Raw genomic sequence first — 57,671 nt, forward strand, 5'->3', positions numbered from 1 at the left:
CCGCTGCTCACCGCAATCAACGCGCCTTTCCTGGCACTGACCGGGCGCCCGTTGATCGGCAACGGCGCCAATGGAACTCCGGGCACCGGGGCCGCCGGGGCACCGGGTGGATGGTTGCTCGGTGACGGTGGGGCCGGCGGCTCGGGTGCCGCGGGATTGCCCGGCGGCGCCGGTGGGGTCGCTGGGCTGATTGGCGTCGGCGGCGCTGGTGGGGCCGGTGGGAGTGGCGGGGCTGGTGGGGCCGGTGGGTCCGGTGGCTGGCTGTTCGGTAGCGGTGGCGCCGGTGGAGCCGGCGGCGACTCACTGATCGCTGCCGGTGGGTCCGGCGGGACCGGTGGGGCCGGCGGGCTGCTGGGTGCGGGCGGGCTCGGCGGTTCCGGTGGAAGCACGTTTGGAGCTGGCTTCACCGGAGGGGCCGGCGGTGCCGGTGGGACCGGGGGGCTGCTGGCCGGGCTGCTCGGCGCCGGCGGCGGTCACGGAGGTTCCGGCGGCACCGGCGGTCCCGGTGCGTCCGGGGGTGTCGGCGGAGTAGGCGGCGCGGCGGGCCTGCTCGGTGGTCCGGGCGGTGCGGGCGGGGCAGGTGGATTGGGCGACATCGGCGGAGGTGCTGGCGGGGCTGGCGGCAACGCCGGGTCGCTGTTCGGCAGCGGCGGCGCGGGAGGGGCCGGCGGCCTCGGCTTTGATAGTGCAACCGGTGGTGCGGGCGGGGCTGGCGGCGACTCCGGACTGTTGTTCGGGGCGGGCGGCAACGGCGGAGCCGGCGGCACCGGCGACGACGACGGCGGCGGCGGCGGAGCCGGTGGCGCCGCAAGTTTTCTTGGCAACGGCGGTGCGGGCGGCAGCGGCGGATTCGGACAAAACGGCGATGGGGGCGCTGGCGGGGCCGGAGGCAGCGGTGGCCTGCTCGTCGGCAACGGCGGGGCCGGCGGCGCCGGCGGCGAGGCACTTCTTGGCGCGGGCGGGACCGGCGGAGCCGGCGGCAACGGGGTGCTGATCGGCAACGGCGGCAACGGCGGCATCGGTGGCACCGGCCCAACACTGGGTGGCACCGGTACCGGCGGGATCAGCGGGCTGCTGCTAGGCCTGGACGGATTCAACGCCCCGGCAAGCACCTCGCCGCTGCACACCCTGCAGCAACAGGCACTGGCCGCGGTCAACGCCCCCATCCAGGATGTGACCGGACGACCGCTGATCGGCAACGGTATGCCCGGCGCCGCAGGAAGCGGGACCGATGGTGCACCCGGGGGTTGGCTACTCGGCGACGGCGGGGCAGGCGGATCCGGTACGGCAGACTCAGGCCTGCCCGGCGGGGCTGGTGGCGCCGCTGGACTGTGGGGCACCGGCGGAAGCGGCGGGACCGGCGCGAGTCTGACGCTCGGTGACGGCGGCGCCGGCGGAGCTGGCGGGACCGGCGGTTGGCTAATGGGCGACGGCGGGGCCGGCGGGACTGGCGGGGCCGGCAACACCGACGGCGGAGTCGGTGGAGCCGGGGGGGCTGGTGGGCTATTCGGCGGCGGCGGGACCGGCGGACTCGGCGGGGGCAACCGTTCGCTCGGCGCCGGCGGTGCCGGCGGCGCAGGTGGGACCGGAGGGCTCCTCAGCGCGCTGGTCGGCACCGGCGGAGGTGACGGCGGCGACGGCGGATTCAGCCGAGATACCGTTGGCGGCATGGGCGGGGCCGGCGGCAACGGCGGGCTGCTGGCCGGCCCCGGTGGAACTGGCGGCACCGGCGGAACCAACACCAGCGGCATGGGCGGGGCCGGCGGGCCGGGCGGCAATGCCGGGCTGATGTTCGGCAGTGGTGGCAGCGGCGGGAGCGGCGGCTTCGGCTTTGTTGCTGTCGGCGGGGCCGGCGGAAGCGGCGGCGACGCCGGGCTGCTGTTCTCCAGCGGCGGGACCGGCGGGTTCGGCGGGTCCAGCGTGAACAGTGGCGGGGCCGGCGGCGCCGGCGGTAACGCCGGCTGGCTCGGCCTTGGCGGGGCTGGCGGTGCCGGCGGAGGCGGAATTGCCGACAACGGGGGCGCCGGCGGAGCCGGCGGCGTCGGCGGCCAGCTATGGGGTAGCGGCGGGGCGGGCGGCGCCGGCGGGCCAGGCGACGACGACGGCGGGACCGGTGGCAATGGCGGCAACGCTGTGCTCATCGGCAACGGCGGCAACGGCGGCAACGGCGGGACCGGCGCGGCCCCGGGTGCCGCCGGGGCGGGCGGCACCGGCGGGCTGCTCTTGGGCCAAGACGGGATCGCCGGTCTGCCGTAGCTGGGCGTGCCGCAGAAACCGCGCGGCCGACATCGGCGTTGAGCCGGCCAGGACGGCGTGCGACGATCCCAAGGTGAGCGCCCCCTTCGGTTGGAGCTTCCCCTACGCGTGGCCCCGCATGCCCGTCACGGCGGCCAACATCGTGTGCACATCACAACCTCTGGCCGCCCAAGCGGGTCTGCGCATGCTGGCCGAGGGCGGGACGGCGGCCGACGCCGCCATCGCGACGGCCATCACCCTGACCCTCGTGGAACCGGTGTCCAACGGGATCGGCTCGGATGCCTTCGCCATCGTCTGGGACGGGCGCAAGATTCACGGGCTCAACGCATCCGGGCGCTCGCCCGCAGCGTGGACGCCAGAGTACTTCGGCGGCAACGCGGTTCCCGCACTCGGCTGGAATTCGGTGACCGTTCCCGGCGCGGTGTCGGCGTGGGTCGAACTGCACGCCAAGTTCGGCACGCTCCCCTTCGAAAGGCTCTTCGATCTCGCGATCTCCTATGGCCGTAACGGCTTTCTGGTCTCGCCAACTGTCGCCACCCAGTGGGCACAGCAGGTTGCGCTATTCGATTCCCAGCCGGGCTTCGCCGAAGCGTTCCTGCCCGGCGGGCGCCCGCCGAAGCCGGGCGAACGATTTACCTTCCCGGAGCATGCCGCCACGCTGGAGAAGATTGCCGCCACCAACGGCGCGGCGTTCTACCGCGGCGAGCTCTCCGAAAAGCTCGAGGACCATGCGACGGCCAACGGTGGCGTCATGCGCGCCAGCGATCTGGCGGCGCACCGCAGCGACTGGGTCGACACGATCACCGGAACCTACCGCGGGTACACCATCCATGAGATACCCCCGAACGGCCAGGGCATCATCGCCTTGATCGCCCTGGGAATCCTCGAACAGTTCGACATGTCGTCGTGGTCAGTGGATTCCGCGGATAGCGTGCACGTGCAGATCGAGGCACTGAAGCTTGCCTTCGCCGACGCGCAGGCCTACGTCACCGACATCGACCACATGCCCCTGCACCCGGAGCGCCTCCTCGACAGGGACTACTTGAAACAACGGGCCGCCCTGATTGATCGGAAGCGGGCGAAGCCCGCCTACGCCGGCTCCCCGAAGGGCGGCACCGTGTATCTGACCGCCGCGGATGCGACCGGGATGATGGTGTCAATGATCCAGTCGAACTATCTGGGCTTCGGATCCGGGGTGGTGGTGCCCGGCACCGGTATCTCGTTGCAGAACCGCGGCTCGGAATTCACGGTGAAACAGGGACATCCCAACCAAGTGGCACCGCACAAGCGGCCCTATCACACGATCATCCCGGGCTTTATGACGAAAGACGGCGCACCGGTAATGAGCTTCGGGGTAATGGGCGGCACGATGCAACCGCAGGGTCATGTGCAGCTCGTGGTGCGCATCGCAGACTACGGCCAGAACCCGCAGGCGGCCTGCGACGGTCCCCGGTTCCGCTGGGTGCAGGGGATGCAGGTCAGCTGCGAGCAGGGCTTCCCCGCCGCCACGCTGGACGAACTCCGCCGACGTGGGCACGAACCGGTGGCGGCAGAACACTTCGGCCAGTTCGGCAGTTGCCAGGCGATCTGGCGACTCGACGACGGCTATGTTGCGGCCAGCGATCCACGGCGCGACGGCCAGGCAGCAGCGTTTTAGACGCTGATCTTCCCCTCGGCCGCGCCTAACCCAATGTCCGGTCGGAAGTGACTTCCCGGCAGTCGAATTGAGCTGAGGATGTCATATGCATGCGCCCTGGCCGCTGACAGGTCGGGGCCGGTGCCGACCACTGACAGCACCCGGCCACCGGAAGAGACAATCGCGCCGTCGTCGCGCCGAGCCGTTCCGGCGTGGAGCACACCGTCAGCCTCGGACCCGATGACAACGTCTCCGAGTCGGGGCCGCCCCGGATAGTTTTCGGCCGCCAACACCACCGTGACGGCCGCGCCATCGCGCCAGCGTAATTCGCCGAAGTCGGCGAGCTTTCCCGTGGCGGCGGCATGTAGCAGCTGACCAAGCGGTGACTCCAGCAGCGCCAGCACCGCTTGTGTCTCCGGATCCCCAAAACGGCAATTGAATTCGACCACCGCGGGCCCGTTCCCGGTGATAGCGAGCCCGGCATACAGCAGTCCGCAAAACGGGCTGTCCCGCCGAACCAGTTCGGCCGCAACAGGTTCAACGATCCTACTGACTACCTCCCGGTAGACTTCGTCGGGCAGCCAGTGCAGTGGCGCATAGGCGCCCATACCGCCGGTGTTGGGTCCGGTATCACCCTCGCCGACCCGCTTGAAGTCCTGCGCCGGCAGCAACGGCACGACCGTTGGGCCGTCGACGATACAGAACAGCGAGACCTCAGGGCCGTCCAGATACGACTCCAACAACACGGGGTGCCCGGCCTCGAGTAGACCAGCGGCATGCGCGCGGGCGATGTCGCGTTCCGGTGAGACCACGACGCCCTTACCGGCGGCCAGATGATCGTCTTTGACCACCCAGGCCGGGTCTGACGCGGGCGGTCCGAATCGATCGAGTGCGGCGTCCAAATGCGCGGGATTGTCCACGATTTCACTGGTCGCCGTCCGCACGTTGGCTGCTGCCATGACCTCTTTGGCGAATGCCTTGGAGCCCTCGATTCTGGCCGCATCCTTGCTCGGCCCGAAGCATACGATGCCCGCGGCACGCACTGCGTCGGCGACCCCGAGCACCAGCGGTACTTCCGGGCCGATGACAACCATGTCGGCCCGGACCTCGCGAGCCAAGGCCACGACGGCATCACCGGAGGTGACGTCGACCTGGCGCTGCTCGGCCAGCCGCGCGGTCCCAGCATTGCCCGGGGCAACGATGAGCCCCGTGACGTGGGGGTCTCGGCCCAGCGCGAGCAGCAATGAATGTTCCCGGGCACCCGAGCCGATCACCAAAACGCGCACGAAACGTCACCCTAGTCGGATTGCCCGGCTCCTCAACCGCGCCCACGCCGCTGAGCCCGGCATCGTCGCCCTTGTAGGACGCTCGGGTCCCCAGCGGCCGCCCCCTCTCGGCCGCTGGGGAGCCCGAACTAGCTCGATTCGCCGGCCTCCTTCGCGAGGACCTCGGCGACGTTGGCTTTCGCCTCGGCCTTCTTGTCAGCATTCTTACCGGACCGTGCGCCGTTCTCGGCCACTTTCTTGCGCTTGGCTGCCACCCGCTCGATCGCGCTGTTCAACCGCGACCCGAGCGGGAAGCCGACGTAGTGGGTGATGAAGACGGCGAGTTCGCGCAACTCGTCGACGGTGAATTCCTCGTTGTGCAAGACGGCGTTGACCTGGACCTCCAGCAGGTCGGACTGGCCCTGCGCAGTGAGAACCGCGATGACCGCCATCCTGCGGTCGCGCATCGCGAGGCCGGGGCGGGTCCAGATCTTGCCGAAGAGGTGGTCGACAGTCAGGGCAAAATACTCGCCCGGCATGTCGGGCATGTCCCACGCATAGACCTCGTTCAGCTTGTCCAGGCCGGTACGGCGCAGTTCATCCATCGGCTATCTCCTCTCGTCTACTGGGACTCCGCGTCAGTGTGCGGCACCCCAAGGCCGGCGGCCAATCTCTGCAAAGCCAGCTGGGCCAACGGCAGATCAACCGATACCGCTTCGCCCAACTCCAATGCGAGATTCAGATCCTTCTCCCCCAAGCCGCGCGTGTGTTCCAGCAATGGGCGCAGCGGATTGTCCGACTCCATCGGTGCCGTGGTGTCGCGGAACATGATCGCTCCGGCGCCGCCGGTGAACGAATCGCTGTGCCGGACAACCTTCCCCAGCGCCACCAGGTCGAGTCCGCATGCCTGCGCCAGCCGCTGCGCCTCGGCGCTCGCCGCATAGGAGGAAAAGGTCAACATGTTGCGCGCCAACTTCATTCGGGTTCCCGCCCCCGGCTCGCCGGCGTGGATCACCAGTGAAGCCCACCGCGAAAATGGCTCCCGGAGCCGCTGAAACGTCTCGTCGTCCGCACCCACCATGGCGGCCAACTCGCCCTTGGCGGCCGCCGCGGCACCTCCGCTGACAGGTGCGTCGACAACATGAATGCCTTGCCGATCGAGGTCGCGAGCCAGCTCGACTGCGGTGGTGTCACTGATGGTCGAATGAATCGCAATGATGGTGCCGGGCTTCGCATGTGCCGCAAGCCCTGCGTCACCCATAATCACGTCGCGTACTTGGTCGTCATTGAGCACTGCGAGGCCGATGATGTCAGCCTCGGCGACATCGGAGACACTTGCCGCCGCCCTAGCGCCGCTCTCGACGAAGGAGGTCATAGCCTCCGCGCGCACATCGAAGACGGTCAGCCCTCCCGGCCAGCCGAGGTATCGCTTGGCTATCGGGGCGCCCTGGTTGCCCAGGCCTATGTATCCCAGGCGCGGTGTGCTCGCGTCGCTCATGACCGGATGATCTGTCCGCCGTCGACATTGAAGATCTGTCCGGTAATCCACGAGGCCGAGTCCGAGAGCAGGAATAAGCACATCCCCACCAGGTCCTCGGGTGTCCCCATCCGGGATAGCGGGATGGTTTGCACCATGTTCTTGACGATCTCGCCCGGCGTCACGGTCTTGGTGGCTTCGGTGTCGATCGGCCCGGGCGCAATGGCATTGATCCTGATCTTCATGCCGCCGAGCTCACGAGAAAGTTGCTGAGTCAGCCCATTGACGCCGACCTTGGCCAGGCCATAGAAATTCGAATAGAGCCACGCTGCGGTCGACGACTGGTTGACGATCGCACCACCACCTCGTTTGGCCATGTGCTTGTACACCGCGCGAGTACATATCAGTACCCCGTCATGATTGACGCTCATGAATTTCTGGTAGTAGTCCAACGGCACGGTGAGCAGCAGATCGAGCTTCATGTCGCCGTAGATCGCGGCATTGTTCACCAGAAAGTCGATCCCGCCGAACTCGCTGATCGCGCGATCAGCCATCGCCCTTGCTGAGTCTTCGTCGGAAACGTCAACGGGCACATGGATTGCCGCGCCGCCGTCGGCAACGATCTGTTTTGCCACCTTCTCGGCACCGTCGACGTTGATATCGGCGACAACCACCGACGATCCTTCGCGTGCCAGAGCCTGTGCGTACGCTTGACCAATGCCCTGAGCGGCGCCGGTGACGATAGCCACTTTGTCTTTCATCCTTACCCTTCTGCCGCGCGTAACCCAACTCCTGCCGGATCAACCCGCCGCTGTTGCAATGATTTTGGCTTCCAAGTACTCCTCGAACCCGAGTAGCCCCATCTCGCGTCCGTTGCCAGATTGCTTGTAGCCGCCGAACGGCGCATCCGCGGAGTACCAGACGCCGCCGTTGACGTTGACTGTGCCCACCCGTAGCCGCGTGGCGACGGCCGCCGCCCGCTGCGGATCACCGCCGTACACCGTGCCCGACAAGCCATACGGCGAGTCGTTGGCGATACGCACGGCGTCGTCATCGCCATCGTGGGCGATGACGACGAGGACAGGCCCGAATATCTCCTCTCGGGCGGGTCGCGCGTCATTGCTCAGACCCGCAATCACCGTGGGCTCAATGAAGAAACCCACCTCCCGGTTCGCGGGACGCCCGCCGCCGCAGGCGAAGGTCCCGCCTTCGGTGAGTGCCAGATCGAGATAGCCTTGCACGCGGTCCCGTTGCCGCGCGGAGATCAACGGCCCGCATACCGTTGCGGGATCGTTGGGATCGCCGGGTTGAATTGACGACATGGTCGCAGCCGCTATCGAGACCGCCTCGTCATAACGGGCTCGCGGGACCACCAGTCGGGTGGTGATCGCACAGCCCTGTCCAGCGTGCATGCACGCTGAGAACGCGGATACCCCACTCGCAGCGGCTAAGTCAGCATCATCGAGGACCACGAACGCCGATTTTCCGCCCAGCTCCAGGAACACCTTCTTGACGGTGGTCGCAGCATCGGCCATCACAGAGCGGCCGGTGGCAGTTGATCCAGTGAACGAAATCATTTCCACCCGAGAATCTTTGGCAAGCATCGCGCCGAGACTGTGGTCGTTGGACGTGACAATGTTGACGACACCCGGCGGAAAATCGGTGTGCTCGGCGATGATTTCGCCGAGCACCGCCGCACACCAGGGCGTGTCGGGAGCGGGTTTCAGAACGACGGTGTTGCCCGCGGCCAGCGCGGAACCCAGCTTGGCGAGATTGATCTGGTGCGGAAAGTTCCACGGTGTGATGGCGCCGACGACGCCGACGGGCTCTCGCGCCAGGGTGCGTCGAGTGGCAATACCCAGCGGCGACGCCTCGCCGAGATCCTGGCTCCACACATAAGACTCGGCGGTGTTCGCCACGAACGTCAGGTCGCTGATCGGGACATCGAGCTGAGCAAGGGCTGTGAGCATCCGCGGCGCACCGACCTCAGCGATGGTCAGCTCGCGTAGCTCCTCGACCTGGTTGTGCAGCGCATCGCCCAGCTGGCGTATGCATCGCACCCGCAACTCCGTGTTGCGCGACCAGTTGGTGTCATCGAACGCGCGGCGTGCGGCGTCGATGGCGCGGCCCATGTCCTGGGCATCAGCGTTGGCGGCGACTCCCAGCACTTCCTCGGTGGCAGGGTTGACCGTCGGGAACGTGCCCGCACGCCCGTCGGCACATTCACCATCGATGAACAACGAACTAGCGCCGTCCGCCACGAGGGATCTCTCCGTCATTTGCAGCTCCCAAATGATTGGACACTTGTCCGACATACGCCTCTTCGAACCATAGTAGTCAGAGCGTCAGCGGTGCAAGGGCAGCGGCTGCTGTCGTCCCGATGCCGCGCGTAAACTGCATCTGAGCTTTGTCTTTACCAGGCGACCTTGATTCGCTCCGGACTGTTCAGATAAATTGGACATGTGTCCAGCGATACCGTGGTTACGGTCACAACTCAGACCGGACACCAAACCGGACAAGGGCAGCGAAACCGCCGCCAGGAGGAAACCTTCCGCAAGCTGCTGGTCGCCGGCATCGAAACACTGCGAAGCCTGCGCGAAAGGCCGTACGCGGATCTGACGGTGCGCATGGTGGCGGCTCGCGCCAAGGTTGCTCCGGCGACGGCCTACACATACTTTTCATCGAAGAACCATCTGATCGCCGAGGTCTACCTCGACTTGGTCCGGCGCGCGCCGTACTTCACTGACGTCAACGAGGCCATGCCGAGCCGGGTGGAGAATGCGTTGCGCCACCTGGCACTGGTTGTCGCCGACGAGCCCGAGGTCGGCGCCGCGTGCACCGCGGCGTTGCTCGGCGGCGGGGCAGATCCCGCGGTGCGGACCGTCCGCGACCGGATCGGCGCGGAGATCCACCGCCGGATCACCTCAGCGATCGGGCCGAGTGCGGACGCCGGCACCGTATCCGCGCTCCGGATGGCGTTCTTCGGCGCGCTGGTGCAAGCCGGCAGCGGGCAGTTCACCTACCACGAGATCGCCGACCGGTTGGCCGAGGTGGTCAGCCTCATCCTCGCGGGAGCCGAAAAGAGCAAGGGCGGGCAATGACAATCGACGTCAGCGGTCAGGAGATCATCCTCGATCCCTACGACTACGACTTCCACGAGGATCCGTACCCGTATTACCGACGATTACGGGACGAAGCTCCCCTGTACCGCAACGAGAAACTGAACTTCTGGGCGTTGTCGCGACACCACGATGTGCTGCAAGGTTTTCGCAATAGCACCGCGCTGTCGAACAAGTTTGGCGTATCCCTAGACCCGTCCTCACGCACTGCCGAGGCGTACCGCGTGATGTCGATGCTGGCGATGGATGACCCCGAGCATCTACGGATGCGTGCGTTGGTCTGCAAAGGCTTCACCCCACGTCGGATTCGGGAGCTAGAACCCCAGGTTCGCGAATTGGCCCGCACCCATCTGGATTCGGCGTTACAAAGCGCCACTTTCGATTTCGTCTCCGAATTCGCCGGTAAACTACCGATGGATGTGATCTCGGAGCTCATGGGTGTCCCCGAACCCGACCGGGCTCGCCTGCGCGAACTGGCCGACGGAGTGGTGCATCGCGAGGACGGCCTGGCCGACGTTCCACCGTCGGCGATGCAGGCATCGATGGAGTTGGTGACCTACTACGCCGATCTGATCGCACAGTTCCGCAGGGACCCGGCAAACAATCTCACCTCGGCGTTGCTGGCAGCCGAGATTGACGGCGACAAACTCACCAACGACGAAATCGTCGCATTCCTGTTCCTTATGGTCATCGCTGGCAACGAAACCACGACCAAGTTGCTGACCAACGCCGTGTATTGGGGCGCCCGCAACGCCGATCAGCTGGCCGAGGTGTTCGCCGACCACTCGCGGATCCCGCTGTGGGTAGAGGAAACCCTGCGCTACGACAATTCCAGCCAAATCCTGGCCCGCACGGTTGCCCAGGATCTCACGCTCTATGGCACCACAGTTCCGCCAGGCGAGGTGTTGTTGCTGCTGCCCGGCTCCGCCAACCGTGACGGCCGCGTGTTCGACGACCCCGACGACTACCGCATCGGCCGCGAAATCGGCTCGAAGCTAGTCAGCTTCGGCAGCGGAGCGCACTTCTGCCTGGGTGCGCATCTAGCCCGGATGGAAGCACGGGTAGCGCTCGACGAACTGGTCCGCCGGATCGAGGGCTACCAGGTGGACGAAGACAACGCCGTGCGCGTCCATTCCAGCAACGTGCGCGGATTTGCTCACCTTCCGATCACCGTGAAGGCCACGTAGATGCCCCGCTTCGAGCCGCATCCCGCCCGCCGACCCGCGATCGTTGCCGGCGCGTCCTCAGGAATCGGCGCGGCCACCGCAACAGAGCTCGCCAGCCGCGGCTTCCCTGTCGCCCTCGGCGCTCGCCGGGTCGAGAAACTCACCGAGTTGGTCGACAAGATCCGCGCTGACGGCGGTGAGGCCGTTGCTTTCGGTCTCGACGTCACCGACCCCGATTCGGTGAAATCGTTTGTAGCCCACGCAACAGCTGCGCTCGGCGACATCGAGCTGCTGGTATCGGGTGCCGGAGACATGGTGCCGGGACGGCTACACGAGGTCAGCACTGACACGTTCCATGAGCAGGTTGAGATACATCTGATCGGCGCGAACCGACTGGCTACCGCGGTGCTGCCAGACATGGTGGCTCGCCGCCGGGGGGACTTGATCTTCGTGGGTTCGGATGTCGCTCTGCGCCAACGACCACATATGGGCGCCTATGGCGCCGCGAAGGCCGGCCTCGTAGCCATGGTGACCAACCTGCAGATGGAGCTGGAAGGCACCGGAGTTCGCGCATCGATCGTGCATCCGGGCCCCACGTTGACCGGCATGGGCTGGCAGCTCTCGGCCGAACAAGTCGGCCCCATGCTTGCGGACTGGGCGAAGTGGGGTCAAGCCCGGCACAACTACTTCCTACGACCGGGTGATTTGGCCCGAGCCATCGCGTTCGTCGCCGAAACGCCCCGCGGATCGATCGTGGTGAACATGGAAGTCCAACCCGAGGCGCCGCTGACCGACGCGCCCGAAGACCGTCGTGAGCTAGCGCTACCTGAAGAGGGGATGCCGAACCCATGAGTGTTGTTGCCGTTCCCCGAGTTTCCGGTGGTCAGGGCGAACATGGACACCTCGAGGAATTCCGCACCGACCCGATCGGACTGATGCAACGGGTGCGCGACGAATGTGGCGACGTCGGCACATTTCAGCTGGCCGGAAAGCACGTCGTTTTCCTTTCGGGCGCCGAGGCCAACGAGTTCTTTTTCCGGTCCAGCGACGACGACCTGGATCAGGCCGAGGCATACCCGTTCATGACACCCATCTTCGGCAAGGGCGTGGTGTTCGACGCCAGCCCGGAGCGTCGCAAGGAGATGCTGCACAACGCGGCCCTGCGCGGCGAGCAGATGAAGGGCCATGCCGTGACCATCGAGGATCAGGTGCGGCGGATGATCGGCGACTGGGGCCAGGCCGGCGAGATCGACCTGCTGGATTTCTTCGCGGAGCTGACGATCTACACGTCTTCGGCCTGCCTGATCGGCAAGAAGTTCCGCAACGAACTCGACGGGCGCTTCGCCCAGCTCTATCACGAGTTGGAGCGCGGCACCGACCCATTGGCCTACGTTGACCCCAACCTGCCCATTGAAAGTTTCCGTCGCCGCGACGAAGCTCGCAAGGGTCTGGTGGCTCTGGTGCAGGCGATCATGAACAACCGGATCGCCAACCCGCCAACGGACAAGAGCGACCGCGACATGCTCGACGTGCTGATCTCGGTCAAAGGCGAGGACGACACCCCCCGATTCTCGGCCGACGAGATCACCGGAATGTTCATCTCGATGATGTTCGCGGGGCACCACACTAGTTCGGGCACCGCATCGTGGACGCTGATCGAATTGATGCGCCACCGCGACATCTACGATTCGGTAATCGAAGAACTCGACGAGCTCTACGCTGACGGGCAGCCGGTGAGTTTCCATGCGTTGCGCCAGATTCCACGGCTGGAGAACGTTCTCAAAGAAACGTTGCGCCTGCATCCGCCACTCATCATCCTGATGCGGGTCGCCAAAGGCGAATTCGAGGTGCAGGGTCAGCCGATCCATGCCGGCGACTTGGTGGCCGCCTCCCCGGCGATTTCCAACCGGATCCCCGAGGACTTTCCCGAACCCGACACATTCGTCCCCCAGCGCTACGACGAGCCTCGCCAGGAGGATCTGATCAATCGGTGGACGTGGATCCCGTTCGGCGCCGGCCGGCACCGTTGCGTGGGAGCGGCGTTCGCCACCATGCAGATCAAGGCGATCTTCTCGGTGCTGTTGCGCGAGTACGAGTTCGAGATGGCGCAGCCGCCCGAGAGCTACCGCAACGATCATTCCAAGATGGTGGTACAGCTGGCCCAGCCCGCCCGTGTGCGCTATCGCCGGCGGACGGTGGAAGGCACGACGGGCACAAAGGGGGATCATGGTCTACCGAGTCGAAGTTGACCTGGACCTGTGTCAGGGACATGCGATGTGCGAGCTGGAGGCCCCTGACTATTTCCGTGTGCCCAAACGCGGCCAGGTGGAGATTGTGGACGCCGAGCCGCCCGACGAGGCCCGCACCGAGATCATGCAGGCCGTGCGCTCCTGCCCCACCCAGGCGCTAACAGTTCGAGGGATAGGAGAATAACCATGGCTGGATTTCCCCGCGCGGAACTCGAAGAAGTCGTGGAGCGCTGGTTGCAGGCGAACCGGGACGCCGAGCAAAGCGGCGACTGGACCGTGCTCGCCGACTTCTACACCAGCGATGCCACCTACGGCTGGAACATCGGTCCCAAAGAGGACGTGATGTGCGTCGGCATCGACGAAATCCGGGACATCGCGCTGGGCCAGGAAATGGAGGGCCTGCAAGGCTGGCGCTACCCATACCAGCGGGTCGTCATCGACGACAAGCAGGGCGAAGTGGTCGGGTTCTGGAAGCAGATCGCCGGGCAACCGGGAGAGCCCCCCAGCGACCCCGAACTTGCGGTGTACGGCATCGGTGGCAGCTGGTTCCGCTATGCGGGCGGCGGCAAATGGAACTGGCAGCGCGACTTCTTCGACTTCGGCCACGTTTCGGCGCTCTACGTGGAGTTACTGAAAACGAACAAGCTGCCCGGATTTTCTCAGGGCATGCAGAAACGCATCGAACGCAGCCTGGGGGGCGACAAAGTGCCTGGCTACTACCCACTCGGCCAGGCTCCGGTACAACTGTGGTAAACGTCACGAAGCCTCTGCCCTACACTCGGACAAACGGCTGCCAAGTGGATGATGTGGCCGGCGGTAGCCGACGTTCAATGATGAAAGCAGGTTAACGGTGAAGACCAAGGGCGCATTGATCTGGGAATTCAACCAGCCGTGGTCAGTCGAAGAAATCGAAATCGGCGATCCACACAAGGACGAAGTCAAGATTCAGATGGAAGCGGCAGGAATGTGCCACTCCGACCATCACCTGATGACCGGCGGGATCCCAATGGCCGGCTTCCCCGTCCTGGGGGGACACGAAGGCGCCGGCATCGTCACCGAGGTCGGACCAGGTGTGGAAGACCTGGCCCCGGGCGATCACGTGGTGTTGGCGTTCATCCCCTCCTGCGGCAAGTGCGCTACCTGCCAGGCCGGGATGCGTAATCTGTGCGACCTGGGCGCCGGGCTGCTTGGCGGCGCTTCGGTGACCGACGGCACGTTTCGCATCCAGGCCCGCGGCCAAAACGTCTTCCCTATGACTTTGCTGGGCACGTTCTCGCCCTACATGGTGGTGCACCAAAGCTCGGTGGTGAAGATCGATCCATCGATCCCCTTCGAAGTGGCCTGTCTGGTCGGCTGCGGCGTCACCACCGGCTACGGTTCGGCGACCCGCACCGCCGATGTCCGGCCGGGCGACGACGTCGCGATCGTCGGTGTCGGCGGAGTCGGCATGGCGGCCTTGCAGGGCGCGGTCAACGCGGGCGCCCGCTACATTTTCGCCGTCGAGCCGGTGGAGTGGAAGCGCGACCAGGCCCTGAAGTTCGGCGCGACCCACGTCTATCCAGACATGGAGGCCGCACTGATGGGCATCGGCGAGGTCACCTACGGCCTGATGGCGCAGAAGGTGATCGTTACCGTTGGCGAGCTGGAGGGCGCCGATGTCGACAGCTATGTGAACATCACCGCCAAGGGCGGCACCTGTGTATTGACCGCAATCGGCAGCCTGGTCGACACTCAGGTGACCCTGAACCTCGCCATGCTCACGCTGATGCAGAAAAACCTGCAGGGCACTATTTTCGGCGGCGGTAACCCGCACTACGACATCCCGAAGCTGCTGACGATGTACAAAGCCGGCAGGCTCAACATCGACGACATGATCACCTGCCAGTACCAGCTTGAGCAAATCAACGACGGCTACCGGGACATGCTGGAAGGCAAGAACATTCGCGGCATCATCCGATACACCGATGCCGACCGGTAGCCTCGCCCGGCACAACGAATCTTGGTCTTGAGTGACCCGGTTTCCGCACCTCTTGGCGCCAGGACGCATCGGCGCCATGACGGTGCGCAACCGACTGGTCATGTCTCCCATGGAGACGATGTACGGCACCCCTGACGGGCTGCCTTCGGCCCGAACGCGAGCCTACTTCGCGGCCCGCGCCAAAGGCGGCGTCGGTTTGATTACGCTGGGCGCCACCGGAATCGACAATCAGCACCCGGAAACTCCCGGTGGCCTGCACCTGGCAACCGACACCGCGATCGATGCGCACCGGGCACTGGTTGACGCGGTCCACGAACACGGTGCCAAGATCGCACCCCAGATCGTGCACGCCGGGCCCGACGGACTGGGACCAGAGATATTCGGTGTGCCCTCATTGGGACCGTCGGTGATTCCCTCTTATCTGACCGGCCGTCCGTCGGCCGAGATCAGCAAGCAACAGCTGTCGGCAGTATTCGACTTGTTCAAAGCGGCCGCACGCCGGGCGGTCGAGGCCGGCTACGACGGTCTCGAACTGCATGCTGCGCACGGCTACATGCTCTTGGGATCCTTTCTCGCCCCGCAACGCAATCGGCGCAGCGACGACTACCGGGGCGACTCCGCTCGCGGCCGAGTCCGGGTCGTTCTCGAGGCACTCGCGGCGATCCGATCCGAGATCGGCACAGCACTGCCGATCACTCTGCGGATCTCCGGCTATGAGCGCGTGGCGGGCGGCAGACCGATACACGAAACCGCCCGGATGGCACCCGAACTCGTCACTGCGGGCGTCGACGCGTTCCACGTCAGCGGAGGTGTGATCGACCGGCTGGTGACCGGGATGGTCAACGGCGCCGACGACGGCGACGAAATCAACATCGGCGCGGCAACCGCCGTCAAAGAGGTCGTCGACGTACCCGTCATCGCCGTCGGCAGGATTCACGACCCCGTGCGCGCCGAACGGCTCCTGGCCGACGGGCGCGCCGACTTCATCGCGATGGGACGCCCCCTGCTCGCCGACCCGGACTTGGCGCACAAACTTCAATCCGGCCAAAGCCGTCGGATTCGCACGTGCATCTCCTGCGAAAACTGTATTGACGCCATGGAACAGCGTTTCTCCGTCGACTGCGCAGTCAATCCCCGCACCGGCAAAGAGCGCGAACTCGCCGCACCTCGCGCCGCCCGCGTCAAGCGCGTGATCGTGGTGGGCGGGGGTCCAGCCGGGCTGGAGGCCGCCCGCGTGGCTGCCGAACGGGGCCATCGCGTCACGCTTGTCGAGCGCGGCAGGCAGCTGGGCGGCGCGCTGCGCTGGGCGTGCGTCCTGCATCCGGAAAACCAGCCATTCCTGCGATACCTGCGGGACGAAATCCGGCTCAGCACGGCGAAAGTAATTCTGGGTCACACCATTTCGGCGAAGGACATCACCACAATGCGGCCGGACGCGGTAGTGGTCGCCACCGGCGGCCACGTCGCGCTGCCGACAATCCCAGGCGCCCAGCTGCCGCACGTGTTTACCGGCCCCCGCTTACGTGAGCTGTTGGCCGGCCACGCGCAGGGCGACGACCCAGCGTGGCAGCGCCTGGCCGCACAGCTGCTCGCCGGCTGGCGGCAGCGGCTGGTAGGACCCGCGGCAGTTCGGCTTGCCGCCCGCACCTGGCTGCCGATCGGCCGGCGGGTCGCGATCATCGGTGGCGACCTGGTCGCCCTCGAACTTGCCGAATTCCTGGCCGGCTGTGGCCGCCTGGTGTCGGTACTCGAGGCGGGCCGCGACATCGCCCCGGAGGTCGGCAACAAGCGTAGGACCGAACACATGGACCGGCTGGACCGATTGGGGGTGGGCGTCCACGTCCGGGCAGCCGTCGAGCGGATCACCCCGCACGCCGTGGCGTTCACACCCGCCGGCGGGACGCCCCGGGAACTTCCAGTCGACGCCGTCGTGGTGGCCGGAACCGCCGAGCCGGACACCTCCCTGTTCGACGCGGTGGTCGCCGCGATGCCGGACACCGAGGTGCATGCCGCCGGTGACTGCACCGGACTTGGCCTCATCCGCAAAGCCACCGAGGACGGCGCCCGCGCCGCGTGCTCACTGTGACAACCGAGAGGAGAGATCACCATGACCCAAACAACTCAATCTCCGGCGCTGGCCGCGTCCCAGGCCTCATGGCGTTGCGTGCAGGTCCGCGATCGCGAGGGCTGGCTGTCGTTGATGGCCGACGACGTCGTGATTGAGGACCCGATTGGTAAGTCGGTCACCAACCCCGATGGTGAGGGCATCAAGGGCAAGGAAGCCGTCGGCGCCTTCTTCGACGCCAACATCGCGGTCAATCAGTTGACGGTCACGTGCGAGGAAACATTCCCGTCGAGTTCACCTAACGAGATCGCCCATCTCTTGGTACTCGACAGCAAGTTCGACAATGGGTTCACCAGCAAGGTCCGCGCAGTGTTCACCTACCGCGTCAACGACGCCGGGTTGCTCACCAACCTCCGCGGGTACTGGAACCTGGACATGATGGAGTTCGGCAAACAGGAGTGACGGCGCTCTAGCCGATGCGTCCGATTCCGGTGATGTTGCCTTGCATGATCCTGTTCCCCATCAGGACCATGCAGGCGGTCTGTATCGGGTCACTGAGGATGCTCGCCGACTTAGGTTGTTGCAGTATGACTTGCCCATTGTTGGGGTCCAACACGGCGAAGGAGAAGATGTCGGCAGGTGTGGTGTTGTCGAATCCGAACCGGGTGATGGTGTAGATCAGACCATCCCCGGTGGACAGATGCGGCAACGCTGCGCTACGAACGTTGCTGTCCCACACGGTGTGACAGCCGGGGTTGTCGACGTCGACCCTGGTCATTCCGCCGAGGAACGGTGCCGTCGGGGGAACAGCCGGCCCGGCGTCGGGCGGAACCGCCGGATACGGGTACCCGTAGGTGCTGGCAATGAACATGGTGTTCCCCACGCCGATCGGTGAGTTCTCGCTTCCTGGACCACCTTTGGTGAGGACGGGTTGTTGGCACACCAGGTTGCCCGTACCGGATTCGTAGACCAACGCATGCACTATTGGGTCGGCATTGTCGACGATGGTCAGGTAGTCAGCGCCGGTGGTGGGTCCGAAATAGGTTGGGGTGGAACCCGTTCCCCAGCTCAGTTGTCCGGGTTTGCGGCCTGGGCCACGGTCGTAGGGCTGACGCCAGAGGATCTGCGGGTTGCCGCCGCCGTCAAGGTTTATCTCATACAGGGCAAAAGTCGTGGCCACCGCGACACGATTGGTCGGGGCGGCCGAGATGCTGTTCGCCACGCGCTCGCCAGCCGGCAGCTGCACGCTGGCTACCGCGCCGCCGGCTTTCACCACCCCCACCACGCCGCTGCCACTGGCGAACCACACGTTGCCCAGGTAGTCGGGAACGACGCCCACGGATTGGTCGCCGGGCGGGATTGCGCTCGACACGTCGGTGGAGTCGGTGATGATCAGCTGCCAATGGCCCTTCGCATCCTGGGCATGAGCGATGTGCAGCAAGTGGTTGGTTCCGTCGATCATCACGAGTTCGTTGTTGTCGTCCAGGTAGGCGTAGACACCGCCAAGCAGGCCGCCCTTGGCGACAGGCAGGCTGGCGAGTGGGACGACTCGTGGCAGGAATCCACCGGGATCGATCAGATGTACCGTCGGGCTCTGGTCGACGATGGTGGTGCACAGCGCGACCACAAGTCCGTCGGTCCCCTGCGTGATCGACGGGCAGGCCGCCAGCAGCGGGTAGGCGAAGATGGGCACGAAGTTGGCGCCGGGCCCGGGAAGTGGTCCCGCGTCCGCTGACCCCGCGTCGTTGTGCATCGACGCGAGGCCTTGTGGCGCCATGAAGGGGTTGGGTGGCGCCAACGGCCCGAAGGCCGCGGCTGCTGTCGCACTTCCAGGGACGAGGGCTGTGACCACAGACATGGCGCACGCGGTCAGCAGCGCTACTATCGCCGAAGGAAAACGCACGAAGGACCCCTCCCGTGAACCGGGTCATGGTGGATTGTCGCGACCGGCGAGTACGACATGACAACGGTGCGCTTACGATTTCGCGTCACCCAGATTGCCGTGGGGGTCGTGATGACGCCCGCAACCACTGCCGTCACGGCAATCTCGACGCACCTATGCTGAACCAATGGCATCGATCTTCACCAAGATCATCAACCGTGAACTGCCGGGCCGTTTCGTCTACGAGGACGACGACGTCGTCGCGTTCTTGACGATTGAGCCGATGACTCAGGGCCATACGCTCGTGGTGCCCCGCGCCGAGATCGATCAATGGCAGAACGTGGACGCCGCGGTATTCGGCCGGGTGATGGCGGTGAGTCAGCTCATCGGCAAAGCCGTGTGCCGGGCATTCAGAACCGAGCGGGCCGGGATGATCATCGCCGGGCTCGAGGTGCCCCATCTGCACGTCCACGTGTTCCCGACCCGGAGCCTGGGCGACTTCGGCTTTGCCAACGTCGACCGCAACCCGTCGCCGGAGTCGCTGGACGAAGCGCAGGCCAAGATCACGGCGGCGCTGACCCAGGTGGCGTGAGCCTCGGGATGGCCTCGCATCGTCGCCCGGCTCAGCCCCGACGGCCCGCCTAGACCGACGCCGGGACGTCGCTGACGCGGGGCATCGTGACGCGGAAGCAGCAGCCCTTCCCGGGCTCGGTGGCTACGGAGACAGCACCGCCGTGGGCACGCACCAACGAGTCGACGATCGACAACCCCAATCCGGTTCCGCCGCTGCTACGCGCCCGCGATGAATCGGTACGGAAGAATCGTTCGAATACCCGCAGTGCGTCCTCACGGCTCATACCGGGCCCCGTGTCGGCCACTTCAAGTACGGCGTCGCTATCTTCGGTACCGACCCGCACGCTGACGTGCGCGCTTTTTGGCGTGTGCCGTAGCGCGTTGGCAACGAGATTGCTCAGCACCTGCCGGAGCCGCTGCTCGTCGCCGAGCACCTCCGGGGTGCCGGGACCGTCAACGACTTCCAACGTGATGGTGCGCTCGGGGTCGGTTGCCCGTGCGGCGTGCACGGCATCGCTGGCCAGCACCAACAGGTCCACCTGCTGGCGTTCCAGCGGCCGCTGCGCATCGAGCCGGGCCAGCAGCAGCAAATCGTCCACGAGCAGGCCCATCTGGCTCGCCTCATTCTCGATTCGCGCCAGGAGCGAAGCGACATCACGGGCAGCGCCTTGGCGATACAACTCCGCGAAGCCACGAATTGTGGTCAGCGGCGTACGAAGCTCGTGGCTGGCGTCGGTGATGAACCGCCGCATTCGAGCCTCCGAATCCCGAGCCCTTTCGGCTGAGGCCTCCGACGACGCCAGCGCCTGTTGAATTTGTGCCAGCATTCCGTTGAGCGCCAACGAAAGCCGGCCGACCTCCGTCCGCGGGTGCCATTGCGGGACCCGGCGATCCAGCTCGCCGGCGGCGATCGCCGCAGCGGTTTCCTCGACTTCTGCCAGGGGCCGCAGACTATGGCGCACCACGGCGTACCCCGCGACGCCGAGCATGACCAGCACTGCGGTGCCGAAGGCGAGCTGCAACCACTCCAGGGACCGGACCGTGTTGCGGACGTCGGCCAGATCACCCGCGACGGTGATCAGGGTGCCATCGGTGCCGCGCAACGAGACCGCGCGCCACAGGATCTTGGATCCATCGACGGATGGCAACGTTACTGGGTCGGGACCAACATCGTTGTCGGCAGGGACCGCCGGTTCCGCGTTTCCATCGTTGATGGCCGTATAGGTTTGGCCAGCAGGGTCGACGACCCGCACGTAGTACCGCGACGGCGGTCGGTCGGGGTTGTGGCCAGGGTAGGGGTCCGGCTCCATCGGCAGCATCGTTTCCACCCAGATCTTGGCTTCGTCGACCAGAACCCGGTCCAACCTGCTAATCAGCCGGTCGCGCAGGATGGTGGTGACCGCAACCCCCGAAAGCGCAAGTCCAGTCCCCACCAGAATCAGGGTGGCGGCGACCAAGCGCACCCGTAGGGGCATCCGTCCCCGGCGGTATGTCGCCATAGCCTGTCCTCGCGATCTCGCCCGGCTACCCAGCCGAGTCAGCACGCGCGCTCATCGCGGCTCCCGCAACACATACCCCACTCCGCGCAAGGTGTGCAGCAGCCGTTTGTCCCCGGTGTCGATCTTGCGGCGCAGGTACGACACATACGACTCGACGACATTGACGTCGCCGCCGAAGTCATAGCGCCACACGTGATCGAGGATCTTCGGCTTACTCAGCACAGTGCCCGCGTTGATCACGAAGTAGCGCAGCAACGTGAACTCGGTGGGCGACAGCGACACGGGCTGCCCAGCCTTCCAGACTTCGTGGGTCTCCTCGTCGAGTTCGATATCGGCAAACGTGAGGCGTGCATTGCGAGGTTCCGTACTTCCCTTGCCGGCACGTCGCAGGATGACCCGCAACCTCGCGACCACCTCCTCCAAGCTGAACGGCTTCGTCACGTAGTCGTCACCGCCGAGAGTCAGGCCGGCGATCTTGTCTTGCAGAGAGTCACGTGCCGTCAGGAACAGGGCCGGGGCATCGATACCGTCGGCGCGCAGCCGGCGCAGCACTCCGAAGCCGTCCATCCCGGGCATCATCACGTCGAGGATTACCGCGTCCGGCCGGATTTCCCTGGCTCGATCGAGGGCCTGCGCTCCGTTGGTCGCCGTGTGGACCTCGAACCCCTGGAATTTGAGGCTCACCGACAGCAGTTCGATGATGTTGGCCTCGTCGTCGACGACGAGGATGCGCCCCTCCGGCGTAGTCAGTTCTGGGGTACCCGCTGTCATGAGATCGACACCTTTCCCCATTGGCTGAAAGATAGCTTCACAATCATTGTGTAATTCCTGGGAACTCGGTGACAGTGGTCTGCCAATAGTCTGCCAGGAATCCTCGCGACCGCATGGACCCTGACGAATTCGACATGCCCGAGCCGCGAATACACTCGGAGAATGAGCCTCGAAAAGGCACTCGTGACGATCGCGACCGCACCGGCTCGCATCGGGCTGGCCGCCACGGAGACCAGCTTGAACCTCGCGGGCGCCGGCCTGACCATGGCGAAGCGGGCGCTCGGCGATGACGGCGACACCAGCTCGAACGCAATCTCCAACATGCTGGGAATCGACGACGCGCTGGCCCGCGCCAACCGGTTATCCCGGCTGCTGGACGAGGATATGCCGTTGGGGCGCGCGATCGCGCCCGACGGGCCGCTGGACCGCTTGCTTCGCCCGGGTGGGCTGGTCGATCTAGTGACAGCGCCCGGCGGCTTGCTCGACCGCATGACCGCTGAGGGCGGTGGGCTACAGCGGGCCCTGCAACCGGGCGGGGTGGCTGATCGGATCGTCGCAGAGGACGGGATCATCGAGCGGCTGCTGTCCGAGGATGGGGTGGCCGAGCGGCTACTCGCCGAAGGCGGCCTGATCGACACGTTGACCGCCGAAGACGGCCCGCTCGAACAACTCACCGACCTCGCCGACACGATGTCGAGACTGGCGCCCGGGATGGAAGCCTTGGAGCCTGCCATCGCCACCTTGCAGGACGCCGTGACGGCATTGACCATGGTGGTCAACCCGCTCAGCAACATCGCTGAGCGTATCCCGTTACCCGGGCGCCGTCCGCCGCGCCGTTCCTCATCGCGGTCGACGCGCTCGGAACGAGTGATCGACAGCGAATAGCGAGCGGTTAGGCTTGCACCCGGTTAATCCGGCCTCCTTAGCTCAGTGGTAGAGCACTCGCCTTGTAAGCGAGCGGTCGTCAGTTCAATCCTGACAGGGGGCTCTGGCCTTCGGGCATGCTGATCGACTTCGCAGCATCATGGTCACCAAACTGGGTCAAGATCACCTGTTAGGTCGTGTTGTTTGGTGGTTGAATTGCGATATGCGTACGGCGCCGACGGCCGTGCCCGACAGCGATGCCAGCTCGAGCGCGCCGCCGGCTAGCGAAGAGGATTGGGTCGCTCGGCTGACGGAGGCCGCCGAGTCTGGGCAGTGCGTGGACTTGGCTCCCGGAGAAGCCCTTGAACCTGCGAATGGGGCGACCTGGTGCCCGGAGCGGCAGGTCCCCGCTGCCGCCTTACGCGCAGTTCTCACATGCACGGGCCTCAACGTCGACAGCCGAGGTCTGCGGATTAGGGGTGCGCGCTTCGTTGACGTGCTGGACTTGGACTATGTGGTGTTTCACCATCCGCTCCACCTGATCGATTGCTCGCTCGAAGCGATGCTTAGCGCAACCGGGGCGAGTTTTCTTGCTCTGAATCTCCGGGGGACTCATCTGCCCGGTATTGACGTGGAGTGGTCCGAGATAGCGGGATCAATGTTCGCCGGGAACGGGTTTGAATCGACCGGTGCATTCTGCGCGATGGGGGCCAGGATCCACGGCGACCTCGACCTGCGCGGCGCCAGACTCAACAACCCCGACGGTGCCGCGCTGGTCCTCAACGTCGCCGAGATCGGTGGTGGCGTGTTCGCCGGGGACGGCTTCCGGGCGGACGGAGAAATCTGCGCGATGGGGGCCAGCATCAAGGGCGACCTCAGGCTCAGCGGCGCCACCCTCAATAGCTCCAGCGGCCGCGTCCTCAATCTCGACGTCGCCGAGATCGGTGGTGGCGTGTTCGCCGGGGACGGCTTTGAATCCAACGGGGAAATCCGCGCCTGGGATGTCCGGATCAAAGACCAACTCGACCTCAATGGCGCCACACTCAACAACCCCACCGGCTGCGCCCTCAACCTCTTCGGCGCCGACGTCGGCAGTAGCGTGTTCGCCGGGCAGGGCTTCGAAGCCAATGGAGAAATCCTCGCCTGGGATGCGAGGATCAAAGGCCAACTGTTCCTCAGCGGCGCCACACTCAACAACCCCAAAGCCCGCGCGCTGAGCCTCGACGTCGCCGAGATCGGTGGTGGCGTGTTCGCCGGGGACGGCTTCCACGCCAACGGCGAGATCCGCGCCATGGCGGCCAGGACCAAAGGCCAAATCTTCCTCAGCGGCGCCACACTCAACAATCCGAACGGCCGCGCCCTCAGCCTCAGCGGCGCCGAGATCGGCGGTAGCTTGGTCGCAGGGGACGGCTTCCACGCCGACGGAGAAATCCGCGCCTGGGATGCCACCATCAAGGGCCAACTCGACCTCAGCGGCGCCACACTGAACAACCCCAACGGCCGCGCCCTCAACCTCAACGACGCCGAAATCGCCGGCAACGTGTTCACCGGGGACGGCCTCCACGCCAGCGGAGAGATCCGCGTCATGGGGGCCAGGATCCACGGCGACCTCAGGCTCAACGGCGCCACACTCAACAACCCCAACGGCCGCGCCCTTAGCCTCAACGGCGCTGAGATCGGCGATAGGGTGATCGCCACGGACGGCTTCCGGGCCGCCGGAGAAATCCGCGCCTGGGATGCCACCATCAAAGGCCAACTCGACCTCACCGGCGCCACACTCACCAACCCCAATGGCGTTGCCCTCAACCTGAAGACGGCAAAGCTCAGCGTGTTGACGCTGGCGCCCAAAACGGTGGAGGGGTCAATCGTGTTGGACCGGGCGGACATCGAGGATCTAGTCACCGCGTCCAACCAGCCGCCGCCTGTGGTGGCCACGGGTTGGAAACTCGGTGATATCCACGGACCACTTCGGCATGATTGCCGCAGTGCTAAAAATTGGCTCAACACCGCGCCGCCGTCGAAAGATCAAGCCCACCGACGCGGCCCGAAAGCATTCACACCTGTGCAGCCCTGGTATGAGCTGGCCAACGTCTATGACCGCAACGGTGATCCAGCAGCTGCCCGACATCTACGGTACGCAGCAGCGAACAAGACGACCAAACAGTCCCCGTGGCCGGCAAAATTGGTTCGCTGGATCTACGGGTTGCTGGTGGGCAACGGCTATCACCCGTGGTGGGCCGCGGGGTGGCTGCTTGTGGTTGTGGCGGTGGGGTCGTTGCTGGTGGTGTTAAATCAGGGTGACATCCGTCCGCCCCACGAGGTGGTCGCGAAGATAAACCCCGCGGAGCGGGAGGTCGCCGCCCAATTTTACTGTGATGAGCGGCATACCATTGTTAGTAAGAATCCTGAACTTCATGGTCATCCCTGCTTCACCCCGGTCACTTTTGCGCTGAACCACGTGCTGCCGGCCGCCGGTGAGGTCATCGAATCGAAGTGGGTCGTGGCACCTGACGCCACTCTCTGGCTCACAGTCGGTTTGCCGATGCTCAAATTCACCGCATATGTGCTACTGGCTCTATTGGCCGCAGCGGTCACCGGACTGCTCCGAAAAACATAGGCACCCGCCAGGTATCGGTTGATCCCTCACGTCGCCTTGGCCGGCGGCAAGCCGCGCCGGCGCGGATTCTCAGCCCGTTGCCGAGTCCGTCGCGACGTCGGCCAGCGGCTCCGCATCTGTCAGCCAATGACGTCCCGCAGCGCGCGCCGCCTCCCACTTGGGGATGCTGACGCTGTCGTCTTGGCCCAGATCTTCCGGAGTCGGGCCGATCCGCGCGGCCAGGCCAGCCAGCGCGCCCATGTCGAAGTTGTACACCTCAGCCGCCTCCAGACCCAGGATCTGTCGCGTCTCCTGGATGGGGATGTCCCAGAACGAGCGGCGCAGCCACTCCCGGGTATGCGGCCAAGTCCCCTCCGGATGGGGGAAGTCGTTACCCCACAGCATGTTCGAGACACCGATCTCGTAGCGCCGCGCCAGCTCCCGGCGCTCCGTGGTGGTGGCCCCGATAAAGCAGTTGCGGTCGAAATAGGCCGAGGGCGGCATCGTCAGATCGCCCTCCAGCTGACGGCTCATCTTCTTGGCGGAATGCTCACGCAAGTAGCGAGTGTCCATCAGCCAGAGCAGATCATTGGCCCAGAACGCCCCGCACTCGGTGGCCCCCCATCGCAGCCGAGGGAAGCGCTCGAACACCCCCGACCACAGCGCGAACCACAGGGGGCGGACCCCCCACCAGCGCACCTCGGTGACATAGATGCCCAGGTGCCCGCCAAACTCCTCCTGCGGGGCGGCGCCGACGTGGGTGTGCACCGGCATCTGCAGGTCCTGGCAGGCAGCCCAGACCTTGTCGTAGCGGCGGTCGTGGTAAGGCGGGTAGCCGCCCCAGAGCGCAGGGATCATGATCCCGCCCCGTAGCCCGGACTCGGCGGCTCGGCTGATCTCGGCCACCGCCGCGTCGACGTCGGCCAGAATCGGCACGACCGCGACCCCGGCCCGCCGCTCCGGGCTGTGGCTACACAACTCGGCCAACCAGCGGTTATGCGCTCGCGCTCCAGCCATGGCCCGCCCCGGGTCGAGGTCGCCCGACTGAGCCAGACCCGCCCCGAACGGAGCTCCGGCGACCCCGGACACGGCGTCGGCGTCGGGGAAAATGACCTCGCCGACCACGCCGTCACCGTCGAGCTCTTTGTCCCGCAAGCCGACGTCCCATCCGCCGGCAATACCGTCTCCATGCTCGGAGAACCATTGCTCGGCGAACTCCTCGTCGATGAACCCACCGACCTGCGCTGCGGCAGCCTTCTCGAGCAGGTACTCCTCGAAATCCTCTCGGTATTCCGGGTCGACGTACTCGCGGTACTGCTCGGTCGGCAGCTCGGCATGGCAGTCTGCGGAAATGATGACGTAGGGGTCCATGGGGTTCATGGGGTTCATGGGGTTCACATTGATCCTTTCGCTACCAGGCGCGTATGGGGTCGGCTTCGAACGCGGTGCTGCTCGCGTCAGCGGGCACGGCGGGCAGTGTCTCGGCGACCTCGGCGACAGTCGGGCCGATCCGGTCGACCAGCGGTGCAAGCGCCTCGAGGTCAAAGCCATACACGGCCGCCGCGGTGCCGCCCACCATGGCCGCCACCTCGTCTGTCGGGACGTCGCTGAAGGTGTGACGCAGCGCTTCGCGGGTATAGGGCGCGGTCCCCTCGAGGTGCGGGTAGTCGCTTCCCCACATGATCCGGTCGACGCCGATGTCATGACGCTCGGCACACTCGACCGGCCGAAGGAAGCTGGCACCGACGTAGCACTGTCGGTTCCAGTACTCGCTGGGCTTAAGGGTGAGGGAACCGGCCGTAGGCCCGGCGAAGCGGGCGATCGCCGAATTCGGTCGCCCATAGCGGACCGTTGCAACGTCGAGCGAGGTGAGGGTCGCCGGTATCCACCCCGCGCCCTGCTCGGTGAAGACCACGGTGAGGTCCGGATGACGATCGAGGGCGCCGCTCAGAATCAGGTGCCACAGCGCCCGGTGTGCCCACCAGTGTGTCTCATACACCCAGACCGCGAACGAGCTGTCCCACCCATCGGTCGGGCTCGGTCCGGCACTGCCGCCGTGGTGGTTGACCACGACGCCGGCTTCCTCGCACGCCGCCCACAGCGGCTCCCAATGCTCGGCGTAGAGCGGGGGGATGCCGGTACCGGGGACGACCCCGGGCAGCAGCATCCCGCCCCGCAGGCCCAGCTTGGCGATGTGTGCCACCTCAGCGACGGCTTCGTCGAGGTCCCCAAGCAGGATCTGGCCCACCCCGGCGCGCCGATCGGGAGACAAACTGCAGAAGTCGGCCAGCCAGCGATTGTGGGCACGCAGCCCGGCCCAGCGCAGCTCCAGCTCTCGCGGGGTTTGCGGCGGTGGAGCGGCCAGACTTCCGTGCGGAAAGAATGGCGGCACCGTATTGGGGTAGATCACCTCCCCCGCGATGCCCTCCCGATCCAGCTCACCGTTGCGGCGATCGCTGTTCCAGTTGCGCTCGGCGTCGGGGTCGGTGAGGTCGGCAAACGGGTTCACATATGTTTCCGCCCAGCCGTCAAACTCCTCCCGGTACCGCGGATCGAGGTAGTCGCGGTAATCGAGCAGGTCGGCGCCGGCGTGACAGTCAGCGGAAATGACCGGGTACCGGTCCATGAGCTATACCCGCGCCGGCTCGGGGATCGGGGCGGCCAACGCGGCCGGGTCGTCGTAGCGCTGGTGCACATACGGCAGCAGCCACTCTTGCGGCACGCGTGCCGCGATTCGCCCTACCTGGATGGTGCGCCGACGGCACCAGGTGATCGACCTGATCTGGCGGACCACGACATCGGCTATCGGGTCAATTGGCGATTCTCCGAGCTCCAGAGTGCCGTCGATATTCTCCAGCAGCTCGTAGTGCCGGTGGTACTCGCCGTAGACGAGGTGGGGGTCGGTGATGCCGTCGCCGTCGGGGGCACGCAGGAACTTGAAGTAGAACTCGGTGTCCATCCGGTCGGGCGGCAACTCGGCCGGGCCGGCGACCTGGCCTTCCACTCTGATGAGCTGATAGCCCAGGCGGTCAACGAGCCCGGTGACGCGATCGTCAACACGCTCCACCCGAATGTCGGCCAGCTTCTTGGGCTCGCCGAACGTTTCGCGCCCACCCGTGACCGACTGTTCGGTCGACTGCGGCATGAGCAGCGGGTAGTCGCCGTGGAGGTCGCCGTGCCGGGCGGTCACCGAGAACACTGCCGACCCGAACGGCGGCTTGCCGGCTATCCGGACCCGCTGAACCTGGACCCGCACCAGGGGTTCCTCGGCCGGCTCCAGCGGCTTGGGCAGCACCGCCGCGACAACCTCCGGATCGGTGAGGTAGCTGACGGTCACCGCCTCGGTGGCGATCGGCGCCTTGGTGGCGTCGACTTCGTGGTCGACCTGCGCCTCGGGTGGGCGGGGACCGTAGCGGACTGCGGCGGTGCTCATTGGTTTCCTCCTTCGGTGTCCGGCCCCCTGCCGGCGGTCTGGCTGAGGACGTCGACCAGGTAGTCGGGGTCGCTGCGGGCGAGGATTGATGCCGCCTTGCGGCTCACGACCTCCTCGGTGGGGGCGGGCGGACCCATCATCCAGAAGCGGTCCGCCCGGATTCCGGCAATCACCTGGTCAGCGACAGTCTCCAGCGGGGTGAATTCGACGCGTACGCCGCCGGCCTCGAAGCGCGCCACGACCTCTGCCAGTGTCGGCTCGGGTGTGCGACGGTCCTGGGTCGCGGCGTAGCGCTTCGGCCGGTGCCGCCACGACTCCCAGATGCCGGTGTTCAAGAAGCCGCTGGGAAACAAGGCATGAGCCCGCACCCGCGTCCCGGTCATCTCCAGGTGCGTGTAGAGGCTTTCCGTAAGACAGAGCACCGCAGCCTTGGTCATGGGGTAAACCGCCATGGCCGGCCCGCCGGTGGCGCCGCGAGCAATCGGCGCGAATCCGCCGTTACCCGAGCAGGTGTTGACGACGTGCCCCTCCCCCTGCTCCAGCAGGATGGGCACGAAGGCCTTGATGCCGTGGATGACGCCCAGTACGTTGACGTCGATCCCCCAGCGCCAGTCCGCCAGGTCGTGTTCCCACATATAGCCTTCGGAGACCCCGCCCGTGCCGGCGTTGTTGCACACCACGTGAACCGCGCCGAAGCGCTGGAGCGCCTCGTGGGCCAGGGACTCGACCGAGGAATGATCGGTGACATCAGTGACCACGCCGGCCACGTCGATGCCCTCGCCGGCAAGTTCCCGGGTCGCCTCATCCAGCGGTTCGGCGAGGAGATCCGCTAACAGCACCTTCATGCCCTCCGCGCCGAACCGCCTGCCCATGGCCCGGCCGATGCCCCCGGCTCCCCCGGTTACGACCGCCACCTTGCCTTGGAGGTCCTTCATTAGCGCAATCGTCACACGCTCGCGCATGCCGCCGCAATAAGTCTTTTCATACGAAAACCCGAAACGATGGCTTGGTGTCTCTTCTGGCGCTCGCAGCGGGTCGTGGACCAGGCGTTCAGCGGTCGAAATCGGCCGCAGTTGCGGGGATCGACGAGGATTCGTGTTCCCTGGTCGGCGTCGCGGATCATAGGATCGGCCAATGCATCTTGACGAGTACATGTCGCTGGATGCGACGGCGTTGGCCGAGCTGGTGCAGCGCAAGCACGTCACCCCAGCCGAACTCCTCACCCTGGCGCGACAACGCGCCGACGGGGTCAATACCACGCTCAACGCAATCGTTGGTCGGCTCGACGACGTCGCCGACGCCCAAGCCGCGGATCCGGATCTGCAGGGGGCGCTTGCCGGTGTTCCGTTTCTGATCAAAGACCTCGCGCAGGAGTATCGAGGTTTCCCCACCTCATCGGGGTCCCGCTCGCTGGCCAACGACGTAGCCGACCAACACGCGCTGGTCACGCAGCGATTCTTGGATGCGGGTCTGGTGATCTTTGGCAAAACCAACACCCCCGAGTTCGGGGCCAAGGGCGTCACCGAATCCGATTACTGGGGTCCGGCTCGAAACCCGTGGAATACCGGACGGACGCCCGGCGGCTCGTCGGGTGGATCGGCAGCGGCGGTCGCGGCGGGGATCGTCCCGGCGGCCGGAGCCAACGACGGTGGCGGATCGATCCGAATTCCCGCCGCCTGCAACGGGCTCATCGGCCTCAAGCCCAGCCGGGGATTGGCACCCTACGGCCCGCAAACCGGGGAGTCGATGTTCGGGATGGCAACCCAGGGTGTCGTTTCGCGCACCGTCCGCGACAGCGCCGCCCTCTATGACGCGATCATTGGCCCCAATCCGCGCGCGGCCTATCAGGTCGCGCTTCCCGACCGTCCATTCGTCGAGCACATCAAGGATCGTCCGGGCGTCCTGAGAATTGGCTACTCAACTTCCTCTGCCATTAACCATCATCCCGACCGGGAAGCGATCGCCGCAGTCGACGAGGCGGCGACGCTGTTGCGCGACTTGGGCCACCAGGTTGAGGAGGTCAAGCCGCCCTACGACGACGCCGCATTGGCGCGCGACTTCCTCACCATCTGGTTCGGGCAGCTGTACCAGCAAGTCGTCGAGATCAAACGCCGAATCGGCGCCCGCGACAGCGACTTTGAGGCCGACACTCTGGCCATGTCGGAGCTCGGCCGATCAGCCGGCATCAAGGCGCCGATGCTCGCACTGGAAAACACAAACAACTACGTCCAGTCCCTGGCGGCGTTCCACGAGAACCACGACTACTTCCTGACCCCCACGCTGGCCACTGCACCGCTTATGGTCGGTGCCACCACAACGTCGCAGCGCTTGCAGATGGCAGCCCGGATCATGAGCAGGTTGCGCGCCGGAAAAGTGATGGCGCTCAGCGGAATCATGGACGAGCTCATTCAGGAGAGCCTGGGTTGGGTGCCCTACACACAGCTCGCGAACCTTACGGGGCGCCCCGCCATCAGCGTGCCGCTGCATTGGACGGATGCCGGGCTGCCGTTGGGCGTGCAGTTTGTCGGACGGCTGGGCGCCGACGGCGATCTCCTCCAATTGGCGGCGCAACTCGAAGAAGCGCGTCCCTGGTCCCACCGGCATCCGGCTCCGACCTCGCCGACGAGCTAGATTGCGCCGCCCGCCGATCAGCTAGCGCGCTCCGGGGCGTCAATCCCCGCCATTTTCAGGATCGCCAAGGCCAGCGGGGTGTCATCGCTCGCTCGTTCCTCGAGGTAGCGCCGTATCCGCTCGTTGCCGAATAACGCGACCCCGGCTTGGTCCATGTATTGGCGCATCTCCTCGACATCGAGAAGGATCAGCTCGTCCTCTCCGCGCCAGCTGAAGGCGATCTGCAGTACGCGAGCGGAAAGGCCGAAGTACTCCCCCAGCGCGATCAGTTCCGCGTAGCTGGGGAAATCGTCGGCGTCTTTGCGCCGGGAGTAGGTGGCCTTCGCCAGGTCGAGAGCGGAAGCGATTTCGGCATCTGGAACGTCGCGATTCAACAGCCACTCCAGGACGCGGCCAAGATCCTTCCCGGCGCGTGTTCGCCTCGGCATTTCACCGACGCTACCTTTTGGTTCGGAACCAGTCAATCAGCCTCAATATCAGATCAAGAGCCCTTTTCCGAACAAGTAGGATTATTTTCAATACGACGTTCCATTTTTGAAACTAGTGGATTAGAGTGGGTTCTACTGGCTCACGACAGCACAGGAAGACCACGACAGCGTCGCTTCTTCGAGCCAGCCTGCACGTCGCGTTACGAGGGGTCGACGTGCTAGCACGACGGTCAGCGCTATCCCGCATCGACATGGCGTGCGAGGAATTCGAGGACGGCCTGCGCGAAGATGTCGTTGCGGTCGCCGGCCACCATGTGCCCGGCACCGCCGACATCGGTGAACTCGACCTGCGGGAAGCGGGCGAGGAATTCATCAGCGGTCTCCTGGCGGACGAGGTCGCTCATTTGGCCCCGGATGAGAAGCATCGGTACGCGATCGCGCAGGATGGCGGCGACGGCGGCGTTCATCCGATCGGTGTCGATGATCTCGATCGGGGGAAAAGCCGCGGTGCCACTGATGAACTGCGGATCCCAATGCCAGTACCACCGATCGCCGCGGCGGCGCAGATTGGTCCGCAGGCCATCCAGATCAGCCGGTCTGGGTCGATGCGGGTTGTACTCGGCGATCATGTCGGCGACCTCGTCGAGTGAACCGAAGCCCGATTCGATGCGGTCGGCCATGAAGGCGTGCACACGGGTCGCTCCCGAGGGGTCCATGTCCGGCACGATGTCCACCAGGACGACGGCGCTGGCGATCTCCGGCGCCAGCTCACCCACGAGCAGCATCGAGGTGAACCCACCCAAAGAGGCACCCACCAGCACCGGGCGCGCGGGCAGCTGGCGCAGCACTTCCTGGATGTCGCCGGCGAAGCTGACCACGCGATAGTCGCCGTCGCCTGACCAATCGGATTCACCGTGGCCGCGCAAGTCGACCGTGACGGCTTGCCACCCACGCTCGGCGACAACAGCGGCAGCCCGGCTCCACGAGCGGCGCGTCTGGCCGCCGCCGTGCAAGAACACCACGGCGCGCGCTCTCGGATCCCCCAACCGGTCGGCGGCGATCCTGACGCCGCCCATCCCGCGGATCGAGAACGGTTCAGGTGCCATGGATATCGAGCGCCGTCACGGGCAGCCAGAGGTCATCACAAGATCCTAGGGCGCGTGCTGATCAGCCGTTGCTGGCTACAGCGCGTGAATGCCGTTGTAGAGAACCAACAGACCAATCACCGCCAACACGGCCGCGGACATCCCGGCATGGTTTTTCTCCATCCACACTTTGAGCCGTTCCAGCGCAGCGTCGAGTCGGTGACCGGCAGCCACATAGCCGAGTATCGGGATCGCGACCGTGGACGCCGCCAATGCGACGTAGAAGGCCACCGAGAACCACGCACCCGCAACGCCGCGCCCGCTGCTTCCGATGGCGAATCCGGCCGCCCCGGAGATGATCAATACCTCGGGTCTTACCACCACGAGCGCGGCGCCTACCACCGCAGCGCGCACCGGTGTGAACTTGGCGAAGGTACGCATCCAGGCTGGCGTCTCGGTCTCGCGATGCCGGGTCAGCCAGCGGAAGATGCCGAAAGCGATCAACGCCGACCCGAGGACCACGCGGAGCCAGGATGCCCATGCGGGCGGCGTCCTGTGCAAGCCGCCAAAGGCGCCGGATGCAACGACAGCCGACGCGGTCACCGCGGCAAGGCCCAGCAGCCAGCCGCCCAGAAAGGCGAGGCTGGCCGGGCGGGGTCGCGGTGCGTGCAGGACCAGCACCGCCGGGATGACGGTCAGCGGCGACAGCGCGACGACCAGAGCCAGCGGTACCAGCCCGGTCAGAATGGAGACCCAACTACCTGTCACGGGCAGCAATCTTCGCATTGACACCTACCCACGGACCACCGCGCACCGCCTCGGCGGCTGATCGCCGGACACCTCGATTGCCGACGCATCCAGGAATCCGGCGTGCAATGATCCGCCATGACGACCTGGCCGCCATTGCGCGGTGCACGAATGAGGACGCCAGCTTCAGCCCACCTCTGACCTTTAGCCAACTCGAGCCAGCTCGCGCGAACCTACGGTCGTGCCGGCGCGGTGCTTCCGGGCAGCGCGCCCATGGAGCCGCATACACTGCCAGCAGCAATGCCGCCGTCGGAAACCGGGTTCGCAATTTGACGAAAACCCCAGTCGCGATCTGGATCGCCGTTGCGCTGGTGATCGGCGCCCTGGCGATGCCGATCAAGCAAAGGTGCGGCGCTCCTGGCCGCTCGTGCGCCACCGCAGTGGATGCGCGTGGCAACGCGCACTATTTCTACGAGGTCGAACCCCTCGGCATTTTCCTGCTTGAACACCTGCTGGGCTTCGACCTTGGTGTGTATTACACCTCGGGCGTAGAAATCGTGACCCCCGATGATCACCGCGCCCCCAGCGGCTCGCCGGCCAGCCATGCTAGGACGCAGCAGGCGCACGCCGCAGTTTCGAACCACTGCCCAGCAGACGGTAGGTCACTAGCTTCACCTGGTCCTCGATGAGGAACCAGAACAGGGCATAGCACCAGACGATGGCGGCCCAACCCCAGCCGAGGGGCGTCATCAGGAGCCCATAGACGGCGATCAAGGTTGCGATGACCTGGGTCCCGATGACCGCGAGCAACAGCACCCGTGCGGGTGCCGGGGATGACCACATGGCGCCGCGCGTGCGAGTGACAAACACGGTCAGATGTCCGGAGACGGAAAGCTTGAGGTAGATCAGGGTCCGGATCAGGTCGCGGTCCAGGCCGAACATCCGGTCGGCGACCACGAACAGCAGGAAGGTCTCCGCAACACCCATCACACCCAACACCGTGGCCACGGTGAGAACGCTGCGCATGTCCCAGGCAGCAGGCTGTGCAGAACCACGGACTCGGTCGTATGCGATCGCCAGGATCGCGCCGTCGTTCAACAACGCCAGCAGCACCACCATGACTGCCGTGACGGGAAAAAAGTTCATGATCACGATCGCCAGAGTGATCAGCAACAACACCCGGATGGTTTCGGCGATGCGATAGGTCGCGTAGCTGGTCATCCGGGCGAAAATTTCGCGGGCCTGGCGGATCGCCGCCACGATCACCGACAAACCGGGAGCCAGTAGCACCACGTCGGCCGCCGCGCGTGCGGCGTCGGTGGCCCCGGCCACCGCAATCCCAGCATCGGCCTGTTTGAGCGCGGGAGCGTCGTTCACGCCGTCGCCGGTCATCCCGACGATGTGCCCCCGGGCCTGCAGCGTTCGCACGATCCGGTACTTGTGCTCGGGAAACACCTGGGCGAAGCCATCGGTGGCCTCCACCCGAGTGACCACTTCGCCGTCGGTGTCGGCCGCGTCCAACATGGCGGCATCGAGAATCTCCCCTCCCAACCCGACCCGGTGCGCGATCTCCCGCCCGATCGCGACTTGGTCCCCGGTCACCATCTTGACCTCAACCCCGAGTTCACGGGCGGCGGCGATCGTTTGCGCCGAGTCTTCACGCGGCGGGTCGGCCAAACCCAACACACCGACCACCCGCCAGGCCCCGTCATCGTCGGTGCGGGCAACACCAAGAGATCGGTACCCATGGCCGGCGAACCGATCCACCACACCGGCGACCTGGCCTGCGGCGCTGTCGCGCTCACACAGCGCGGCGATGACCTGCGGCGCGCCCTTGCATACCCGAAACCGTCGCCCGGCGGCATCGCGCACGAGGGCTTCGGCCCGTTTGCTTACCGGGTCGAACGGGGTGAACTGCTCGACGCTGCCATCGGGCGAGGCGGCCGCGGCCGCGAGCACCGCCGCGTCGATGGGGTCATTGTCCTCGGCGCGCGAGGCCAGCGCGGCCACCTGCAACAGGTCCTGGTCGGAGAAACCGTCGGCCGTCCACCGGTCGGCCACGGCGAGACGATTCTGGGTGAGCGTGCCAGTCTTGTCCGAGCACAGTAGATCCATTCCGCCTAGTTCCTCGACGGCGGGCAGGTGGCTCACCACAGCTTGCTGACGCGCGAGCTTGCGGGCACCGACCGCCATCGTGACCGACAAGACCGCGGGCAGCGCCACCGGAACCGAGGCGATCGTGACGACTAAGGCAAACTCCAACGTCTGCAGCACCGGATTACCGCGCAGCAGCGACACCCCCACCGTCAGCGCCACCAACGCCACCGCCATGACGATCAGATAGTTGCCAATGCGCAGCACCGCACGCTGAAAATGGCTCGCCGCTCCCGCCGTCTCCACCAACGCTGCGGTCCGGCCGAAGTAGGAGGATGCCCCGGTCGCGAAGACCACCGCGTCGGCCTCACCGCGCTCGAGCGCCGACCCCGAATACAGCACTTCCCCACGCCCACGGGCAACTGCCAGCGATTCGCCGGTCATCGCCGATTGGTCCACCTTCACGGTTACGTCGTCCAGGATCCGCAGATCCGCAGGCACGACGTCACCCAGCCGCACTCGCACCACGTCGCCCGGCACAAGCTCCCGGGCCGCAACCGTTACCCACACACCGTCACGATGCACCCGCGTCGATGAGCCCAATCGCTGTTTGAGTGCCGCGATCGCGCCAGCGGCCTGATGCTCCTCGGTGAACGCCACCAAACCATTCATCACCAACAACACCGCGATGATCGCGCTGTCCGCCCAGTGCCGGGTAACGATCGACAACACCAGCGCGGCCTCGATCATCCAGGGAATCGGCGCCCAGAAGTAACCCAGAAACGTCAGCACCGGGCTTCGTCGCTTCTCGGCGATCTCGTTGGGTCCATAGCGCCGAAGTCGCGAGTGCGCCTGCTCCGACGTCAGCCCTTGCACCGAACTTTCCAATTCGGTCAACGCCTGCTCCAACGGGAGGGACGCGACGTCAGAACCCGTCTGCATCAGCCCGGCCGCTGGCCCCGACACACCTGCGACGCGAACTCCACGGTGACCGTCGACGGCGTGCTGAACTCCGCGCCGAGCGTCAGCTCGGGGACCACAAGCTGGTGACCGACCCCTAGTCGCCCGAGATCGAGGTTGATCTCTACCGTCTGCGGAGTAGTCCGGCGGGCGTTGGTGTCCAGGTCCGCCCGCATGTTCAGCTCAGCGTCTTCGTCATCGGAGAGCTTTCTGATGGCGAGGTCAACGGCATCCTCTTCCGGGCCTACCTCGACGAAGTCCTCGCCATTGTTGGCGATGGTGAACGTCAGGACATAGCCGGCGAAGCCCGATGCGAGCGAACCCGACGGCGGCGGGGGCAGCGGCTCGGCGAATCTCACCACCAGCTGCAGAACACCTGATCGCGGATGCCCGACCTGCACCGAGGCGATGGTGATACTCGGGGGCGGCGTCGACCCGGCCTGCAACTGACAGTCGAGTCGCTTCGGCAACTGCGACCAGACACTTTCCGGCGGCCGGACCCACACGTAGATCGCGAACCCAACCAGTGCCAGCACCACCACGATGGGCAATGCCAACCGCAGAACCGCCGGCATCCGAAGCCAGAAGCGCCCGACACCGCCCGCGAGGGCTGCCAGCGGCGACGGGGGTGCCGACGGGTCAGACCGACGGTGTTCCGTCCAGTGTTCGCCGTCCCAATATCGTTGTCCCCCCGAACCGCCAGGATCGGAATACCAACCTGCCGGCGGCGAAGTCGCCACGTGGTGCTCCCTTCCAGGGTCAGTGAGGGTCAGCAAAGACCAGTACGGTGCCGGTACCGGGAGACTAGGGCGGAGATTCGCGCAGCTCCGGCAGCGGATCGAGCGTCCGCACGTGGTCCCCGCGCCATTGAAAACCCACGATCGTCAAGGTCCCGTCTTCGCATGTGTCACAACTCTGAAGAGTCCGATAGGTGAGGACCACAATGTCGTCGGTGGACGCGGGGCCGACCAAATCCGTGAATGGATAGGCCGCCGGTGTCGCGGTTCCGACGAACTCGCCGCGATGAAACATCAACGCCTGGTCGGGCGAGCTGTTGGTGGCGCCTTGCACGGTCACCAGCACCGCCGACAAGTCCGCGCACGGATCGTAATTGCTCTGCTCCGGCGTACCACTCCACGGCCGACCGGTCGTGGGATCGGGGGGAAGCTGGCCGAGCGCACTTCTCACCGCCGTCGCTTCGTCCGGCCCACAGGGGCCGGCGCGATCGTCCGCGCCGGCCGACGAGCTGCTCGGCGGGACGATGGTCATCGTTGGCGCCGGGGTCGGGTTCGCGGTTAGTTGCTTGCGATGCATACCGGCGAACGCCACGATCACGGCACCGATACCGACGATGACCACCACCGCGGCCAGCCACACCCCACGCCGAGAACCGCGTTCCGCCGGCGCAGTGGTATCCACATCATCGGTCGGCTCGTAGGCCGGCGGAGGCCACTTCGGGTTGATCTCGCGAGCCACTAGCCCTCCCTGTACCTTCCGGTACGCTCCCGATAGCTCCCCAGTGCTTTCGAGCTTGGAATTCTAGCCAGAAACGTGCTGGTAGCGGAAATTGGGCCGGCTCGCCGGACCCGGCCCATCCACCGGCCCATCCACGGTGCTCGCGGGGTGAGTCTGGCCACATCCGACCCCCTGATCTGGGCCTTAGTAGCAAGCTCACGCATACTAGACGGCATGAGTCGAGCGACATCACCGCACACCGCTGGCAGCGCGCCAGTCGGTCCGCTGGTGATTGGTCGACGCTCGTGATGGCAGGTAACGGCGGAACTTCGCGCGTAGCCTCCGGGGGAAGTCGCCACCGCCATCGTGCTGTTCGCCAACCGTCGCGGATCCGCCGGCAGCTGGTCCGCAGCTTCATGACGCTGGTATCGGCCGTGGCCCTGGTGATGACCGGAGCAGGATATTGGGTAGCGCACGGCACCCTCGGCGGCATCACGATTTCGCAGGCGCTGAGCGCCGACGACCCGCGCTCCAGCGACGACAGTATGAACATCTTGTTGATCGGGCTGGACTCCCGCAAAGATCAGCAGGGCAACGACCTGCCGTGGTCGATCTTGAGGCAGCTGCACGCCGGCACCTCCGACGATGGCGGCTACAACACGAACACGCTGATACTTGTGCACATCGGGACCGACGGTAAGGTCGTCGCCTTTTCGATTCCCCGCGATGACTGGGTGCCTTTCACCGGCGTTCCGGGCTACACCCACATCAAGATCAAAGAGGCGTACGGGCTCACCAAGCAATACGTCGCCGAGAAGCTCGCCGAGCGGGGCGTGAGCTCTCAGAGCGAGCTCGAGACCCGAGGCCGCGAAGCCGGCCGCGCGGCAACCTTGCGTGCCGTACGCAACCTGACCGGTGTCCCGATCGACTACTTCGCCGAGATCAATCTGGCGGGTTTCTACGATCTGGCCCAGGCACTGGGCGGCGTCGAGGTGTGCCTGAACCATTCCGTCTACGACTCCTACTCCGGAGCCAACTTCGCTGCCGGGCGCCAACGGCTGGACGCCTCCGAGGCGCTGGCCTTTGTCCGGCAACGTCACGGCCTGGAGAACGGGGACTTGGATCGCACCCACCGCCAGCAGGCGTTTCTTTCGTCGGTCATGCGGGAACTTCAAGACTCGGGCACGTTCACCAATTTGGACAGGCTCGACAGCCTGATGGCAGTGGCGCGCAAAGACGTAGTGCTGTCGGCCGGATGGGACGAGGACCTGCTCCGCCGCATGGGCGATCTCGCCGGCGACAACGTCGAGTTCCGGACGCTGCCCGTGGTGCGCTACGACAACATCGACGGCCAGGACGTCAACATCGTCGATCCGAGCGCGATCAAGGATGAGGTCGCGGCGGCGATCGGCACCGCCGCCACCACAACGACGGCGACCCAGCCCGATCCATCCACCGTCGTCGACGTGGTTAATGCCGGCAGCATCGATGGACTGGCGAGTCAGGTGTCTCGCGACCTCAGCAAGCGCGGCTACACCTCCGGCCAAGTTCGCGACCGCAACTCCGGCGAGCCGTGGGCGAGCACCATCCAGTACGGCGCGGGCGCCCAGACCGACGCACAGAATCTCTCCTCCCTATTGAGCATCGACGCTGCCGACGAGCCGGACCCCGACATCGAGCCCGGACACGTCCGAGTAACAGTGGACACCTACGTCTCGATGTTCGCAGCGGATGACAGCACCACCAGCTCAACGACGACCACGACGTCCAGCAGCTCCGACATGTACTACAACGGCTACACCACCACCACCTTCCCGACGCCCGATCAGGGCAAGCCCATCGATGGCGGCGGCGTACCCTGCGTCAACTAGACCTTTCGACACCTTTCGACGAGGTCAGCGTCTCTTAGGCGTGCGTACCGCCGTCGATGCGGATTTCGGTACCGGTGATAAACGCGCCGTCCTCGGAGACCAGCATGGCGATCACACCCGCGACCGCGGCGGGATCAGCCATTCCCGTGCCGCTGGCTTCCTCGGTGGTGGGCAGGATGGGCAACAGCCGGGAAAACAACGACCAGTCGGCGTCGGACGGGATATAGCCTCCCGTAGCCTCGGTGATCCCAGACTTGATGCTGCCCGGCGCCACGCAAACCGCACGTAGCCCGGCACGGGCATACTCGAGCGCCAGCGCGTGGGTCAGGGCCTGGACTCCGCCTTTGCTCGCCGAATACGCCGCCATGTAGGGATGCGCGAAGGAAGCCGACGTGGAACTGAAGTTCACGATCGTGCTCCGCGGATTGTCCAGCAATGCCGGCAAAGCTTGGCGGACCACCAGGAAGGTGCCGGTCAAGTTGACCGCGATGATCTGATTCCACTGCTCGGTGCTGGTGTGGTGGGTGTGTGCGGCACGCAGCATGCCGGCCGCGTTGACGACAGCGTCCAGGCCACCGAGCGTGTCGATGGCCGACCGCACACCATCGACCACGGACGTCTCGTCTGCGACATCCATCTGACGCGCGGTGCACCGATCCCCGGTCGCGGCCTCGTCCGCCCGAGCCACCGTCGTGGCCAGGCCCTCCGCCGCGATGTCGGCGGCAACCACCGCGGCGCCTTCCTCCAGGAGACGCAGCGCGCTAGCTTGGCCGATTCCCGATCCAGCGCCGGTTACCAGGATCCGCTTGCCCTCCAGGCGTTTCATCGGTCACACCACGCCGCGCAACCCGTCGGCGCCGAACAGCGGTTCCAGCATGGCCGAGAAATCCGGGCCACGCCGCAACATGTGCCCGCCGTCGACGTTGATGGTTTGTCCGGTGATCCAGCCGGCGGCATCGCTGAGCAAGAACATTGCCAGGTTGGCGATGTCTTCGACCTCGCCGACCCTTGGCAGCGGCGTGCAGCTTCGGTAGTCCGCGCTGAGCTCCGGCGAATCAGTAATTGCCGCGACCAAATCGGTGCGGATCAAGCCCGGGCGAATGCTGTTCACGCGCACCCAGGACGGGCCTAGCTCGTCGGCAGCCAATCTCATCAAGTGATCAACGGCCGACTTGGTGACTCCGTAGGCACCGAACCATCGGTGGGTGTTGCTAGCCGCGATCGACGAGACCCCGACGAATGACCCGCCGCCGCCGCGCACCAGCTCTCGTGAGGCGTGCTTGAGCACGTACATGGTGCCGTTGACGTTCAGGTCGACAGTGCGCCGCCACGCGTCCGAGTCGATTCGGGTGATCGGACCGATGGTCTCCGAACCACCCGCGCAGTGCACCACCCCATGCAGCCGCCCGTGCCATGCGGTCACCGCGTCGACGGCACGAGCGGTTTCGTCCTCGTCGGTGATGTCGGCGGGCTCGTAGCGGACCGCGTCACCGGTGATGTTGGAGCCCTTGACCACCTCGAGTTCTTTGGCGGCCGCCGCTAGCCGGTCCGGGTTGCGGCCAACGATCATGACTGCGGCTCCGGCGGCGACCAGGCCGGCGGCCACCCCCTTGCCGATTCCGCTGCCACCACCAGTGACCAGGTACGTCCGGTCTTGGAAAGACTGCACTTGGGCCCCTCACGCCGACACTGAAACAGGTTCTAGCTATCGAACCATGCGGCCGTCGGTGTCGCATCACCTTCCCCCGCGCCACCACCGCCGACCGTTGCACCGGCCGCACGATAACGGTGCGCTACGGAGTATCGCGCCGGGCGACCTTCGTCGGCCGCGCGGTGCGCCAGTCTTCGACGTCGGGTGGCAAGCCGATCGGGTATCGGTTCTCGTTGTGCGCTGCCCAATGCGCGTGGCCCAGCTCATGGACGTGGAAGGCGTGCCGCAGCGCCTCGGTGAACCCCATCGCGTCGGAGGCCGCGTTCACCGAGTCTTTGACCAATAGCGAAGCCATCGTGGGTCGCTCGGCGATGCGCCGCGCGAACTCCAACGTCTTGTCCGCCAGTTCGTCGGCCGGGAAGACCTTGGAGACCATGCCAAGCCGGTAGGCCTCCTCGGCGTCCAGCGAATCACCGGTCAGCAGTAGCTCTTTGGCTTTGCGTGGGCCGAATTCCCAAGGATGGGCATAGTATTCGACACCCGGCATACCCAGCCTCACCGCGACCACATCACTGAACTTCGCGTTGTCGGCGGCGACGATCAGATCACAGGCCCAGATCAGCATCAGTCCGGCTGAGATTGCGTTTCCCTGCACCTGGGCGATGGTGATCTTGCGCAGATCGCGCCAGCGGCAGGTGTTCTGGAAATAGAAGTGCCACTCTTGCAGGTAGAGCTTCTCAACGACCGGGTCGCGGGTGGCGCCGTGCGAACGGAAGGTCGGGTGCTGAGCCGGTCCGGGCCGCCGTTCGAGCATCGCCTCCTCCGACCCGAGATCGTGACCCGCGGAGAAGTTCTTGCCGCGCGCCGCGAGGATCACCACACGAACGGCGTCGTCGGCCTCGGCACGGCAAAACGCTTCGTCGAGTTCGACCAACAGAGTGCGGTTCTGCGCGTTGTGCGCCTCGGGCCGATTGAGCCAGATCCGGGCGATGCGGCCCTCGTCGAGAGTCTCGTAGGTTACGAGCTCGGCGCGGTCGGTGTGACTGGCCGTGGCGCTGACTTGGTCGGAGGCTGTCATTCCGCCCACCTCGCTTGTCTTGGGGGCTTGTCTTGGGGGCTTGTCTTGGGGGCTCGTCTTGGGGCTTGTCTCGGGTTCTTGTCGGGGGTTAGGCCCGAATCCAGAATAGATCCGACCCGTTACACATTACGGCCATTGTGTAAGCGGATCCTCGGTGGGTTGGCCGGCCCGGGTGTGCCCGGTCATGACGTAGATCGCTTCGAGCGGCGGACCGGACCAGGCGTTTCGACCCGGTGGCCAAGCGGCTTTAGCCGATGGTCGCGGGTGAACACGAGGCGGACGAGGCCAAGGGCCACCACGACAGTGGTGGCCGCAACCGACCCGAGGATGAGGAACATCACCACCGCCTGGACCAGCACTGCCTGCAGTGGGGGTACGCCGGCGAGGATGAGTCCGGTCATCGCACCCGGCAGGAATACCAGCCCGGTGGCCTTGGTGGTTTCGATCTGCGGGGAAATCGCCGACCGCAACGCGATCCGTAGGTATGGAACAGCGGCCTGGCGCGCCGGTTGCCCCAGCGCGAGTCTGGCTTCGACCTCGTCGCGCTTGTCGCGCAGTTCGTCGACCAGCCGGCGCGCCACCAGCACCATCGCCGTCATCGAGTTGCCGATCATCATCCCCGCGATCGGCACCACGGTCCGGGCTTGGAGCGGGAACACCCCCAGCCCGAAAATCACGCCCAAGGTGATCGCCGCGGTCGCGGCGAAGGCAGCGACGGCCAACGACGCCAATCGCGGCACTTCCGGCGCCCTTCTGCGGGCGACGTCCCCGGCGTAAGCAATCATGCCGGCGAGCCACGCCCACGACCACCACAGGGAATGGTCCGAATCGAAGAGCAATGTCAACGCACCGCCCACGAGGAGCAGCTGGACCAGAGCACGAGCCGCCGCCCACAGCACCTGGCGTTGCAGACCCAAGCGCTGCCATAACGAAATCCCCGCCGCCAGCAGCACCAACGCCAGCGACGTGGCCAAACCGATCCAGCTGACCTGGACGTTCATCGCGGCACCGACCCATTGTCCGGGGTGTGCCCGACCGGGGCCAGCCCAACGCACCGGCCCTGGTCGATACGTAACACCCGATCGGCAACCCGTTGCACCTGCATCGGGTCGTGGCTCACCCACAGCGCCGGGATCCCATCGTCGGCCAGCTCCCGGACAGCGCGCTCGATGAGCTTGGCCGCCTCGGCGTCCACCGCCGAGGTCGGCTCATCGAGCAACAACACGTGCGGTTTGGCCATCAGGGTGCGGGCCAAGCACATGCGCTGTGCCTCCCCACCCGACAGCGACGTCACGTCGCGGTCCAACCACGAACGGTTCCCCGATCCGGTAAGCGCCGCCCGGGCCAGCGCATCGACCATCCGCGAGTCCGACGCATCCGGCGCGGCGACCCGCAGGTTGTCGGCCACCGTGCCGGGAAACGGGGTCGGACGTTGGAAGCACATGCCCACCCGGTGCCGCAGCAGCAATGGGTCGATAGTCGCGACGCTGTTGCCGCAGAACAACACGGTCCCGCTCGTCGGCACGTCCAGTCGGTTGCACATTCGCAGCAGGGTGGACTTGCCGGAGCCAGACGGTCCGGACACCACCGTGACCCCCCGCCCCGGAATGGCGGCGGTGAATCCGTCCAATGCTCGGACCCCACCGCGTTCGGCGACGACGTCGATGAATTCGAACACCGAGTCCGTCTCCACAGCTCGCCTCCCCATCATCCAGGACTAAGATATCGTAATCCGATATTGATGTACGATATCGGTTGTCGCGATCTGCTGTCGCAGCACCGCGCACAGTACTCAGGTACGCTCGTTCAGATCAGTATCGGAATTCGATATCGGAACCCGAGTAGGTGGAAAATGGACGCTGCCCGAATCTCCTGGCGACGACTCCTGCATGCCGATGGGCCGCCGGCAGTGATCTGCATACGGCTCCTGGTGGGGTTCGTGTTTCTCAGCGAAGGCATCCAGAAGTTCCTCTTCCAAGAGCAACTGGGGCCTGGCCGATTCGAGCGGATCGGAATCCCCGCGGCCACGTTTTTCGCCGATCTCGATGGGGTTGTCGAAATCGTCTGCGGCACCCTGGTCATCGTGGGCCTGTTGACTCGGTTCGCGGCGGTTCCGCTGTTGATCGACATCAGCGGGGCAATCGTGCTGACCAAACTCCCGGCCCTGCAAGCGGGCGGGTTCCTGGGCATCGAGGGCTTCTGGGACATGGCCCACGAAGCACGGGCAGACTTCTCTATGCTGCTCGGCTTGATCTTTCTGCTGTGGATCGGGCCGGGCAGATGGTCACTGGATGCACGCCTGGCCCGCTCACGGCCCGGCGAGCCGTAGAATCGCTACCCGATATCGGTTTCGTCACCTGGTGGAGGTGGTGTCCATTCGGGAATTTCAGCGGGCAGCCGTGCGACTGCACATCCTGCACCACGCCGCCGACGACGAGGTCCACGGTGCGTGGCTGACCGAGGAACTGAGCGAACACGGTTACAAGGTCAGCCCCGGCACCCTGTACCCAACCCTGCACCGGCTCGAAGCCGACGGTCTGCTGGTCTCCGAGCAGCGGGTTGTCGAAGGCCGGACGCGCCGCGTCTACCGCGCGACCACGGCCGGCCTTGAGGCACTCGCCGAGGATCGCCGAGCCCTGCGGGAGCTGGCCTCCGAGGTCCTGGGCAGTGACACGTAACGCGATCCCGTGGGCTTGGCCTACAGTTGGGTAATGCCAACTAAAACTGACCCCGGCGACATCGGCGATGTGGAACCGCTGGCCGACAGTACCGCGAGCCAGGCCAGGCGTGTCGTCGCAGCGTATGCAAATGACGCCGACGAGTGCCGGATCTTCTTGTCGATGCTCGGTATTGGGCCGGCCAAACTCGAGAGCTAATGGCTCCGGAGGGAGGCCAGGAGGCAGACGCGTCAGATTCCCAGGATCCGGGGACTTTCGGCGACTCCGATTTTGTGGTGGTCGCCAATCGACTGCCGGTTGATCTCGAGCGGCTACCAGACGGCACCACAGCCTGGAAACGTAGCCCTGGGGGCTTGGTCACCGCCTTGGAGCCGCTACTTCGGCGCCGGCGTGGGGCCTGGGTCGGTTGGCCGGGCCTCATCGACGACCTCATCGACAACGACGCCAGCCGGGACGGCGACGACGTTGATCACGGCGCTGCCCCGATCATCCAAGATGACCTGCAACTTCATCCGGTGTGGCTCAGCGCCGACGACGTTGCGCAATACTACGAAGGGTTCTCCAACGCCACGCTGTGGCCGCTCTATCACGACGTCATCGTCAGACCGACCTATCACCGCGAATGGTGGGACCGCTACGTCGACGTCAACCGCCGATTCGCCGTTGCCGCGTCCCGGGCCGCTGCAGCCGACGGAACCGTGTGGGTGCAGGACTACCAGCTGCAGCTGGTCCCGAAAATGCTGCGTACCCTCAGGCCCGATCTGACCATCGGTTTCTTTCTGCACATCCCGTTCCCACCAGTCGAGTTGTTTATGCAACTGCCATGGCGAACCGAGATCATCCAAGGCCTGCTGGGTGCCGATCTGGTGGGCTTCCACCTTCCCGGCGGTGCCCAGAATTTCCTGATCCTCTCCCGACGCCTGGTCGGTGCCGATACTTCCCGCGGAAACGTCGGCGTGCGGTCGCGGTTCGGTGAGGTGGTGCTCGGGTCCCGCACCATCCGAGTCGGCGCCTTCCCCATCTCGATCGACTCCGGAGCCCTCGACCACGCCGCCCGCGACCGCCGCATCAAGCGCCGCGCCCGCGAGATTCGCGCCGAACTGGGCGATCCTCGCAAGATCCTGCTGGGCGTCGACCGGCTCGACTACACCAAAGGCATCGACGTCCGGCTCAAAGCCTTCTCTGAGCTGCTCGCCGAGGGGCGCATCAAACGCGACGACACGGTCCTCGTCCAGCTGGCGACACCGAGCCGCGAGCGGGTAGAGAGCTACCAGATCCTGCGCAACGACATCGAACGCCAGGTCGGTCATATCAACGGCGAGTATGCCGAGGTCGGCCATCCGGTGGTGCACTACCTGCATCGCCCGGTTCCGCGCGACGAACTGGTCGCTTTCTTCGTGGCCAGCGACGTCATGCTGGTCACTCCCCTGCGAGACGGGATGAACCTCGTGGCCAAGGAGTACGTCGCGTGTCGCAGCGATCTTGGCGGAGCCCTGGTCCTCAGCGAATTCACCGGAGCCGCGGCCGAGCTGCGACACGCCTACCTGGTCAACCCGCACGACCTCGAAGGTGTCAAAGACGGGATCGACGAGGCGCTCAACCAGACAGTGGAGGCCGGGCGGCGCCGGATGCGCTCGCTGCGACGCCAAGTGCTCACCCACGACGTGGACCGTTGGGCCCAATCGTTTCTCAACGCTCTCGCTGACGCGCATCCGCACGAGGCCGATTAGGGCTTGGTCGGGTTAGTCAATCCCAATGAGCGCCAAGTCACCCGAAAGAACCCATGGTGTTGGCGCCGCATCGCTGTGATACTCAATGCAGCGGGGAGGGAAGGCCCGAAGGGAGAGCCCTGTGAACATCCGTCGAGGTCTGGCAGCTGCCGCCGGAGTTTTCTCGGTCGTCGCACTAGGAATCGCACTGGAGTCGGGGAACCCGGCGCGCGCGATCGGCCCGCCACCGGACGGCATTTACACCTTCAACCAAGACGGCGTATCCGGGGTCAGCTGGGAAATCACCGCCCTGTGCGACCAGCCGTCCGGAACCCGCAACATGAACGACTATTCCGACCCGATCGTCTGGGCGTTCAACTGTGCACTGAACGTGGTCAGCACGACGCCCCAGCAGATCACCCGTGCCGATCAGCTGCAGAACTTCTCCGGCAGAGCCCGTATGAGCAGCATGCTGTGGAGCTTCGAGGTGACCAAGTCGGACGGCGTGGCGTGTCCAGGCGGCGGTAGCGCGCCAACGACCGACACCTACGCGTTCAGCGACGAAACGCTCACGGGCACGCACACCACTCTGCACGGTGCGGTCTGCGGCCTGCAACCGGGGATGAGCAAGCAACCTTTTTCACTGCAGCTCGTCGGACCCCCACCCAGCCCGATCCAGCGCTATCCGTTGTACTGCAACGGCATTGCGATGTGCTACTGAAATTTCGATTGCGTACGACGGTCAAGGTCACCGACGTTATCAATTCGCCCCCGCAATCAATTCGCCTGCACGCCCAGTACCCATAATTGGGAAACTTTCAGACATGCCGCGACGAATAACGTGACGGCCGCCGCGCTCGTATACGGTGAGCACCGTGTACGCCGCGCAAGAAACGGCGATGAGCAGGACGTCCTGCCGCGAACAGTCGCGCCGCGGGATTCCTTCGGCAGACTCGCGGGCCGTTCCTCGACCTAGTCCTTAACAACAGCGAGTTCTCTGTGGAGCACAGTTGTTGAGAAATAATTCGGACACCAGACTGTCACGTCGCAAATTTCTCGGCAAGGCCGCCGCGCTCAGTGCTGCGGCTGCCCAATTGAATTGGGCCGGACCGGTCATCGAGAAAGCCTACGCAGCGGGCCCGTGTTCGGGACATTTGACCGATATCGAGCACTTTGTATTCCTCATGCAGGAGAACCGATCTTTCGACCATTACTTCGGGACACTGTCCGGCACCGACGGGTTCGACACCGCATCGCCGCTATTCCAGCAACAGGGATGGAACCCCGAGACACAACAGCTTGACCCCGCTGGCACCACGATGCCCTACCGGCTCGACACCACCCGGGGCCCTGTGGTCAACGGCGAATGCGTCAATGACCCCGCCCATGACTGGATCGCAATGCACAACACCTGGAATGGCGGGGCGAACGACAACTGGCTTCCGGCGCAGTCGCAAAGTGGGATTCCCGGCGGAAACGTCCCGGCGACAATGGGTTTCTACACACGCAGCGACCTGCCCATTCACTATCTGCTGGCCGATACGTTCACCGTCTGCGATAGCTACCACTGTTCGCTGTTGGGAGGCACCTTGCCCAACCGACTGTATTGGCTGAGCGCGTCAATCGACCCGGACGGAACCCAGGGCGGGCCGCAGGTGGTGAACCCCACGATTCCGCCGATTCAACGGTTCAGCTGGACCACCATGCCAGACAATCTCAGCGCTGCCGGAATCAGCTGGAAGCTATACCAAACAAAGACTCTCGGGCCGATCGTGAACACGCTCGCGGTCTACGGCTCGATCATGAACAACTTCGCGCAGGCGGCGAATCCGCGATCAGACCTGGCTCGCTACGGCCTCTCCCCGATCTACCCCTGGGACTTCATCGCCGACGTCCAACGCAACCGGCTGCCGCAGGTTTCCTGGCTAGTCCCGGGTTTTCTTCAGTCCGAACATCCCGCGTTCCCGGCCTCAGCGGGCGCTATCGCGATTGTCAACGCACTGAGGATCTTGCTGTCCAATCCCGCCGTGTGGGAAAAGACGGCCCTCATCATCAGCTACGACGAAAATGGCGGCTTCTTCGATCACGTCATTCCGCCGACAGCGCCAGCAGGAACTCCAGGCGAATTCGTGACGGTACCCGACATCAATTCAGTCAGCGGGTCCGGTGGGATACGCGGGCCCATTGGCCTCGGATTTCGCGTCCCGTGCTTGGTCATTTCCCCGTACAGCCGCGGGCCGATGATGGTTCACGACACATTCGATCACACCTCACAGCTACGACTGCTAGAAACACGATTCGGCGTGCCAGTTCCCAACCTCACGGCGTGGCGCCGAAGCGTGACCGGCGATATGACGTCGGCCTTCAACTTCGCCTCCCCACCAAACCCGTCACGACCACACGTGGACTTCCCCGTGCTGCGCACCGCCACGAAATTGCCACAATGCGTCGGCAGCCTGGTGCTCGGATACGAATCTCTTGCGCGGCCCTATCGGGTGCCTTTCCCGCAGGTCATGCCGAGCCAGGAATCCACGCCCACGCGCGGGACACCCAGCGGTGTCTGCTAATTCGCCCTTCGCGACCCGGGATCAGATGTGCGCGCCCTGCGGCGCGTCTCCACCTATATGGGCGTGATGTACGCGATAAGCCATTTTCCGTCGATCCGCTCGAAGTCGACCCGCAACCGGCTCCCGTCGTAGAGCGGTTGGCGGGATTTGTCCGTCACCGTGCGGTTCATGTACACCATCACCGACGCCGAATCCCGTTTGGCGGCCATGACTCCCACGCCGACCACGTTCGCTTGGACGACGACCTCGCGCTTCTTTGCCTCCGGGATGATCTGCGTGTTGGCGCTCTTCTTGAACTCCTGACGATAGTCGGGCGTCAGCATGGGATACGCGTCGTTGAGGCTGCGCTCGACGGTCTGGTAGTCATAGGCGAAGACCCGCGGGATTTCGTCCTTGGCCAGCTTGGGCAGCAACGCCCGCGCCGATTCTTCGCCCCGAGTCTGCACTTGGTCCCAATAAAGCCAGCCGCCCGCCGCGGACAAGCCCACGATCAGGGCAACCATCAGCCCGCCGCCGATACGCACCAGCCACCGCATCAGTTGCCCCCGTCCGGATACTTCAGGTCGTAGCCGGTCATTCGGCCAGTCTCGTCCTCGTGGACGATGACCCGGAGCCGGTAGGGCATGGACGGCTTGTTGACCCCGTCGATGTCAGCGACGGTCACCCGCACCGACACCAATACCGATGCGTTGTCGCTGATGTCGTCCACGCCTTCCAAGGCAGCACCGTTGATGACGGCCTCCGATGTTGCATTGGTGGAACGAAACAGGCCTTTGAGGTTGTCGACGTTGTTGTTGGAACTCAGCATGCCGCGCAGCGGACCGCTGGTGCCGTCGAAGAATCGGTTGACGGCTTCGTCGATGTTGTCCGGCGTGTAGCTGAACATGTTGACCACCGTTTGAGTGGCCGTGTCGACAAAACGCTGGTTGCGGGCTTGTTCGGCATCGGCATGCCGGTGCTGGACGGCCAGCAATCGCACCCCGAACGCGAGCAGAACGATCGCCAACAGTCCCGCCGCCAAGGAGATCCATCCGACCAGAACCCGGTGCGCGGGGCGGCGCGGCGGCGGTTTAACCGGCTTTAGCGCGCCTCGCGGTGTGTCGGACTTCGTGGGCCGCGCCGATGCGGCCGACACGTCAACCTTGACCGTGGATTCGCGCGTGCCGGCATCGCTCGATTCGCTCTTTGCCGGACCCGCCGCGCGGGAGGCCTTCCGACGAACGCGCCGCGGCGAGGACTCGGGCTGCGCATCCGGTGCCGGATCTCCCCCAGCGCTACTGGCGCTACTGGCGTCCTCCCCATCGAGACCGGCATCTGTCGGCGTCACTTCGGAACCCACTACAAAGACCTTGGATCGCGCATTAGGTCCACCCAATTCTCAGCTCCGGAAGCACCCTCCAACCCGGGGCCGAAGACACCCGTCCCACCGGCCGGATCCGGAAAAGCCCCAGTGACCTGGTCATAGAAGGTGTAGGCCGGGCCGCTGGCTTGCGGTTGCGGCCCGGGCCACGGGCCAGGAGGCGGGCCCGGAGGCGGGCCGACCCCCAACGGCGGAGGCGGCGGTGGCAGCGTCTTCGGGTACGGAAGCAGCGGCGGCGCCGGCGGGTAATCCGGCGGCATCCACGACGTGAACGGCGGTGGCGGCCCGTTGTCGTTGGGCGGCGGAGCCGGCTGCGCCGGCTGATGCGGCGCCGGGCCGGGACCAGCTACCTGGCCTGGCGGCGGCGGTCCGACAACGGGAGTGCCCGGGTCCGGATCCGCCTCCGGCGGAATATACGGGAACTTGTTGGGCGGTAGCACATTGAGCCCATCGGTAATCGGGGTACCGTAGGGGACCGGCGGACCCCGCCACGGGTTGCTGCCAATCGGCACAAAGCCATTCGGGTCGCGACACAGCTGCACCGTGGGTGCCCGCTTACCCGGGAATTCTTGGCACGGGTAGTTGCGGGCCCCACGCACCGTGCTCGGATCGTTGTGCGCGGTCTTGCAGTACAGGTCCCGAGGGAGTTCGCGCAACGTTTCGTCGGCCGGCGTCCGGATCATCGGCGGCGGCAGGAAGCCGACGGCGCAGGGCGGCGGGTCGTTGAGGTCGACCTTGAAGTCCAGCTTGGCGCCCTCGTCTTGCGGTGCCCCGCCGGCGGCGGTGGTGATCGCGGCGAACAACGCGGGTAAGACCACCAGCAGCTGTTCGATCGTCTTGTGATAGATCACGCCCACCCGGCCCAGGTTGGCCAGGCTGGCCGCGAGTGCTGGAAAAGAGGGACGAATACCGGAGAACGCGGTGCTGGCCTCGTCGATCGCACCCGGGGCCGTCGCCAGCGTGTCGCGCAGCCGCGGGTCGGCCTGTCGAAGCTGGGTGGTAAACCGCGCCAGCCCGTCGGCGAGTGACTCGATATCGTCGCCCGCGCGAATCTGGGATTCTAGAAATGGGTCCAGCTGGTCGATGAGCTTCGAGATCTGCGGATAGTTGGCATTGGCCTCGTCCACCAGCAGCCGTGCCGATTCCAGCGCCCGGGCCAGTTCAGGACCGGAGCCGTTGGTCGCGATAAACGCCTCGTGCAGCACTTCGCGAATTCGGGTGTCGCCGATGCTGTTGACCAGCGTCTCGGCCTGACCAAGCAGATCGGCGACCTCCCGGCCGATACGGGTGTTCTTGCGTTCGATCCGGGATCCGTTGCGCAGCTTGGCCGCCGAGGGATCGTCCGGCGGCACCAGGTCGATGTACTGCTCGCCGATGGCCGACACGCTTTTCACCGTCGCGGTCACGTTCGACGGAATAACGGTGCCGCTGTTGAGCCGCATCTCTGCGGTGACGCCAGTGGGATTCAACCCGACCGACTCCACCCGCCCGACCGAGACACCGCGGTAGGTCACATTGGCGTTCTTGTACAACCCGCCGCCCGCGACGAAATCGGCGCTCACGCTATAGGTATTGAGCCCGAATGTAGCGGGCAGCCGCAGATAGAAGATCCCCATCACGGTCAGCGTGATGACGGTAATCACGGCGAATATCGAGAGCTGAATCTTGGTGAGTCTGTCAATCATCGTCCCGCCCCTACTGTCCTGACGCCGTTCCGGGCGGGATTTGGAATGGATCGGCCGCCTGTCCGGACAGGTTGGCCAGTTCGCCGACCAGGAAGTCGGGCGGGTTGAGGATCTCGTCCATGTGCGCCATGTTCGGATCGAAGTACGCCGTGGTGAAGAACGTCTCGCCGATGCGGCGCAGCGTCAGATCGAAGGTGGTGAATACGTTCAGGTAGTCGCCGCGCACAGCTTGCTTGATGCCGAAGTTGGGGAATGGGAAGGTCAACAGCAGCTGCAGTGACGTGATGAAATCGCTGCGGTTGTCGTTGAGGGCCTTGACGATCGGATACAAGTCTTTGAGGTCTTCGCCAAAGTCGATTTTCGTCTTGGCGAGCACATGGGAAGTGACCATCGCCAGTCGCTTGAGCGCGGCGAACGCGTCGACGATGTTGGCCCGGTTCTTGTTGAGCACGCCAATCGCTTCCGGCAATGTGTCCAACGTCCGACCCAAAGCGTCTTTTTCGCGTGCGAGAATCGCAGCTACTCGGTTCAGCCCATCGAATGCGTCAATGATGTCGTCGACCTGCCGGTTGAGGCCCGCTGTCAGCTCCGCAAGCCTGGGGACCAGGCCGACGAAATCCGCCTGCCGGCCAACCAATGCGGTGTATGCCTCGTCGGTGATCTCTTCCAGCGCACCCACATTGCCCTTGTTCACCACCACTCCGAGCGCAGAGAGCACCTCTTCGGTGGTGGGAGCGCGGCTCGTGTCGGCCTCGGCGATTCGTGATCCTTCGCCCAGTCTTCCCTTCGCTGGCTGGTCCGTCGGTGCGGCGAGGTCGATGTGCAGCGAACCCAACAACGACGTCTGCGCGACCCGCGCGATCGCATTGGCCGGCAGCACCACGCTCTTGTCCAGGTCCAGTTTCACCGCGGCATAGAAGGATCCGTCGGGACGCTGGACGGCATCGATGCCGCCCACGCTGCCGACCGTGACTTGGTCGACCATGACCGGCGAGTTCTGCGGCAGCGTCGCCACGTCCTGCATTTCGACGGTGACCTGGTAAGACCCCGGGCCGTGGCCGGCCGTGCCGGGCAGCGGCAGCGAATTCAGTCCGCCGAATTGACAACCGGCCAGTAGCGCGCTGACGGCCACCACCATGCTGCTGCGCAACCAGATTCGGCTCATTGGCCATCCCCCTGCTGCTCCGCCGCTAGTGGATCGCCCGGCGCCGGACCGGGCAGCGGGCCTGGGGCAGGGCCGGGCAGCGGCGGACCCGGGGCTGGACCGGGGCCGAGGCCAGCTGCGGGTGCGGGCGGGACCAACAAGCCCTGCAGGTCGGCGGGGTTCTGCGCGGGCGGCACCGGTGAGGCGGGTACCCACGTCAATTCCGGAACTGGCGTCCGCGCCTTGGCTTCGGTGGCCGGGGTGTCATAGATGATCTGGCCCTTGTAGGCCGTGATCGTATTGAGCGGGTGGAACATGATCGGCGGGTAGTTCGCGGTGAGCCTGCGCAACACCGGCCCCAACCGCTCACGACAGAACTCGGCACGCCGGTAATAGTCGGGTGCCGACGTTCCGGCGGCGGTGTCAAAGGAACCGCCGCAGATGAACTGCACCGGGTTGGCGAAGTTGGGTATCGATAGCAGACCGTTCAACGTGCCCTGCGCGGGGTCATAGATGTTGTAGAAGTTGGTGATTCCGGGGCCTGCTACGTGCAGTACCTGCTCAAGGTTCTCGCTTTCGTCGCTCAAAGTCCCGGTGAGGTCGCTGAGTTGGTCGACCGTGTCGATCAGTACCGAGTTGTTTTCGTGCAGGAACCCCCTGATGTCAGACAACGCCTGGTTGAGGGTGCCCAGGGTGCCGTCCAGATTCTGAGAGCTGTCGGCGAGGACCTGCGACACCGACGCCACGTGTCCCACGAACTGCACGATCTGTTCGTTGCTCTGCGACAGCGCATCAACCACCACCTGCAGATTCCTGATGGTTCCAAAGATATCGCTGCGCGAATCCCCAAGGCGCCCAACAGCTTGCGAAAGCTCGCGCAACGCGGTGTGGAATGAATCGCCGTTTCCGTCGAGGGTGTCGGCAGCCTGGTTGATCACGGCACCCAGCGGTCCTTGTAGCTCTCCCGCTGCCGGACTGAGGTCAACGGCCAGCCGGGTCAGCCCTTCTTTGACGTCGTCCCACTCGACGGGTACCGCCGTTCGCGACAGGTCTATGGTCGCGCCGTCTTGCAGCCTCGCCCCGCCCGTGTAGACCGGGGTGAGCTGGATGAACCGCGCCGCTACCAGGTTCGGTGAGATGATCACCGCCTGTACGTCGCGAGGCACGTTGAAGTCTCTGGAGACCGACATCGTGACCTTGACGTCGGACGGCCGCGGTTCGATAGCGTCGATCGAGCCGACCGGCACCCCGAGGACGCGGACCTCGTCACCGGGATAGATCCCGACCGCGGAGGTGAAGTAGGCGACGATCGTTCGGTTGTTGGTCGTGGACATCAGCGTGTACACGCCACCCACCAGCGCCACCACCAACGCGATCACGGTGGTGTAGCGCAGCGCCCGGCTGCCGGCAATCCTCTTTAACATGACGACCTCTGCATCACGGCGACTCGCTCATGGTGACTTCGGCCTAATGATCCAGCGCTCCTGGATGAACCCACGCAGATAGTCGGCGAGGCTGTCCGGCAGCTTGCCAGGCTGGTAGACGAGATCGAATACCGAGGCGACCAGCGGTCCGGGCAGCACGCTGTAAACGTTGACATTGAAGCCCGGTCCGGTGCCGACCACCTCGCCCAACGTGGTCGCGTAGGTGGGAAGCCGTTCGAGGGCTTCGGTGATGTAGTCGTGGCGCTCGTTGAGGTTGTCCAGCACGAGGTTGAGCTGGCTCAGCGCCGGACCGAACTCCCGGCGGTTGTCGGCGACAAAGCCCGAAATCTGTGCGGCAAGATCGTCGATTCCGGAGATCAGCTGGCTCAGTGCGGCGCGCCGCGTGTCGAGGGCGGCGAACAACTGGTTGCCATCGACGATCAGCTTGTCGAGCTGTTCGCCGCGCTCGGCCAACACCGATGTCACCGAGCGCGAGTGCGCCAGCAGGTCCCGCAGCGCTTCGTCGCGACGGCTGAGGGTGCGCGAAAACGACGTAATTCCGTCGAGAGCGCCGCGCAGCTGCGGGGTGGCGTCGTGCAAACTCTGCGTGAGCACGTCCAGCGCCTGCTCGAGCTGGGGCCTGTCGATGTCGCCGGCGCTGCCGCCCAGGTCCTGCAGCGCGCCGTTGAGAGTGTAGGGCGTTGTGGTCCTGCTCAGCGGAATCGTCGTGGCCTCGCCGGAACCGGCCGGACTCACCGCGACGGACCGCTCGCCGAGGATGGTGTCGGTGCGGATCGCCGCCAGCGACTGATCGCCGACGACGATATTGCGGTCAACGCTGAAGGTGATCTTGACGCTATCTCCCGCCAAGCTGACCGCTTCGACCTTGCCGACCTTCACTCCGGAGACATAAACCGAGTTGGCGGGGGTGATGCCGGCAGCGTCGGTGAAGTATGCCTCGTAAACCTTGCCCTGAGGCCAGAACGGCAAACTGGCGTAGCCGAATGCGATGAGGACCACGCAGATCACCAGCACAGAGCCAAAGATGCCGGTGCGCAGCGGGTCGCGATCGTGCTTGCTAGTCGGCAAAAGCGCACCTCCCCTTACTGGGATCCGGCTGGCCACCGATGGGCAGCAGGATGTCGCTACCGGCAGGCCCGTTGATCTTGATCGTCACGGTGCAGAAGTAGATGTTGAAGAATGCTCCGTAGCTACCCAGCGCGGCTAGCCGCAGATAGTCCTCGCCGAGTTGTTCGACGTCGTTGTTGATCTCTTCCTTGCGCTCATCCAGCTCAGTGGCCAGCGGCCGCGCGTTTTCCAGGATGCCCTGCAGCGGCCGGCGGGACTTCCGCAGCAGCGTGGTCAGATCCGATGTCGTCGAGGCCAGTGGCGGGATGGCGCCCGCGATCACGTCTTTGTGGTTGGCAAGGCCGGTGATCAATTGCTGCAGTTGGTCAAGACTGGCATTGAATTGCGCACTCTTGGCGTCGATGGTTCCGAGTAGCGTGTTCAGGTTGGTGATCGTGTCCCCGATGAGCTGGTCGCGCGCTCCCAGCGACGAAGTGATCGAGTTGGTGTCCGAGAGGATCTTCGCCAGCGCGCCACCCTGACCCTGCAGTAGCTCGACTACTGCGCTCGTGACCGTGTTGATCTTGTCCGCGTCAAGACCTTTGAGCACCGGACGTAGTCCGCCCAGTAGCGCATCGAGATCCAATGCCGGCTGGGTGTGGGCGACATCGATCGTGGCTCCCTGCGGGAGCTTACGTAGCTCGCCCGGCCCGGAGGTGATCTCCAGGTAGCGGTCCCCGACCAGGTTCTCGTACCGGATCACCGCACGGGTGGACGAGTAAATTGTGTAGCCCTTGTCGATACTGAAGGCCACGTCGATGCTGTTGTCCGGGTTGAGTTCCACTGCCTTCACCGAACCGACCGGCACGCCAGCGATGCGTACTTTCTGTCCCGCCTTCAACCGCGACGCGTCTGTGAAGGTGGCGTGATAGACGGTGGTCGGACCGAACCGGAAGTCACCGAAAACGACCACCAATGCCGTTGCCACGATGAGCATGATCACCGCGAAGATGCTGACCTTGATCACCATCGACCGGTGCGAGGGAATTCCCGAGCCCGCCATCAGTAGTCGTCCCGTTCTGCGAACGCGCCGTGGAACAAGAACTGCAACGTCGAGGGCGCATCGACCTGGAGTTCGGTGAACGGCTCGTAAGGGATGTTGGCGTTGTCGGTGACCAGGAATGGCGCCCGGTAGAACGATCCGCCG

General features: G+C 65.3%; 54 protein-coding genes and 1 tRNA gene (2 of these 55 running past the window's edge). 23 read left to right on the top strand and 32 right to left on the bottom strand.

Going from position 1 to position 57,671, the window contains the following annotated elements; translation table 11 throughout:
* On the top strand, nt 1–2,256 hold the 3' portion of the coding sequence (locus tag F6B93_RS19900; protein ID WP_211696608.1) for a PE family protein. 300 nt of this gene lie to the left of the window's left edge; 2,256 of the gene's 2,556 nt are visible here — the last part of the coding sequence; its start codon lies beyond the left edge, outside the window; its stop codon occupies nt 2,254–2,256.
* A 73-nt stretch (nt 2,257–2,329) separates the two neighbouring features.
* Nucleotides 2,330–3,913, top strand: a complete 1,584-nt coding sequence (locus tag F6B93_RS19905; protein ID WP_211696609.1) for a gamma-glutamyltransferase family protein — start codon at nt 2,330–2,332, stop codon at nt 3,911–3,913.
* Here the strand turns inward: F6B93_RS19905 and purD are convergent.
* From purD to F6B93_RS19930, 5 genes are all read right to left on the bottom strand, one after another.
* Nucleotides 3,910–5,178, bottom strand: a complete 1,269-nt coding sequence (purD, locus tag F6B93_RS19910; protein WP_211696610.1) for a phosphoribosylamine--glycine ligase — start codon at nt 5,176–5,178, stop codon at nt 3,910–3,912. The genes F6B93_RS19905 and purD overlap by 4 nt on opposite strands.
* Before the next feature lie 128 nt (nt 5,179–5,306).
* Nucleotides 5,307–5,762, bottom strand: coding sequence for a carboxymuconolactone decarboxylase family protein (locus tag F6B93_RS19915; RefSeq protein WP_211696611.1), 456 nt, complete (start codon nt 5,760–5,762; stop codon nt 5,307–5,309).
* A 17-nt stretch (nt 5,763–5,779) separates the two neighbouring features.
* Nucleotides 5,780–6,655 carry an NAD(P)-dependent oxidoreductase gene (locus tag F6B93_RS19920; RefSeq protein WP_211696612.1) on the bottom strand — a complete coding sequence of 292 codons (876 nt, stop codon included), beginning with the start codon at nt 6,653–6,655 and terminating at the stop codon, nt 5,780–5,782.
* The gene (locus tag F6B93_RS19925; RefSeq protein WP_211696613.1) at nt 6,652–7,395 is read right to left on the bottom strand and encodes an SDR family oxidoreductase; all 744 of its coding nucleotides are present in this window, start codon (nt 7,393–7,395) and stop codon (nt 6,652–6,654) included. Before F6B93_RS19925 ends, F6B93_RS19920 begins: the two co-directional genes overlap by 4 nt.
* A gap of 39 nt (nt 7,396–7,434) precedes the next feature.
* The gene (locus F6B93_RS19930; protein WP_211696614.1) at nt 7,435–8,913 is read right to left on the bottom strand and encodes an aldehyde dehydrogenase; all 1,479 of its coding nucleotides are present in this window, start codon (nt 8,911–8,913) and stop codon (nt 7,435–7,437) included.
* A gap of 183 nt (nt 8,914–9,096) precedes the next feature.
* On the opposite strand from F6B93_RS19930, the gene F6B93_RS19935 reads away from it, so the two are divergent.
* The 9 genes from F6B93_RS19935 (at nt 9,097) to F6B93_RS19975 (ending at nt 17,673) form a co-directional block, all read left to right on the top strand.
* Nucleotides 9,097–9,735, top strand: a complete 639-nt coding sequence (locus F6B93_RS19935) for a TetR/AcrR family transcriptional regulator (RefSeq protein ID WP_211696615.1) — start codon at nt 9,097–9,099, stop codon at nt 9,733–9,735.
* Nucleotides 9,732–10,940 carry a cytochrome P450 gene (locus tag F6B93_RS19940; protein WP_211696616.1) on the top strand — a complete coding sequence of 403 codons (1,209 nt, stop codon included), beginning with the start codon at nt 9,732–9,734 and terminating at the stop codon, nt 10,938–10,940. The genes F6B93_RS19935 and F6B93_RS19940 overlap by 4 nt, the downstream gene beginning before the upstream one ends.
* Nucleotides 10,941–11,771: an SDR family oxidoreductase gene (locus tag F6B93_RS19945; protein ID WP_211696617.1), complete on the top strand. Its 831-nt coding sequence runs from the start codon at nt 10,941–10,943 to the stop codon at nt 11,769–11,771. It abuts the gene before it with no gap.
* A complete protein-coding gene (locus F6B93_RS19950) occupies nt 11,768–13,168 on the top strand; it encodes a cytochrome P450 (RefSeq protein WP_211696618.1) in 1,401 nt (466 codons plus the stop codon). Before F6B93_RS19945 ends, F6B93_RS19950 begins: the two co-directional genes overlap by 4 nt.
* Nucleotides 13,146–13,352: a ferredoxin gene (locus F6B93_RS19955; protein ID WP_211696619.1), complete on the top strand. Its 207-nt coding sequence runs from the start codon at nt 13,146–13,148 to the stop codon at nt 13,350–13,352. The genes F6B93_RS19950 and F6B93_RS19955 overlap by 23 nt, the downstream gene beginning before the upstream one ends.
* 2 nt (nt 13,353–13,354) lie before the next feature.
* Entirely contained in the window at nt 13,355–13,921 is a 567-nt protein-coding gene (locus F6B93_RS19960; RefSeq protein ID WP_211696620.1) for a nuclear transport factor 2 family protein, read from the top strand.
* A 97-nt stretch (nt 13,922–14,018) separates the two neighbouring features.
* Nucleotides 14,019–15,146: an NDMA-dependent alcohol dehydrogenase gene (locus tag F6B93_RS19965; protein ID WP_211696621.1), complete on the top strand. Its 1,128-nt coding sequence runs from the start codon at nt 14,019–14,021 to the stop codon at nt 15,144–15,146.
* Nucleotides 15,147–15,177: 31 nt separating this feature from the next.
* On the top strand, nt 15,178–17,232 hold the full coding sequence (locus tag F6B93_RS19970) for an FAD-dependent oxidoreductase (protein ID WP_211696622.1): 2,055 nt from the start codon (nt 15,178–15,180) through the stop codon (nt 17,230–17,232).
* 21 nt (nt 17,233–17,253) lie between these two features.
* The gene (locus F6B93_RS19975; RefSeq protein ID WP_211696623.1) at nt 17,254–17,673 is read left to right on the top strand and encodes a ketosteroid isomerase family protein; all 420 of its coding nucleotides are present in this window, start codon (nt 17,254–17,256) and stop codon (nt 17,671–17,673) included.
* 7 nt (nt 17,674–17,680) lie between these two features.
* On the opposite strand, the gene F6B93_RS19980 is transcribed toward F6B93_RS19975, so the two are convergent.
* The gene (locus tag F6B93_RS19980; RefSeq protein ID WP_246540881.1) at nt 17,681–19,069 is read right to left on the bottom strand and encodes a hypothetical protein; all 1,389 of its coding nucleotides are present in this window, start codon (nt 19,067–19,069) and stop codon (nt 17,681–17,683) included.
* Between the two features lie 211 nt (nt 19,070–19,280).
* On the opposite strand from F6B93_RS19980, the gene F6B93_RS19985 reads away from it, so the two are divergent.
* Nucleotides 19,281–19,685, top strand: a complete 405-nt coding sequence (locus F6B93_RS19985) for an HIT family protein (RefSeq protein ID WP_211696625.1) — start codon at nt 19,281–19,283, stop codon at nt 19,683–19,685.
* A 49-nt stretch (nt 19,686–19,734) separates the two neighbouring features.
* On the opposite strand, the gene F6B93_RS19990 is transcribed toward F6B93_RS19985, so the two are convergent.
* A complete protein-coding gene (locus tag F6B93_RS19990) occupies nt 19,735–21,165 on the bottom strand; it encodes a sensor histidine kinase (protein ID WP_211696626.1) in 1,431 nt (476 codons plus the stop codon).
* A gap of 51 nt (nt 21,166–21,216) precedes the next feature.
* Complete coding sequence (phoP, locus tag F6B93_RS19995; RefSeq protein WP_211696627.1) at nt 21,217–21,957, bottom strand: two-component system response regulator PhoP; 741 nt, start codon at nt 21,955–21,957, stop codon at nt 21,217–21,219.
* 141 nt (nt 21,958–22,098) lie between these two features.
* Between phoP and F6B93_RS20000 the strand changes: the two genes are divergently transcribed.
* The 3 genes from F6B93_RS20000 (at nt 22,099) to F6B93_RS20010 (ending at nt 25,417) form a co-directional block, all read left to right on the top strand.
* The gene (locus F6B93_RS20000; protein ID WP_211696628.1) at nt 22,099–22,821 is read left to right on the top strand and encodes a hypothetical protein; all 723 of its coding nucleotides are present in this window, start codon (nt 22,099–22,101) and stop codon (nt 22,819–22,821) included.
* 31 nt (nt 22,822–22,852) lie between these two features.
* Nucleotides 22,853–22,924, top strand: a tRNA-Thr gene (locus tag F6B93_RS20005).
* Between the two features lie 99 nt (nt 22,925–23,023).
* Nucleotides 23,024–25,417 (top strand): pentapeptide repeat-containing protein, encoded by a 2,394-nt coding sequence (locus F6B93_RS20010; protein ID WP_211696629.1) that lies wholly within the window; start codon nt 23,024–23,026, stop codon nt 25,415–25,417.
* Nucleotides 25,418–25,486: 69 nt separating this feature from the next.
* Here the strand turns inward: F6B93_RS20010 and F6B93_RS20015 are convergent, their stop codons facing one another.
* From F6B93_RS20015 to F6B93_RS20030, 4 genes are read right to left on the bottom strand one after another with little or no spacing between them, the layout of a single operon-like run.
* Nucleotides 25,487–26,776 (bottom strand): amidohydrolase family protein, encoded by a 1,290-nt coding sequence (locus F6B93_RS20015; protein ID WP_211699629.1) that lies wholly within the window; start codon nt 26,774–26,776, stop codon nt 25,487–25,489.
* A 31-nt stretch (nt 26,777–26,807) separates the two neighbouring features.
* Nucleotides 26,808–28,022 (bottom strand): amidohydrolase family protein, encoded by a 1,215-nt coding sequence (locus F6B93_RS20020; RefSeq protein WP_211696630.1) that lies wholly within the window; start codon nt 28,020–28,022, stop codon nt 26,808–26,810.
* A 3-nt stretch (nt 28,023–28,025) separates the two neighbouring features.
* Nucleotides 28,026–28,829, bottom strand: coding sequence for an acetoacetate decarboxylase family protein (locus F6B93_RS20025; protein ID WP_211696631.1), 804 nt, complete (start codon nt 28,827–28,829; stop codon nt 28,026–28,028).
* Complete coding sequence (locus tag F6B93_RS20030) at nt 28,826–29,791, bottom strand: SDR family NAD(P)-dependent oxidoreductase (protein ID WP_425518475.1); 966 nt, start codon at nt 29,789–29,791, stop codon at nt 28,826–28,828. The genes F6B93_RS20025 and F6B93_RS20030 overlap by 4 nt, the downstream gene beginning before the upstream one ends.
* Before the next feature lie 172 nt (nt 29,792–29,963).
* On the opposite strand from F6B93_RS20030, the gene F6B93_RS20035 reads away from it, so the two are divergent.
* Complete coding sequence (locus F6B93_RS20035) at nt 29,964–31,460, top strand: amidase (RefSeq protein WP_211696632.1); 1,497 nt, start codon at nt 29,964–29,966, stop codon at nt 31,458–31,460.
* A gap of 17 nt (nt 31,461–31,477) precedes the next feature.
* On the opposite strand, the gene F6B93_RS20040 is transcribed toward F6B93_RS20035, so the two are convergent.
* The 7 genes from F6B93_RS20040 to F6B93_RS20070 all read right to left on the bottom strand — a co-directional run bounded on the left by F6B93_RS20040 (nt 31,478) and on the right by F6B93_RS20070 (nt 38,250).
* Nucleotides 31,478–31,888 carry a hypothetical protein gene (locus tag F6B93_RS20040; RefSeq protein ID WP_246540883.1) on the bottom strand — a complete coding sequence of 137 codons (411 nt, stop codon included), beginning with the start codon at nt 31,886–31,888 and terminating at the stop codon, nt 31,478–31,480.
* A gap of 236 nt (nt 31,889–32,124) precedes the next feature.
* Nucleotides 32,125–32,994, bottom strand: a complete 870-nt coding sequence (locus F6B93_RS20045) for an alpha/beta fold hydrolase (RefSeq protein WP_211696633.1) — start codon at nt 32,992–32,994, stop codon at nt 32,125–32,127.
* Between the two features lie 75 nt (nt 32,995–33,069).
* Entirely contained in the window at nt 33,070–33,759 is a 690-nt protein-coding gene (locus F6B93_RS20050; RefSeq protein ID WP_211696634.1) for a GAP family protein, read from the bottom strand.
* 194 nt (nt 33,760–33,953) lie between these two features.
* Complete coding sequence (locus tag F6B93_RS20055; protein WP_211696635.1) at nt 33,954–34,295, bottom strand: hypothetical protein; 342 nt, start codon at nt 34,293–34,295, stop codon at nt 33,954–33,956.
* Between the two features lie 31 nt (nt 34,296–34,326).
* On the bottom strand, nt 34,327–36,756 hold the full coding sequence (locus tag F6B93_RS20060) for a plasma-membrane proton-efflux P-type ATPase (RefSeq protein WP_211699631.1): 2,430 nt from the start codon (nt 36,754–36,756) through the stop codon (nt 34,327–34,329).
* Complete coding sequence (locus tag F6B93_RS20065; protein WP_211696636.1) at nt 36,756–37,514, bottom strand: DUF2510 domain-containing protein; 759 nt, start codon at nt 37,512–37,514, stop codon at nt 36,756–36,758. The genes F6B93_RS20060 and F6B93_RS20065 overlap by 1 nt, the downstream gene beginning before the upstream one ends.
* A 64-nt stretch (nt 37,515–37,578) precedes the next feature.
* On the bottom strand, nt 37,579–38,250 hold the full coding sequence (locus tag F6B93_RS20070; RefSeq protein ID WP_211696637.1) for an LppP/LprE family lipoprotein: 672 nt from the start codon (nt 38,248–38,250) through the stop codon (nt 37,579–37,581).
* A 287-nt stretch (nt 38,251–38,537) separates the two neighbouring features.
* On the opposite strand from F6B93_RS20070, the gene F6B93_RS20075 reads away from it, so the two are divergent.
* Nucleotides 38,538–40,100, top strand: a complete 1,563-nt coding sequence (locus tag F6B93_RS20075; protein WP_211696638.1) for an LCP family protein — start codon at nt 38,538–38,540, stop codon at nt 40,098–40,100.
* A gap of 34 nt (nt 40,101–40,134) precedes the next feature.
* On the opposite strand, the gene F6B93_RS20080 is transcribed toward F6B93_RS20075, so the two are convergent.
* The 5 genes from F6B93_RS20080 to F6B93_RS20100 form a co-directional block, all read right to left on the bottom strand.
* Complete coding sequence (locus F6B93_RS20080; RefSeq protein ID WP_211696639.1) at nt 40,135–40,926, bottom strand: SDR family NAD(P)-dependent oxidoreductase; 792 nt, start codon at nt 40,924–40,926, stop codon at nt 40,135–40,137.
* Between the two features lie 3 nt (nt 40,927–40,929).
* The gene (locus F6B93_RS20085) at nt 40,930–41,769 is read right to left on the bottom strand and encodes an SDR family oxidoreductase (protein ID WP_211696640.1); all 840 of its coding nucleotides are present in this window, start codon (nt 41,767–41,769) and stop codon (nt 40,930–40,932) included.
* Between the two features lie 124 nt (nt 41,770–41,893).
* The gene (locus F6B93_RS20090; RefSeq protein WP_211696641.1) at nt 41,894–42,829 is read right to left on the bottom strand and encodes an enoyl-CoA hydratase; all 936 of its coding nucleotides are present in this window, start codon (nt 42,827–42,829) and stop codon (nt 41,894–41,896) included.
* Nucleotides 42,830–43,011: 182 nt separating this feature from the next.
* Nucleotides 43,012–43,830 carry an ABC transporter permease gene (locus F6B93_RS20095; protein ID WP_211696642.1) on the bottom strand — a complete coding sequence of 273 codons (819 nt, stop codon included), beginning with the start codon at nt 43,828–43,830 and terminating at the stop codon, nt 43,012–43,014.
* Nucleotides 43,827–44,522 (bottom strand): ABC transporter ATP-binding protein, encoded by a 696-nt coding sequence (locus F6B93_RS20100; protein WP_246540885.1) that lies wholly within the window; start codon nt 44,520–44,522, stop codon nt 43,827–43,829. The genes F6B93_RS20095 and F6B93_RS20100 overlap by 4 nt, the downstream gene beginning before the upstream one ends.
* 192 nt (nt 44,523–44,714) lie before the next feature.
* Here F6B93_RS20100 and F6B93_RS20105 point away from each other — a divergent pair, with 192 nt between their 5' ends.
* The 6 genes from F6B93_RS20105 (at nt 44,715) to F6B93_RS20130 (ending at nt 49,783) form a co-directional block, all read left to right on the top strand.
* Nucleotides 44,715–45,158, top strand: coding sequence for a DoxX family protein (locus F6B93_RS20105; protein WP_211699633.1), 444 nt, complete (start codon nt 44,715–44,717; stop codon nt 45,156–45,158).
* A 46-nt stretch (nt 45,159–45,204) separates the two neighbouring features.
* Nucleotides 45,205–45,507: an Rv3488 family transcriptional regulator gene (locus F6B93_RS20110; RefSeq protein WP_211699634.1), complete on the top strand. Its 303-nt coding sequence runs from the start codon at nt 45,205–45,207 to the stop codon at nt 45,505–45,507.
* Nucleotides 45,508–45,540: 33 nt separating this feature from the next.
* Complete coding sequence (locus F6B93_RS20115; RefSeq protein ID WP_211696643.1) at nt 45,541–45,705, top strand: hypothetical protein; 165 nt, start codon at nt 45,541–45,543, stop codon at nt 45,703–45,705.
* Complete coding sequence (locus F6B93_RS20120) at nt 45,705–47,237, top strand: alpha,alpha-trehalose-phosphate synthase (UDP-forming) (RefSeq protein ID WP_211696644.1); 1,533 nt, start codon at nt 45,705–45,707, stop codon at nt 47,235–47,237. The genes F6B93_RS20115 and F6B93_RS20120 overlap by 1 nt, the downstream gene beginning before the upstream one ends.
* A gap of 121 nt (nt 47,238–47,358) precedes the next feature.
* On the top strand, nt 47,359–47,937 hold the full coding sequence (locus F6B93_RS20125; protein WP_211696645.1) for a hypothetical protein: 579 nt from the start codon (nt 47,359–47,361) through the stop codon (nt 47,935–47,937).
* A 292-nt stretch (nt 47,938–48,229) separates the two neighbouring features.
* Nucleotides 48,230–49,783: a phospholipase C gene (locus F6B93_RS20130; RefSeq protein WP_425518476.1), complete on the top strand. Its 1,554-nt coding sequence runs from the start codon at nt 48,230–48,232 to the stop codon at nt 49,781–49,783.
* Nucleotides 49,784–49,836: 53 nt separating this feature from the next.
* Here F6B93_RS20130 and F6B93_RS20135 read toward each other — a convergent pair whose 3' ends face one another.
* The 8 genes in view from F6B93_RS20135 to F6B93_RS20170 are tightly spaced (at most 27 nt apart) and all read right to left on the bottom strand, a layout consistent with a single transcriptional unit that may run on beyond the window.
* Nucleotides 49,837–50,319 carry a mammalian cell entry protein gene (locus tag F6B93_RS20135; RefSeq protein WP_211696647.1) on the bottom strand — a complete coding sequence of 161 codons (483 nt, stop codon included), beginning with the start codon at nt 50,317–50,319 and terminating at the stop codon, nt 49,837–49,839.
* Nucleotides 50,319–51,110, bottom strand: coding sequence for a mammalian cell entry protein (locus tag F6B93_RS20140; RefSeq protein WP_425518571.1), 792 nt, complete (start codon nt 51,108–51,110; stop codon nt 50,319–50,321). Before F6B93_RS20140 ends, F6B93_RS20135 begins: the two co-directional genes overlap by 1 nt.
* Before the next feature lie 11 nt (nt 51,111–51,121).
* A complete protein-coding gene (locus tag F6B93_RS20145; protein WP_211696648.1) occupies nt 51,122–52,828 on the bottom strand; it encodes a virulence factor Mce family protein in 1,707 nt (568 codons plus the stop codon).
* 10 nt (nt 52,829–52,838) lie between these two features.
* Complete coding sequence (locus F6B93_RS20150) at nt 52,839–53,993, bottom strand: MCE family protein (RefSeq protein ID WP_211696649.1); 1,155 nt, start codon at nt 53,991–53,993, stop codon at nt 52,839–52,841.
* Nucleotides 53,990–55,396, bottom strand: a complete 1,407-nt coding sequence (locus tag F6B93_RS20155) for a virulence factor Mce family protein (protein ID WP_211696650.1) — start codon at nt 55,394–55,396, stop codon at nt 53,990–53,992. The genes F6B93_RS20150 and F6B93_RS20155 overlap by 4 nt, the downstream gene beginning before the upstream one ends.
* Before the next feature lie 27 nt (nt 55,397–55,423).
* Nucleotides 55,424–56,485 (bottom strand): virulence factor Mce family protein, encoded by a 1,062-nt coding sequence (locus F6B93_RS20160; RefSeq protein ID WP_211696651.1) that lies wholly within the window; start codon nt 56,483–56,485, stop codon nt 55,424–55,426.
* Nucleotides 56,475–57,527 carry a virulence factor Mce family protein gene (locus F6B93_RS20165; protein WP_211696652.1) on the bottom strand — a complete coding sequence of 351 codons (1,053 nt, stop codon included), beginning with the start codon at nt 57,525–57,527 and terminating at the stop codon, nt 56,475–56,477. The genes F6B93_RS20160 and F6B93_RS20165 overlap by 11 nt, the downstream gene beginning before the upstream one ends.
* Nucleotides 57,527–57,671 carry the final stretch of an MCE family protein gene (locus F6B93_RS20170; protein ID WP_211696653.1) on the bottom strand. 1,058 nt of this gene lie beyond the right edge of the window, so only the last 145 of its 1,203 coding nucleotides appear in the window; its start codon lies off the right edge, out of view — the gene reads right to left on this strand; the stop codon is at nt 57,527–57,529. The genes F6B93_RS20165 and F6B93_RS20170 overlap by 1 nt, the downstream gene beginning before the upstream one ends.

This window comes from Mycobacterium spongiae, assembly GCF_018278905.1.
Taxonomy (GTDB): Bacteria; Actinomycetota; Actinomycetes; order Mycobacteriales; family Mycobacteriaceae; genus Mycobacterium; species Mycobacterium spongiae.

Bases quoted from the DNA above. Each gene is read 5' to 3' on its own strand.
- F6B93_RS20155 (WP_211696650.1), bottom strand. From the start codon at position 55,396: ATGTTAAAGAGGATTGCCGGCAGCCGGGCGCTGCGCTACACCACCGTG.
- F6B93_RS19950 (WP_211696618.1), top strand. From the start codon at position 11,768: ATGAGTGTTGTTGCCGTTCCCCGAGTTTCCGGTGGTCAGGGCGAACAT.
- F6B93_RS19925 (WP_211696613.1), bottom strand. From the start codon at position 7,395: ATGAAAGACAAAGTGGCTATCGTCACCGGCGCCGCTCAGGGCATTGGT.
- F6B93_RS20115 (WP_211696643.1), top strand. From the start codon at position 45,541: ATGCCAACTAAAACTGACCCCGGCGACATCGGCGATGTGGAACCGCTG.
- F6B93_RS19960 (WP_211696620.1), top strand. From the start codon at position 13,355: ATGGCTGGATTTCCCCGCGCGGAACTCGAAGAAGTCGTGGAGCGCTGG.
- F6B93_RS19975 (WP_211696623.1), top strand. From the start codon at position 17,254: ATGACCCAAACAACTCAATCTCCGGCGCTGGCCGCGTCCCAGGCCTCA.
- F6B93_RS19940 (WP_211696616.1), top strand. From the start codon at position 9,732: ATGACAATCGACGTCAGCGGTCAGGAGATCATCCTCGATCCCTACGAC.
- F6B93_RS19955 (WP_211696619.1), top strand. From the start codon at position 13,146: ATGGTCTACCGAGTCGAAGTTGACCTGGACCTGTGTCAGGGACATGCG.
- F6B93_RS20145 (WP_211696648.1), bottom strand. From the start codon at position 52,828: ATGATTGACAGACTCACCAAGATTCAGCTCTCGATATTCGCCGTGATT.
- F6B93_RS19945 (WP_211696617.1), top strand. From the start codon at position 10,941: ATGCCCCGCTTCGAGCCGCATCCCGCCCGCCGACCCGCGATCGTTGCC.
- F6B93_RS20080 (WP_211696639.1), bottom strand. From the start codon at position 40,926: ATGAAACGCCTGGAGGGCAAGCGGATCCTGGTAACCGGCGCTGGATCG.
- F6B93_RS20035 (WP_211696632.1), top strand. From the start codon at position 29,964: ATGCATCTTGACGAGTACATGTCGCTGGATGCGACGGCGTTGGCCGAG.
- F6B93_RS20075 (WP_211696638.1), top strand. From the start codon at position 38,538: ATGGCAGGTAACGGCGGAACTTCGCGCGTAGCCTCCGGGGGAAGTCGC.
- F6B93_RS19915 (WP_211696611.1), bottom strand. From the start codon at position 5,762: ATGGATGAACTGCGCCGTACCGGCCTGGACAAGCTGAACGAGGTCTAT.
- F6B93_RS20120 (WP_211696644.1), top strand. From the start codon at position 45,705: ATGGCTCCGGAGGGAGGCCAGGAGGCAGACGCGTCAGATTCCCAGGAT.
- F6B93_RS20040 (WP_246540883.1), bottom strand. From the start codon at position 31,888: ATGCCGAGGCGAACACGCGCCGGGAAGGATCTTGGCCGCGTCCTGGAG.
- F6B93_RS20010 (WP_211696629.1), top strand. From the start codon at position 23,024: ATGCGTACGGCGCCGACGGCCGTGCCCGACAGCGATGCCAGCTCGAGC.
- F6B93_RS19990 (WP_211696626.1), bottom strand. From the start codon at position 21,165: ATGGCGACATACCGCCGGGGACGGATGCCCCTACGGGTGCGCTTGGTC.
- F6B93_RS20045 (WP_211696633.1), bottom strand. From the start codon at position 32,994: ATGGCACCTGAACCGTTCTCGATCCGCGGGATGGGCGGCGTCAGGATC.
- F6B93_RS20135 (WP_211696647.1), bottom strand. From the start codon at position 50,319: ATGCGGTGGCTGGTGCGTATCGGCGGCGGGCTGATGGTTGCCCTGATC.
- F6B93_RS20030 (WP_425518475.1), bottom strand. From the start codon at position 29,791: ATGCGCGAGCGTGTGACGATTGCGCTAATGAAGGACCTCCAAGGCAAG.
- F6B93_RS20025 (WP_211696631.1), bottom strand. From the start codon at position 28,829: ATGAGCACCGCCGCAGTCCGCTACGGTCCCCGCCCACCCGAGGCGCAG.
- F6B93_RS19985 (WP_211696625.1), top strand. From the start codon at position 19,281: ATGGCATCGATCTTCACCAAGATCATCAACCGTGAACTGCCGGGCCGT.
- F6B93_RS20000 (WP_211696628.1), top strand. From the start codon at position 22,099: ATGAGCCTCGAAAAGGCACTCGTGACGATCGCGACCGCACCGGCTCGC.
- F6B93_RS20090 (WP_211696641.1), bottom strand. From the start codon at position 42,829: ATGACAGCCTCCGACCAAGTCAGCGCCACGGCCAGTCACACCGACCGC.
- F6B93_RS20095 (WP_211696642.1), bottom strand. From the start codon at position 43,830: ATGAACGTCCAGGTCAGCTGGATCGGTTTGGCCACGTCGCTGGCGTTG.
- F6B93_RS20020 (WP_211696630.1), bottom strand. From the start codon at position 28,022: ATGGACCGGTACCCGGTCATTTCCGCTGACTGTCACGCCGGCGCCGAC.
- F6B93_RS19980 (WP_246540881.1), bottom strand. From the start codon at position 19,069: ATGTCTGTGGTCACAGCCCTCGTCCCTGGAAGTGCGACAGCAGCCGCG.
- F6B93_RS20015 (WP_211699629.1), bottom strand. From the start codon at position 26,776: ATGAACCCCATGGACCCCTACGTCATCATTTCCGCAGACTGCCATGCC.
- F6B93_RS20165 (WP_211696652.1), bottom strand. From the start codon at position 57,527: ATGGCGGGCTCGGGAATTCCCTCGCACCGGTCGATGGTGATCAAGGTC.
- F6B93_RS20050 (WP_211696634.1), bottom strand. From the start codon at position 33,759: ATGCGAAGATTGCTGCCCGTGACAGGTAGTTGGGTCTCCATTCTGACC.
- F6B93_RS19920 (WP_211696612.1), bottom strand. From the start codon at position 6,655: ATGAGCGACGCGAGCACACCGCGCCTGGGATACATAGGCCTGGGCAAC.
- phoP (WP_211696627.1), bottom strand. From the start codon at position 21,957: ATGGGGAAAGGTGTCGATCTCATGACAGCGGGTACCCCAGAACTGACT.
- F6B93_RS20150 (WP_211696649.1), bottom strand. From the start codon at position 53,993: ATGAGCCGAATCTGGTTGCGCAGCAGCATGGTGGTGGCCGTCAGCGCG.
- F6B93_RS19930 (WP_211696614.1), bottom strand. From the start codon at position 8,913: ATGACGGAGAGATCCCTCGTGGCGGACGGCGCTAGTTCGTTGTTCATC.
- F6B93_RS20060 (WP_211699631.1), bottom strand. From the start codon at position 36,756: ATGCAGACGGGTTCTGACGTCGCGTCCCTCCCGTTGGAGCAGGCGTTG.